Source organism: Kitasatospora sp. NPDC088742 (assembly GCF_055584905.1).
The window spans coordinates 35,002-82,097 of record NZ_JBVJLD010000021.1 but is presented as its reverse complement, the minus strand read 5'-3'; the positions used below and the strand labels follow the sequence as shown (position 1 = coordinate 82,097).

Below are 47,096 nucleotides of genomic sequence, written 5' to 3'. Positions count from 1 at the left end.
TCGTGCCGGGTGAAGCCGCGCACGTGCAGCTCGTAGACCACCAGGTCCTTGGTGGGCAGCCGGAGCGGGTGGTCGCCCTGCCAGTCGAAGTGGTCGGCGGTCAGCCGGGCCCGGTACTGGTTGGGGTTGTTCCAGTCCGGCTCCTCGCCCCAGGTGTCCCGGCCGGTGACGGCCTTGGCGTACGGGTCGAGCAGCACGGCGGCCGGGTCGAAGCGGTCGCCGGGGGCCGGCTGCGGCGGGCCGAACACCCGGTAGCCGTAGTCCACGTCGCCCTCGCCGATGCCCAGCACGGTGATCGCCCAGACCCCGCCGACCCGGTACTCGTCCGGGATCGGGATCTCGGCGACCGGCGTGGGGTCACCCGGCTTGAAGAGCACCAGCGAGACGTCGTCCGCCCGGCTCGAGTAGACCGAGAAGTTCACTCCGCCCGGCACGTAGGTCGCGCCGAAGGGGTAGGGGGTGCCGGGGCGTACGTCGTACCCCACGATCCGATCGGTGGCGAACTCCTCCGCCGCCACCGTGCCTCTGTCTTCCGTGTCCACGTCGGTCCCTCCCAGAGCCGTCTGTCGTGTCGCGTCCGCCGTGCGCGCCTGTCCTGCTAGTTGTGTCGTGTCCTCGCCGAAAAGTCCCGGCGAAGGCGTCAGGGGCTGTCGTTCCCGGGGCCCGCATGCCCCGGGAGCGACAGCCCCTGACGAGTACTCAGCCGACCGGGGTCAGCTCCACCTTCACCGTGAGCGAGTAGGCCGAGTCGGGCAGTTCGACGGTCAGGTTCTTGGCGTCGAACTTGTCCCACTCCTTGCCCTCGATCTCGACCCGGGTCAGCTCGACCCGGCCGGCCGGCAGCAGGTCCGGCGACACCCGCAGGGTGCGGTCGGCGTCGGGCCGCGGCTTGAACCAGAGGTTCAGCGGCTGACCGGTGTTGAGCAGGTTGGTGTACACCGCGGCGAGGTAGCAGAGCTCCGCCGAGTGGTACATGCTCATCGAGTGGCTGCCCTTGAGGCGCTCGGTGCCGAGCAGGTAGGGCAGGCCGTTGGCCAGGACGTTGAAGTAGACCGCGCCCTCGTCGTGGTCGAGGAAGTTGGTGTTGTAGAAGCCGGTGGCCTGGCGGGCCTCCTCGCGGTAGGCGTCACCGCCGACCGTGCCGCCGAGGATCAGGTAGGCCAGGATGGCCTGCTCCTGCTGCCACCAGGCCTTGCGGTCGTGCCAGGCGAAGCGGTGGAACTCCTGGCCGTCGGCCAGCTTGCGCTCGACCACGTCGTACCAGCCACCGCGCTGCTGGTCGCTGCCGACCTCCGGCATGATGTCGCCGATCTTCTCGGCCAGCTCCTTGTAGGAGTCCTTCTCCTTGTAGGAGTTCATCCGCATCAGGTTCCAGGCGATCTTCAGGTTGTGCCCGACGACCGCGCGGTCCTGCTGCCAGGTGTGGCCGAGGTCCTGGGACCAGTCGGTGTTGAACCGCTCGTTGACGAACGGGCTCGCCTGGTAGTCCGGGAAGTGCTCGACGATGGTGTCGAAGGTGCGCTCCAGCATCTCCGCGTGGCGCTCGTCGCCGGTCGCCAGCAGGAGGTTGATCAGGTAGGCCGGGGCGTGGTCGCCGACCGAGTTCCAGTTCTTCCGCGACTTGTTGAACTTCAGCGAGTCGTGGTGGGGGGAGAGCAGGACCGGGTCGATGTGCGAGAAGTAACCGCCGCCCTCGTAGTCGCGGTAGTACTGCTCGAACAGACGCATGGTGGAGTCGATGTCCGAGGCGATCCGGCGGTCACCGGTGACGCGGAACGTCTGGGTGGGGCCGGCCAGCGCGTAGATCTGCTCGTACATCGGGATCGCGTCGTAGTCGTCGTCGAACTCCGAGGTGAGCAGCTTCTTCTCGTAGTCGCCCTCGACCTTGATGCCGTGGTACCAGTACACGACGTTGGAGTCGCGGTCCACGAAGCGCATGTGGTCGCGCAGGTACTTGGTGCCGAGCTCGGCGACCTCGAGGTAGTCCTCGTTGCCGGTCAGCATGTAGGCCGAGGCCATGCCGTAGACCATCCGGGAGATCGTGTCGGTCTCCTGGACGTGGCTGGCCGCCTTGTCGCCGCCGAGGCGGATGTTGGTGCGGTAGTCCTTGTAGTCGATCTTGCCGTCGCCGAACTGCGCACGCCGGTAGAACCGGGCCAGCGAGTCGATCTGGTTGATCCACCAGTTGGACTTCTCGTAGTTGTAGTCCTCCGGGCCGCGGCCGACGAAGGTCAGCTTCTTGGCCTCGTAGTTGTACTCGCCGCCTTCGGGGTAGAAGACGCCGTAGACGAAGACCTGCTGGCCGGGCTTGAGCAGGTCGTCGACGTGGCCGCCGGCGTCCGCGTAGGGCTCGTCCAGGTTGCGCAGGAGCTCCGCCGACATCCCGTCACTGAGCTTGACGTCGAAATCGCGGCCGTCGATGGTCTTCAGGCTGAAGACCCGCTCCTCCGAACGGAATTCGACCACTCGTCCGGCGATGGCGTCCATGAACGTGAATCGCATGACCTCGGACTTCACGTGCAACCTCCATGTCGATGGCACCGGGATACCGGCGGGACAGCTTGACCGAATTCATCATCGCCATCGGAATTCTGTTCGGTCAATCACGTTGCGAGCCCGGGGAATTCACCCCGGACTCGAACGTGAATGTCCGTCAAGTCGCCTTGCCGACTCCATTGGCTGCGGCGAAGTCGAGCAGGTCGACGAGCGTGAAGCCGTCCCCGGTGACGGGCAGCGTGGGCTGCCAGCCCGGGTCCGCCGAGAGGTAGGAGTCGGCGTCCGCGCGGAGCAGTCCGATCAGCACCTCGCCGACGATCCGGCCGCCCACCTCGCCCAGGCGGTCACCCTCGTGGCGCACCTGCGCCTCCTTGAGGATGTAGAGCCAGAGCGGCGTACCGCCGGCCCACTCCGGCCCGACCTCCTCCGGCGCCAGCACCGCGGCGCCGAACTGCTCGGCCACCGACTCCCCGGAGGGCAGCGCGGTGGCCTGGCCGCGCAGCAGGTCGCGGACGGCCAGCGAGCGCAGCTCGGCCTGGTCCACCTCGCCGGTGATGTCCTCCGGCAGCGAGATCAGGCTGGTCGGCAGCCCGCCGTCGATCCGCTTGGCCCGCTGGGCGGGCGGCTGACCGGGGATGTCGAAGAGCATCGACCAGTCCACCAGGTGCTCCGGCGGGATCGGCCCGTGGCCGAACAGGTGCGGGAACAGCGGGTACTGGAGCCCGTCCCGGGTCATCCGGTAGCGGTGCCGGATCTGGCCGTGCCCGTAGCGGAACGCGGCGTCCGCGAACTCCAGCGGGATGAAGGCCTCGCCCGGCGCGGGCGCGAAGAACTTCGGCCCGCCGTCCAGGATCTGACGGGTCAGCTCGGCGCCGATCAGCCGGGGCAGGAAGTCGTGGACGACGATCCACTGGTAGTGCCAGGTGAGCGCGCGGCGGGCCTCGTCGAACAGCTCGGCCTCCGGCACCCCGTCCTCGCGGAGCCGGTCCACCAGCCCGTTGTGCGCGTTCAGGAAGACCAGGTGGAGCTGGGAGGCGAAGCGGTGCACGTCGTTGCGCGGGTCGCCGATCAGCGCGGTGCCCTGCCAGTTGCGCGGCACGTCGGTGCCGTCCTGGGAGGTGATCAGCTTCGCCGGGTCGGCCGCGTCGTAGAGGAACGGCGAGCCCACCGGGCCGTCCGCGTGCACGAGTTCGAGGTTGAGCTTGGGCGAGCGGACGTTGCGCAGCGCCGCCACGTCGGCCTGGGCCGAGATCGGCGAGCGGTCCGCGGTGATGTCGTGCGCGATGAACTGCCCGAAGAACGGCCAGCCGGCCGCACCGGCCGCGTCGTCCACCCCGGCCCGCAGCGGGAAACGGGCGGCGTCGCAGACGCCGCCCGGAGAGCCGGCCCGGAACAGCTCCTCCGGGCGGGAGTTGAGCGCCGGCAGCTCCGGCAGCATCTTGCTGTACCGGGCGCCGCTCGGCGGCGCGTCCACCGGACGGCCGGGCGCGAGGCAGTGGTCCCTGACCACCTGGTGCTTGCTCATGCCAGCTCGGCGGGGAGCAGGAACAGCGAGTCGGGGTAGCACCAGGCCCAGTCCTCGTCCGGCTGGAACGAACGGACCAGCGGGTGCTTGGTGGCGTGCCAGTGCGCGGTGGCGTGCCGGCGCGGCGACTGGTCGCAGCAGCCGACGTGGCCGCAGACCAGGCACTCGCGCAGGTGCAGCCAGCGGGTGCCCTCGCGCAGGCAGTCCTCACAGCCCTCCAGGGTCGAGGGCTTGACGTCGGCCGCCTCGCCCAGGTGCCCACAGGTGGCGGTGGTGGGGTAGCCGTTGGAGTCCCCCACCACGGTCCAGTCGGTCATCTCGGTTTCCTTCCACATCACTTGAGCCGGCCGCCCGGATTCGGGCGGCCGGTCCTACAGTCGTCGGGCCCCCTGACCTGCGGTCAGTCGGCCTTCAGCTCCGGCGGGTACAGGAAGTAGTTGGCCGCCGAGGCCGCCTGCGCGCCCTCGTGGACGGCGGCGGTCACCTGGTGGGAGTGCAGCGCGGTGACGTCACCGGCCGCGTAGACCCCGGCCACCGAGGTCTTCTGCTCGGTGTCCACGGCGATGTAGCCGCTCGGGGCGAAGTCGATGCCGAGCTGGTGGGCCAGCTTGGTCTCCGGGTTGGCGCCCTGGATGGAGAAGAGCGCGTCCAGCGGAAGGCGGCGGCCGCCCTTGGTGAAGACCGCGGTCATCTGGCCGTCCTCGCCCTCGACCTTGTCGATCCGGTCGTCGATCACCGGGATGCCGGCGGCGGCCAGCCGGGCGGCGAACTTCGGGCCGATCTCGTTGCTGTTGCTGTTCAGCAGCAGCTGGACCTGGTCGGTCAGACCGTGCAGCTGCATGGCCTCGCCGGCCGCCGCGTCGGTGTGGCCGACCACCAGGATGCGCTTGCCGCGGTTCTCGTAGCCGTCGCAGGTGATGCACCAGAACATCGACCGGCCGACGTACTCCTCCCAGCCCTCGAAGTGCGGGAAGTGGTCGAGCACACCGGTCGCCAGCACGATCACCTTGGAGTGCCAACTGCCGCCCTGCGCCTTGACGGTGAAGCCGATGTCACCGTTGCCGGAGACCTCGTTGATGGTGTGGTGGACGATCCGCACCTGCTCGTACGGCTCCAGCTGACGCCGCGCCAGCTCGCGCAGCTCCACGGTCGCGATGCCGTTCGGGAAGCCGAGGTAGTTGTGGTTGGTCTGGTGGTGGGTCGACCGGCCGTGGCCACTGTCGAAGACCAGCACCGACCGGTTGTAGCGCGCCAGGTACAGCGCGGCGGAGAGCCCGGCGGGCCCACCGCCGACGACGATGGCGTCGGCGGTGTGTGCGGGACCTGTCATGTGAAAACCTCCCGTATGGCACGGCTCCGCACGCCGTCCCAGTCGAAATGCGGCTAGTCCAGAGCGCAGGCTAGCCAGCGCTCCGCGCCCCTATCCGGGGGCGAACATCCGCCCGACGCACTGCGTCAGGTCAACGGACGAGTTCGGTGAGCTCGGGGCCCGGACTCTCCTCGAATTCCTCCCGGCCCAGGTGGGCGCCGTTGAGAATGTCGTAATCGAGGGCGGCACTCACCATCGTGGCGTGGTGGTGCCAGCCGTTGAACGTCCGGCCCTCGTAGTCGAAGAGGCCGTAACCGGAAGCGAGTTCCGCTGCTTGCGGAGTGGCGGTGGCCACTTGTTTGGCCAACCGGACCAATTCGCGCAGGGAGGCGCCCCGGATGTTGGTGAGCCAGTAACCCCGCGGGCTCGGCTTGCCGAGCGGCCATTCCACGATGAGCAGCCTATTGGCCAGCAGCGCCTTGCTGCCCGCCGGCCGGCCGCTGCCGACCAGCACCTGTACCGGAATGACCAGGAATTGCGAGCGCAGCGTGTGACCGCCGGCGTCCCGCCAGTAGAGCGTCTCCGGGGTGACGTTGCCGACCCCGGCGGCGATGTCGGCCACCGTCCTGGCCCGGGCACGGGCGCCCTGGCTGTTGACGATCCGTCCGCTGCCGCGGGCCCAGCTGGCGTCGGCCGGCTGCACCAGTTCGTTCGGGCTCACCTGGGCGAGGTAGGTCTGGGCCCGCATCTCCAGCGCGGCCAGGTACCACTCCAGCGGGCGGTGCCGGGCGTCCAGCAGGATCGGCGCCTCGGGAACGCCCCAGTCCAGGGCCATGTCGTCGAGCAGTTCGACGTGGTACTGCCAGTAGGGGCGGGGCAGCTCGCTGTCGGGCACCTTCGCCCGGGAGCGCCGCTCGTCGTCCTGCCCCCACTGCTCGGGGATGGTCAGGCTCCAGTTCACCGGCACGGTGACACCGCCGACCTGCATGCCGACCATGATCGCCAGCTGGCAGTTGCGGACCCGGCCGTGCGAGTGGACGTACTGCCGCTCCACCGCCGCCGAGTACCGGCCGTGCTTCGGAAAGGCCAGTTCTCCGACCACCCAGGCCTCCGGGCGGAAATCGCGGACCATGCGCTCCGCCAGCCATTTCCGGACCGGTCCGTGCTCCCAGGGACTCTGGTTGATGAACTGCTGGAGCGACTGCTCGCTCCGGCCGGGCGATGCGACCGCGAGGCGCGGGATCGTCTTCCGTCCGTCACAGTTCAGCAGGCCGCGCACATAGGTCTCGGCCGCGTTTCGCTGATCGGCCCGGCCGAGCGAGGAGAAGGCCTCGGAGCAGAATTCCGGGAGGCCCGCACAGTCCGGCCGAACGATTGATTCCTGTACCATTGGCACATCCCCCGTCTGGTCATTGTTCCGTCAGCAACACTTGGGGTCAGGACCTGCTGTGTAGGTCGGGCCACCGTCGGCCACTCGGCCGTCGATCGAGACACTCGGGGAGAGCGCTATGGCGAGCATGAGAAAGAAAAGAATTCCAGCGAACTTCATGCCCACACGAGCCATAACAGTGATCCCCCTGAAGTGACGTATTTACGTACGTTCTCTGTCAGATTCAATGTTGCCTGCCCGTTCCAGCGGGGAGCAACGAAATCCGGGGACATGATCACGCCCTGTCGCAAAGACGACACCGAGGGCGGCGGGCGGCTCGCCGGAGCACGGTCAAGCGTAATCTGATCATTCGTCAGATGAAGAGACTTCCGCAGAATTCCCATGGAATAGTAAAGTGACCATGCACCGTCAATCCCCCCCAGGGCTACCTCACCGGGTCCGTGGGCACAGGTGGACGAGTACGCGGACCGGGCCTCCGGCCCATGGGCGGCGGCCCTCCCGCCCGGCTACGGTCCCGGCCATGACCACACCCCGCAGAGGAATCAGCAAGGCGGTCATCCCCGCCGCCGGGCTGGGCACCCGCTTCCTGCCCGCCACCAAGGCCACTCCCAAGGAGATGCTGCCGGTCGTGGACCGGCCGGCCATCCAGTACGTGGTGGAGGAGGTGGTGGACGCCGGCATCCAGGACGTCCTGATGATCACCGGCCGGAACAAGCGCCCGCTCGAGGACCACTTCGACCGGAACTGGGAGCTGGAGGAGGCCCTCCGGAAGAAGGGCGACCTCGGCCGGCTCGCCGAGGTCCAGCGCGCCACCTCCCCCGCCGCCATCCACTACGTCCGCCAGGGCGACCCGCGCGGCCTCGGCCACGCCGTCCTCTGCGCCCAGCCGCACGTGGGCAACGAGCCCTTCGCCGTGCTGCTCGGCGACGACCTGATCGACCCCCGGGACCCGCTGCTCAGCAAGATGATCGACATCCAGGCCGAGCACGGCGGCAGCGTGGTGGCCCTGATGGAGGTGGACGAGAGCCAGATCGGCCTCTACGGGTGCGCCGCCGTCCGCTCCACCGGCCAGGCCGACGTGCTCCGGGTGGACCGCCTGGTGGAGAAGCCGGCCCCCGGCGAGGCCCCCAGCAACTACGCGGTGATCGGCCGCTACGTGCTCGACCCGGCCGTCTTCGACGTGCTGGCCAGGACCGAGCCCGGCCGGGGCGGCGAGGTCCAGCTCACCGACGCCCTCCAGCAGCTCGCCGCCGACCCCTCGATCGGCGGCCCGGTGCACGGCGTGGTCTTCCGCGGCCGCCGCTACGACACCGGCGACCGCCTGGAGTACCTCCGGGCCGTCGTCCAACTCGCCTGCGAGCGCGAGGACTTGGGCGACCCGTTCCGCCGTTGGCTGCAGGAGTACGTCACCGCTTCGATGCCCTTCTATGCGGACGAGGCCGTACCGGTTTAGCCCTAGAAGAGCGAATTCGACGCCCTGGCGCTTTTTGCTCCACCTCACCCCGGGATAAGAACCTGCCAATCTTTCTCGTCACCTAGGCATATCCCTCGGACACTCTCCGTCGCGCTATCCTGACCGACGGGAGGACGATAGAGACTGGGGGAACGGTGAATACGGAGTCGGCCAGGGAGAAGAGCGGCAAGGCCTCGCGGAGCGGCAGAACCGACAAGGAAATCGCCGCGAGCATTTACGGCGCCATGGAGCAGCGCGGCTCCTGGCAGATCCACCAGGCCGCCGAGGCCATCGGCCTCTGCGACGAGGACGCGCACCGCGGCGTCGACTACCTCGCCTCGCTCGGCCTGGTGGAATTCCCGTCCAGCGACTCCCCCGAGTTCGTGCTGCTCGGATCACAGGTCGCCGCCATGCGGCTGATCAACGACGCCGAGCGTGAACTCGCGGCCAACGTGGAACAGATGGCCGCTGCCCGGGCCGGTCTGGCCGAGATTCTCAGCAGCTTCATGCCGCTGAACTTCTGGTCACCCGGCCCGGTCGCGGTGGAGATGCTGACCGACCTGCGCAGCGTCGCGGTTTACCTAGACAAGGCCACCGAACTCGCCCGGGACCAGATCCTCACCATGCACCCGGCCCCGGACGTGGCCGCCCCGCAGGACGAGGAATCGGCCCGCCGCACCCGGCAGTTGGTCGACCGCGGGCTGGACCTGCGGACCATCTACCAGCAGAGCCTGGCCACCATCCCGAGGACCGCCAAGCACCTGGACGACATCCGGATGGCGGGCTACGAAGTCCGGCTCTCGCCCACCGTGCCGTTCCGGATGATCATCTTCGACCGGCGCCGGGTGATCATCCCGATCGACCCGAACAACGGCAAGGCCGGCGCCATGGCGATCGAGGGCGAGGCCCTGGTCCGTGCCCTGATCTCGGTCTTCGAGTACTGCTGGCAGCACTCCAGCTACGAGGAGTCCAGCACCCTGACCGCCGAGCTCAACCTCGGCCCGCAGGAGCAGGCGGTGCTCCGGATGCTGGCCACCGGCGCCACCGACGAGACCATCGCGCGCAACCTCACGGTCTCGCTGCGCACCGTCAACCGGGTGGTCTGCCGGATCATGAAGGCCATCGGGGCGGAGAGCCGCTTCCAGGCCGGAATGATCGCCGCCCGGCTCGGCCTCATCCACTGAGGCCGGCCGGGCGGCGTCCTGCGCGGGGACTGACCGGGCGTCAGCCCAGGCCGAGGGCCGGCATCAGGTAGTAGAAGGCGAAGACGGCGGCCACCGCGTAGAGCGCCACCGGCACCTCGCGGCCGCGGCCGGTCGCCGCCCGCAGCACGCAGAAGGCGATGAAGCCGAAGCCGATCCCGTTGGTGATGCTGTAGGTGAACGGCATCATGACCATGGTCAGGAAGGCCGGGATCGCGATGGTGAAGTCCGACCAGTCGATGTCCCGCACCGAGTTGGCCAGGATCAGGAAGCCGACCGTGACCAGCGCGGGGGTGGCCGCCTGGGCCGGGACCATGGTGGCCAGCGGGGTGAGGAAGAGCGCCACCAGGAAGAGCGCGCCGGTGACGATCGAGGCGAAGCCGGTCCTCGCGCCCTCGCCGACGCCGGCGGTGGACTCGACGAAGCAGGTGTTGGCGGAGGAGGAGGTCGCGCCGCCGGCCGCGGTGGCGATGCCGTCCACCATCAGGACCTTGTTGATGCCGGGCAGGTCGCCCTTCTCGTCCAGCAGGTGGGCCTCGTCGGCCACGCCGAGGATGGTGCCCATCGCGTCGAAGAAGCAGGACATCAGCACGGTGAAGACGAACAGACTGCCCGTCAGCACGCCGACCTTCGAGAAGCCGCCGAACAGGCTGACCTCGCCGACCAGCCCGAAGTCGGGCGCGGCCACCGGGTTGCCCGGCCAGCTCGGCACCGTCAGGCCCCAGTGCTGCGGGGAGATGGTGGCGGCCTCGTTGAGGAGCACGGCCACGCCGGTCATCACCACGATGGAGATCAGGATGGCGCCCGGCACCTTGCGGACCACCAGCACCAGGGTGAGCAGCAGGCCGAGGATGAAGACCAGCACCGGCCAGCCGTTGAGGTGACCGTTGCCGCCCAGCTGGAGCGGGACGGTGGTGTGCGCGGCGTCCGGGATCCGGCTGACGAAGCCGGCGTCCACCAGGCCGACCAGCGCGATGAAGAGGCCGATGCCGATCGCGATGGCCTTGCGCAGGCCGAGTGGCACCGCGTTCATCACCCGCTCGCGCAGGCCGGTGGCGACCAGGATCATGATCGCGAAGCCCGCCAGCACCACCATGCCCATGGCGTCCGGCCAGGTCATCCGGGGGGCGAGCTGGAGGGCCACGATGGTGTTCACGCCGAGGCCCGCCGCCAGGCCGATCGGCACGTTGCCGATCACGCCCATCAGCAGGGTGGTGAGACCGGCGGTGAGCGCGGTGGCGGTGACCAGCTGGGCGCTGTCCAGGTGGGTCCCGTTCATGTCCGCGGCGCTGGCCAGGATGATCGGGTTCAGCACCAGGATGTAGGCCATGGTGAAGAAGGTGGCGACGCCGCCACGGACCTCGCGGGCGAGCGTGGAGCCGCGCTCGGAGATCTTGAAGAAACGGTCCAGCGGGCCGCCGGGCTGCGGCGTCGTGGACGGCTCGGGCGACACGGAGGTCGGCTGGGCCTGCGGAGACATCGGGGGGCCTCGTCAGAAGTGGGGGAGGTGAGGAGGGCACAAGTATGTGTTTCTCGGTCGTGCACGCGCCATCTCCGCGCGTAGAAAACGACCATTACGAGCAGCCTGCGACGGCTTCCGACTGGAGGTTCCTCCAGGCGCGAACCCGGAGCGGGGTGCACCCCTTACCCTGGGCCGCATGCCGAAGACCGCCCTCCGCCCCTCTCCCCCGCCCCTGGAAGCCAACGACGTCGCGATCGTCGGCGGCGGCACGGCACTCTGGTTCCTCGCCTTCCTGGTGCTGATCCCCTTCCACTCCACGCTGGAGGAGAACGGCCACGGACGCTGGCCGTGGATCTGCCTGGCCGGCGCCGGCCTCGGGCTGATCGGCCTCTGGTACTGCCGGGCCCGCCGCGACGCGATCCGCCGGTCGCTCGCCGCGGAGGCCGCGGCCGGGGCCGCCGACCCCGCCACCCGGACGGACTGAATAGCACCTCAGTAGGGCGCACCGGACATAACGCCCACCTAGAGTCGGTCCCATGACTCATCCCGCGGAGAACACGGCGACCGACCCCGACGGGGACGCCCGGCCTGAAGGTGCGTCAGCGATCGGCGGCGGCCCGGCCCGCCGGGCCGGGCTGAGCTCCGCCGAGGTCGCCGAGCGGGTGTCCCGCGGGCAGGTCAACGATGTGCCGGTGCGCTCCAGCCGGTCCGTCAAGGAGATCGTCAGGGCCAACGTCCTCACCCGGTTCAACGCGATCATCGGGATCATGTTCGGCATCATCCTGGTGGTGGGGCCGCTCCAGGACGGGCTGTTCGGCCTGGTCATCGTGGCCAACACGGCGATCGGCATCATCCAGGAGCTGCGCGCCAAGAAGACCCTGGACGGGCTGGCGCTGATCGGCGAGGCCAAGCCCCAGGTCCGCCGGGACGGCACCGCCCAGCAGGTCCCGGTGGCCGGGATCGTGCTGGACGACACCGTGCTGCTCGGCATCGGCGACAAGGTGATCGTGGACGGCGTGGTCACCGAGGCCGACGGCCTGGAGATCGACGAGTCGCTGCTCACCGGCGAGCCCGACCCGGTGCTCAAGCACCCCGGCGCCCCGGTGATGTCCGGCAGCTTCGTGGTGGCCGGGGCCGGCGCCTTCACCGCCACCAAGGTCGGCCGGGAGGCCTACGCGGCCCAGCTGGCCGAGGAGGCCAGCCGGTTCACCCTGGTGAAGTCGGAGCTGCGCAGCGGCATCGACTCCATCCTCAAGTTCATCACCTGGCTGCTGGTGCCGACCGCGATCGGCCTGATCGTCAGTCAGCTCGCGGTGGAGCGCAACGACTGGCGCGAGGCGGTCCGCCGGATGGTGGCCGGGATCGTGCCGATGGTCCCCGAGGGGCTGGTGCTGCTCACCTCGGTGGCCTTCGCGATCGGGGTGATCCGGCTCGGCCGCAAGCAGTGCCTGGTCCAGGAGCTGCCCGCGATCGAGGGGCTGGCCCGGGTGGACACCGTCTGCCTGGACAAGACCGGCACCCTCACCGAGGGCGGCATGGACGTGGTCGAGCTGCGCGTGCTGGCCGGCGCCGCCCCACACCTGAGCCCCGAGGCCCCGCTGGCCAACCACCTGCTGGACGACCCGGCGGTGCTGAAGCAGGCGCTGGGCGCGATGGGCGGCGCGGACGCCCGGCCCAACCCCAGCATGCAGGCGGTGATCGACGCCTACGGCAACGGCGCGGGCGAGCGCTGGCGGGTGCTGGAGGTGATGCCGTTCTCCTCGGCCCGCAAGTGGAGCGGGGCCCGGATGCTGGAGCCGGCCGGCACCGAGGCCAGCTGGCTGCTCGGTGCCCCGGACGTACTTCTGCCCGCCGGTCACCCGGCGCTGGCCGAGGTGGACGAGCTGGGCTCGCGCGGCCTGCGGGTGCTGCTGCTCGGCCGCGGCGAGGCCGGGCTGGAGGACGACCCGGCCGCCGGCCTGGAGCCGCTCGGCCTGGTGGTGCTCCAGCAGCGGCTGCGCGGCGACGCCGCCGACACCCTGCGGTACTTCGAGAGCCAGAAGGTCGAGGCCAAGGTCATCTCCGGCGACAGCGCCGTCTCGGTCGGCGCCGTCGCCGCCCACCTCGGACTCCCGGGCGCGGAGCGGCCGTTGGACGCCCGGACGCTGCCGACCGACCCGGAGGAGCTGGCCGAGGTCGCCGAGAACACCACCGTCTACGGGCGGGTGACGCCCCAGCAGAAGCGCGAGCTGGTCGGCGCGATGCAGTCCCGGGGCCACACCGTGGCGATGACCGGCGACGGCGTCAACGACGTGCTGGCGCTCAAGGACGCCGACATCGGCGTGGCGATGGGCTCCGGCAGCGAGGCCACCCGGGCGGTGGCCCAGATCGTGCTGCTGAACGACTCCTTCGCCACCCTGCCCTCGGTGGTGGCCGAGGGCCGCCGGGTGATCGGCAACATCGAGCGGGTGGCCAACCTCTTCCTGGTGAAGACGGTCTACTCGGTGCTGCTCGCCCTGCTGGTGGTCTGCACCCACGTGCCGTACCCGTTCCTGCCGCGGCACTCCACCGTGCTCTCCTCGCTGACCATCGGCATCCCGGCCTTCTTCCTGGCCCTGGCCCCCAACAACGAGCGGGCCAGGACCGGCTTCGTCCGCCGGGTGCTGCGCCTCGCCGTCCCGGGCGGGGCGATCGCCGGGACGGCCACCTTCACCGCCTACATGCTGGCCCGGGCCAACCACGCCACCGACCTCAAGGCCGACACCAGCGTGGCCACCCTGACCCTCTTCCTGGTCGCCATCTGGGTGCTGGCGATCGTGGCCCGCCCCTACACCTGGTGGCGCCTCGCCCTGATCGGCACCATGGGCGGGGCCTTCGCGCTGGTCCTGATGGTGCCCTGGCTCTCCGACTTCTTCCAGCTCTCGCTGGCCGGCACCCGCGACCCGTGGACCGGCGTCGCCATCGCGGTGGCGGCCGGACTGCTGCTGGAGGTGGTCTGGCGGCTGATCGTCCGCCGCAACGGCGAGGTGTCCTAGACCAGCAATACTCCGAGCTTCTCCTGCTCCCCCAACCGGCCCGCCAGGTCGGTGAGTTCGGCCACGGCGGCGGCCCGGACCTCCGGGTCGGCCTCAGCCGCGTGCCGCCGGTAGGCGGAGCACAGTGCCCGGAAGGCGGCCCGGTCGTCGTTCTTGAACTCGACCAGGATCCGGGCGTTGTCCAAGGCCTTGGCCAGGCCGGTGAGTCCAGCGGAACCGCCGTACTCCAGCTCCATCGGCTCGTCCCGCTCGATGAAGATCAGCGAGTTCCCGGACGGGTCCACCAGGGTGAAGCGGCTGGCGCCCTCCCGGTAGCGGGTGATCCGGGGCAGCCCGGCCGACGGCACCCGGCCGTAGTGCGCCTTCAGCCCGGCCTTGAAGGCGGCGTGGTACGGGGCCACCCGTTCCACGAAGACCAAGCACGCGCCACCGTCCTCGGCGGCCGGGTCGTGGCTCTTCGGGGGCTTGACGTAGTGCAGTTGGGCGCCGCCCCGGGCGAAGGCCAGGTAGAGATAGGGGCGGGTCTGGCGGTAGGTCAGCTCGAAGCCGAGGGCCTCGAGGAACTCCACCGTCTCGTCGACGGCGGCACAGGGGAGGAGGGGGACGGTCGTCTCGTTCGCGCTCGTCATGCCCGCGAAGCTAGCCCAACCGTCCCCCTCGGCGCACATGAAGGTTCGTCCACGCACGCCACCCCGCCCCCGCTACTCGTAGTCGCGCGCCGCCAGCAGCTCGTACGCCCGGTCCGGCTCGGTCAGCGCGGCCAGCACCTCGAAGCGGCGGTGCCACTGGCCGACCGACCAGGCCAGGCCGGCCGCCAGGCCCTCGGGGGTGGCGGCGTGCAGCAGGCCGGGCACCGGCGGGACCTCGAACTCGTCGTCCTCGTCGCCCGCTTCGGCCTCCTCCGGGTCGTACGGCAGCTCCGGCGCCCGGCCGGCCGTGTCCCAGCGCCAGCCGACCGCGGCCTCGCCGCCGTCCGGGCCGACCACCAGGAGCTCCTCGTGCTCCTCGTAGACGGCCGGGCAGCCGGGCAGCAACTCCCGCACCACGGGCGGGGTCCGGTGCAGGGTGCCCTCGGAGAGCACCCGGCCGCCGGCCACCTCGCTGGCCAGCGAGACGTGCAGGCGCTCGGCCAACTCCGGTGCCAGCGACGGGTCCACCGGCAGCAGCGGGTGGTCGTGCAGCAGCTCCACCAGGTCCGGGGCGTCCGCCACCACCGCCTCGGCGGCGTCCACCAGCACGGTCTCGTCCGGGCGGCGGCCGGTCTCCGGGTCCATCGGCGGGACGGCCCGCACGGTGTCCAGCGGCTCGATCCGCTCGACCGGCACGGCGGCCAACGCCGTGTGGATGCCGTGCAGTTGACGGTGGCTCACGGAGGAGGCCGGATCGGTCAGCCGGTCCAGCAGCTCGTCCGGGCCGTGCGGCTCGGCCAGCAGCGCGGCCAGCGTGGTGCGCACCCCGAGCGCGTGCAGGAAGGTCTCGTCCAGCGTGGTGCGGGCCTCGTCGTAGAGGCCGCGCAGCAGCGGGTCGGCCCCGGCCGCGCGCAGCCCGGCCGGCTCCCGCCCGTCCAGCACCGGGTGGTCGCGCAGCCACCAGGCGGTGTACGGCGGCAGGTCCACGTACCGGCCGTCCGGCAGCAGGGTGCGCACCGGGGTGACCACCGCGTCCCGGTACGGCGGGCGGGCCAGCAGGGCCAGCGCCTGCGGCCAGGCCGCGTCGTCCACCAGGTCCAGGTCGCGCACCGCGAGCAGCTCGGCGGCCACCGGCGGGACGCCCAACTCCCCGGTGCCGTCGGCATCCAGGGACTCCAGGGCGTCCTCGCACCACTCGGCCAGGCCGTCCGGGGCCTCGTCCAGCAGACCGGTCGGGCGGCCGCCGGCCGCGCGGTCGGCGGGGGCGGTCGGGTCCAGCCGCTCCAGGTCGTCCGGGTCGAGCACCACGTCCTCGGCCCGGACCAGCACGAAGCCGCTCAACGCGCCCACCGCGGCCAGGACTTCGGGGCCCCAGCGCTCCAGCAGGTCCTCGTCCACGTACCCGGCGTCCTCCTCCCGGGCCAGCTCGGCCAGCGGGGAGTCCGGCAGGATCAGCTCACCCGCGCGGGAGAGCTCGCCCTCGTCGTCCGGCAGCGCCAGCCGGGCCAGCCACGGGTGCTCGCCCGGGGTGGCCCCGGCCGCCTTCACCAGGGCCAGCACCGCGTCGGCCAGGTCCACCGCGGCCTCGAAGTCGTCCTCGCCCAGCTCCAGCGAACGGGCCACCGCGGCCCGCACCTCGGGGGTGTCCAGCACCCCGGCCGGGGTGGCCGTGCCCGCGCCCAGCTTGGCCAGCAGCGGGTGCGCCGCCTCCGGGTGGGCCAGCCGCAGGTCCAGCAGGCCGAGCGCCTCGGCCAGGGCCTCGGGATAGCCCTCGTAGCCCTCCCAGTCGGCCGCGTCCGAGGGCAGCAGCACCCGGCGCGGGCCGGTCACCGTCCGGCCGTCCGCCAGCGGCACCGGCAGCGCGCCCAGCGCCTCCGGATCGGCCCCGCCGAGCGCCGCGTAGAGGTTGCGCCACCAGGCCGGCTCGCGGTCCAGCCCGCCGAGCTGGTCCACCACCTCGGCCAGCGGCACCCGGCGCACCTCCAGCACCCGCAGCTCGGTCCGGCGCTCCAGCCCGGCCGGCAGCAGGCCGGGGAAGATCGGCGCCAGCGCCTCCACCACACTGCGGTCGGCGCCCTCCAGCACCGTCGCGTCACGCGGGCGCAGCGCCGGGGTGCCCTCCTCCACCGGGGCCGGGTGCGGCAGGAACGGGGTGCCCGGCAGGCGCTTCAGGATCGCCGAGCGCAGCCCGTTGTCCAGCGCGCCCTGGCCCAGCGGGCCCGGCACCAGGCCCAGCGAGCCGAGGTCGCCGCCGCGGGCCCGCAGCAGGTCCGCGTAGGCGTCGGCGGCCCGCTCGGTCAGGAAGTCGGTGAGCGGCCCGGGCGCCACGTGCCGCCGGGTCGGGTCCAGCGGGTACCCGGCGATCAGCAGCGCGGGCACCCCCAGCGGCTCGTCGCTCGGGGTCGGCGCGTGCACCACCGGAGCGGTGGTGAGCGGCTGCGGGGCACCCGCCCCGTCCACCGGCACCGCCCAGGTCACCGACCAGAACGGGCGGGCCCGCTCCTCGGTCGGACGGTCCGTCAGCAGCTCCGGGGCGGTGGCACCCGACAGCGTGACGGTCTGCCAGGTGGTGCTCCGCTCGCCGTCGGTGAGCGTGACCGTCCCGATGCCGTCCGGCTCCTGCCCGGTGCTCTCCCGGGTCAGCCGGCGCACGCCCTCGGACGTCTCCACCGTGACCTCGGCCAGCCCCGGCAGCGTGAGCAGCAGCGCGTCGTCGACCCCCGCCAGCAGACGGCCGGTCAGGTCCTCGGCGGCGGCGTCCCGCAGCGGCAGCACCACCACCGTGTCGTACCCGGACGGCGCAGCCCCCTCGGCCGGGAACGGCAGCCGCAGCAGCGGGACGTGGCCCTCCCGGCGGCGCAGCTCCTCGACCAGCTCCGGCCGGGCCTCGGTGAGCGCCTGCGCCTCGGCCAGCGACCAGCGCACGCCGCCGTGCGAACTCAGCACCGCCGGCTCGTCGGTGACGGCCAGTACGGCCGAGAACCCGACGCCGAACCGGCCCACGGTGGGGGCCTCGTCCGAACGCTTCGAGGAGGCCCGGAGGGTGGAGAGCGACTCCACCGCGGCGGCGTCCAGCGGCGCACCGGTGTTCGCGGCCGCCAGGACGCCGTCCCGCAGGGTGAGGCGCAGCCGGCCGGGGCCGCCGCCGGCGCGGGCCGCCGCGTCGGCGGCGTTCTGCGCCAGCTCCACGATCAGCCGGTCCCGGTACCCGCCGAGCGCCAACTCCTCCTCGGCGTTGGCATCCTCCCGGAACCGGGCCGGCGCGTCCGTCCAAGCGTCCAGTACCCGGCGCCGGAGCGTGGCCGTGTCGAAGGGATCGGCCGCCTGCCCGTCACTGCCGCCACCGATGATCCGAGGCTCCACTGCACTGCCGCCTTCCCCTGGACTGCTGTAGGGAGGCATTCTCCCCTGCCGGGGAGTACCGGACGTACGGGGCTGCGCCACCAGGGGCGCGAGGAACTGCGCGCAGGGGAACGGCAGCACGTGCAACTGGCTGACGGAGCCTCAGTTGCAGGTGGACCGCCTTCCGATTCGCGCAGTTCCTCGCGCCTCTACGGGGCCCGGCCGCTCAGGAGTGGCCGAGCTCCTCGGTGGGGGCGTCGGGCTCGACGGAGCCGCTGGTGCGGTCGGGGTGGAGCTGGAGGGTGTCGAGCTGGAGTTCGTCGAGGATGAGCTCGGCCGGGGCGGGCGGGGCGGGGATGACGGCGGCTTCGGAGTGGCCGCCGCAGCCGTAGGCGAGGGAGACGACCTGGCCGTCGGCCGGGCCGAACTCGTTGCCGCAGATGCCGAAGGCCTGCCCGAGCGAGCCGCCGATCGGGACCAGGAAGCCACAGCTGGTGCAGTTCGCGGGGGCCGCCTGGGCCATCGGGGTCTGCGGGCCGTGGGCGGTCTCCCAGCGGTCGGCGGCCTGGTGCAGGCCGAGCCGGGAGAGCACCCGGGAGCGGCCGAGGCCGAGCTCCACGGCGATCGCGCCGATGGTGGCGCGGACCGGGGTGACCGTGCCCTCGGCGGGGCTGACCACCAGGTCCTCGGTGGTGTCGAGGGCGGCCACCGAGTTGGGGGCCGGCTCGTCCTCGCCGGTCCAGCCGGGCTCCAGGCGGAGGTCGTCCGCGTCGGTGGGCAGCAGGTCACCGGGGCCCATGTCGCCGGGCCGCAGCCGCTCGCTCCACGGCACCCACTGCGGTGCGAGCACCGCGTCGGGGCCGGGCAGCAGCACGGTCTCGTCCAGGGTCACGTTCTTGGCGCGGGGGGCACGGGCCACCGTCACGGCCCAGTGCCAGCCGCGGTAGGCCGCGTCCAGACACTCGAAGGTGTGGGTGACGACCCGCTCGCCGTCGGCGCGGACACCCAGGTGGGCTCCGACCCTCTCCGGGCCGACCGTGTCGGCGGCGGACTGACGGGCGAGTTCGACGGCCTCGGCACAGAGCCGGTCGGGGGTACGGCTTCGCATCGCAGCACTCACGGCGTCGATTCTCTCCCAAGTTCTGTGGCCTGCGGCCCATTTGCCCACGGTCTGTCGGCACCGCCCCGAACGGGTCGGCCTGCCGGGAGACCCGGCCGCACGGGCACCATCGCCCTTATTCTGCGCGACCCGCTCCCTTCCGGGGACCGGCCGCGCCGCCCACCGGGCAGTGCACGCGCGTAGTGCAGGCTACCCGCCGGTCGGCCACCCGGGACAGTCCGGCTCCACGGCCGACCCGACGGAGCCCAGTTGATCTCCGTGCCGCCCCGCGTCACCGGGCGCTTTCTCGGGCAGGATGGGCTGTGTGGCGGACGAGACCCCACCGATACCCGTCCCGCCGGCCGGTGACACCGGGTCGCCGTCGGAGGGCGGCCCGACGACGCCCCGGCGAGGCCTGCTGGCGCGCGGCGCCTCCGCGGCCGGAGCCCGCACGGGCCGGGTGGTGCACGGCACCGGGCGGCGGATCCGCCGGGCCACCTCCGCCGAGGGCGCGGGCGAGTCGGGTCTGGCCAAGCTGATCGAGCTGCACGCGCTGAACTCCTTCGGCGACATGCTGATCGCCGTCGCGCTGGCCTCCACCGTCTTCTTCTCGGTGCCGACCGGGGAGGCCAGGGGCCGGGTCGCCCTCTACCTGCTGGTCACCATGGCCCCGTTCGCGCTGCTCGCCCCGGTGATCGGGCCGCTGCTGGACCGGATGCCGCACGGCCGGCGCTCCGCGATGGCGATGTCGATGCTGGCCCGGGCGGTGCTCGCGTGGACCATGGCCGCGCCGGTGGTCAGCGGCAGCCTCACCCTCTATCCCGCCGCCCTCGGGGTGCTGGTCGCCTCCAAGGCGTACGGGGTGGTGCGCAGCGTGGTGGTGCCGCGGCTGCAGCCGCCGGGGCTGTCCCTGGTGAAGGCCAACTCCCGGGTCACCCTGGCCGGTCTGATGGCCGGGATGCTGGGCGCCGGGGTGGGCGGGCTGCTCCACCTGATCGGGCCGGCCTGGCCGCTGCGCGGGGCCTTCCTGGTCTTCGTGGTGGGCACCCTGATGGCCTTTCACCTGCCGCACCAGGTGGACTCGGCCAAGGGCGAGCAGCGGGCCGTGCTGCACTCCCCCGAGCACGCCCCGGGCAAGGCCCGGCTGCGCACGGTCGGTCCCTCGGTGATCCTGGCGCTGCGCGCGGTCTCCTCGCTGCGGGCGCTGGTCGGCTTCCTGGTGATGTTCCTGGCCTTCCTGCTGCGCAGCGACCCGGTGGCCGGGCTGCGGCCGACGGTGGCGATCGGCGTGGTGGCGGCCTGCGCCGGGGTGGGCAACGCGCTCGGTTCGGCGCTGGGCTCCTGGCTGCGCACCCGGCGCTCGGAGGCGATCGTCACGGTGGCGCTGCTGCTGGCCACCGCGGCGGCCTTCGCGGCGGCCCTCTGGTACGGGCTGCTGACGGTGGCCCTGGTCGCCGCCACCGCCGGGGCGGCCGCCTCGCTGGGCAAGCTGGCCCTGGACGCGCTGATCCAGCGGGACGTGCCGGAGGCGGTGCGGACCTCGGCGTTCGCCCGTTCGGAGACGGTGCTGCAACTCAGCTGGGTGGCGGGCGGCGCGCTGGGCATCACCCTTCCGCTGGACGGCTCGCTCGGGCTGGGGGTGGCGGCCGCCCTGCTGACCGTCTCGCTGCTCTGGACGATCTGGTCGCTGGCCCGGCTGGGCGGCTCCTCGCCACGCCCGTCGGCCCGTCCCCGGTCGGTCGGCTGACGGTGCGGCAGGTGGCGGTCGGATCCTGATGTTGTGCTCGCCGTTCGGGCGACCCGGACGTTCGCCGGGAGGGTACGGCCGGTAGTCTTCGGCCCATGAGCCTCAGCACCCGTGTCATCGCCGCCCTCGGCGCCGTGGTCGTGATCGGCGCCGGCACGGTCGGCGGTTCCATCGCGTACGCCATCGGCAAGGACAAGCCCTCCGCGCCCAAGGCCACCCTGGTCGTCGGCCGCTCCTCCATCGAGGCGAGCCCGCTCTGCTACAACGACGGCAAGCCGCTGGACGAGGCCGCCCAGACCAAGTGCCAGGCCAACGCGCTGAAGGCCAAGGCCAAGGGCGAGCTGCCGGTCTCGGACGTCACCGTCTCCGACAAGATCGGCGTCGGCGTCGACACGAAGGTCGCCGAGAAGGGCTGGTTCGCCTTCACCGACGGCGGCCAGCAGCAGCGTGCCACCCTGTCGGCGACCCGCACCGGCTCCACCTACTCCGGCTCGCTCCCCGCCGTGGGCCTGCTCGCCTCCGGCGAGAAGACCCTGGTCACCGTGGTCGAGGCCAACGAGAAGACCGGCGACATCCTGGGCGTCTGGTACTTCCAGCTCAAGAACAAGGACGCCGCGGGCGTCCCGGCCGGTGGTGGCGAGATGCCGGGCGGCGAGCAGCCGGGTGCCGGCACCGAGCAGTGACGAACCCTCATCCGAACGGCGGCCAGCGGCCGGGAACCCCCCGGCTGCTGGTCGCCGTCGCCGTTGCGGCGGAGGCCGAGGCGGTGCTGCGCGGGCTGCGTGACGGCGCCCGTCCGGTCCCCCTGGAGGGGCCGGGCGCGGGCGAGCTGCGCCGCAGCGAGCACGCGAGCGGCACCGAGGTGGACGTGCTGGTGGCCGGGGTCGGCCCGGTCGCGGCCGCCGTCTCGGTGGCGGCCGTGCTGGCCGCGCACCCGTACGACCTGGTGGTCTCGGCCGGGATCGCCGGCGGCTTCGCGCCCCGGGCTCCGATCGGCTCGATCGTGCTGGCCGACGAGATCGTGGCCGGCGACCTGGGCGCCGAGACCCCGGAGGGCTTCCGCAGCGTCGCCGAGCTGGGCTTCGGCGCCGTCCGGCACGTGCCCCCGGCGGGCGCCGTCCGGCTGGCCGCCGACGCGCTGGACGCCGCCACCGGCACGGTGCTGACCGTCTCCACCGTGACCGGCACCGCCGAGCGGGCCGCCGCGCTGACCGCCCGTCACCCGCACGCGGTGGCCGAGGCGATGGAGGGCCACGGGGTGGCCGAGGCCGCCGCCCGCTACGGGGTGCCGGTGCTGGAGCTGCGCACCGTCTCCAACGCGGTCGGCCCCCGGGACCGCGAGGCCTGGCGGATCGGCGAGGCGCTCGGCGCCCTGGAGCGCGCCTTCCTGCACCTGCCGTACCGCGCCCTGATCGAGGAGGCCTCCCGGTGACCCTGCGCGTCGCGTACTCGCCCTGCCCGAACGACACCTTCGTCTTCCACGCCTGGGCCCACGGCCTGGTGCCCGGCGCCGAGGCGCCCGAGGTGACCTTCGCGGACATCGACGTCACCAACGGGATGGCCGAGCGCGGGGAGCTGGACCTGCTCAAGATCAGCTACGGCCAGCTGCCCTGGGTCCTGGAGGAGTACGCCCTGCTGCCCTGCGGCGGCGCGCTGGGCCGGGGCTGCGGCCCACTGGTGCTCACCGCGGGCGAACTGACGCCGGAGCAGCTGACGGGCCGTACGGTGGCGGTGCCGAGCGAGCGCTCGACCGCCTACCTGCTGTTCCGGCTGTGGGCCGCGCAGGCGGTGCCCGGCGGCTTCGGCGAGATCGTGGTGCTGCCCTTCCACGAGATCATGCCCGCCGTCCGGGACGGCAAGGTGGACGCCGGCCTGGTCATCCACGAGGCGCGGTTCACCTACCAGAACTACGGTCTGCACCGGCTGGCCGACATGGGCGAGGCCTGGGAGCTGGCCACCGGCCTGCCGATCCCGCTGGGCGCCATCGTGGCCCGCCGCTCGCTGGGCGCGGAGCGGCTCGCGGAGCTGGCGGAGACCATCCGCACCTCGGTCCGGATGGCCTGGGACGACCCGGAGGCCTCCCGGGAGTACGTGCTGGCCCACGCCCAGGAGATGGACCCGGCGGTGGCGGACCAGCACATCGGCCTCTACGTCAACGAGTTCACCGCCGACCTGGGCGAGGCCGGCTACGCCGCGGTGCGCGGCCTGCTCACCCGGGCCGCCGCCGAGGGACTGGTGCCCGCCATCGGCCCGGGTGCGCTGGACTTCTGACTACCGTCTGGTGCCGGGCACGGCACTAGACATCGAACTGGTCCGCCACCGCGCGGAGCAGCACGGCCAGCTGCTGGCCGCTCGGCTTGGCCGGGTAGCGGCCGTGCTGGAGGCCGGGCAGCACCGCGTCCAGGGTGGTGATCAGGTCCTGCACGATCGGGGCCATGTCGTCCGCGCTCTTGCGCTGGGCGGCGGCCACCGAGGGCAGCGCCTCCAGCAGCTGGACGGCCATGGCCTGGTCACCCCGGTGGCCGGCCACCACGCCGAACTCCACCCGCTGCCCTGGCCGGAGCGCCGTCACCCCGGCGGGGAGCGCCTTGGTGTGGACGAACACGTCCCCGCCGTCGTCGCGCGACAGGAAGCCGAAGCCCTTCGTCTCGTTGAACCACTTCACCTGGCCGGTGGGCATCTCGAAAAGTCCTCATGTGGGTACGGGGAGGCCCCGGCGAACGCCGGGGTCCCGGGGTGGATGGCGGGCCGACCGTGCCGAACGCCTCAGGCGTGCCCGGTCAGCATGCTAATGATCCGTCAGCTTCTCAGCGTCGCGCAGCCGGTTTCCGGTACGCGGATCTGACGGGGTGGACGCCGCCCGGCCTGGCACGGCCAGGGCGCGACTGAGCGCTCTCCACTGGCGGACACCCCCGGTCGGACGGGCGGGGCGCCGGACCGGCCCCGTGCGAGTGCTCCATACCCGGCCCACCAGCGGCCCGAAACACTCCGTCTCCGGGGAACTGCGGTGGGTGACGGACCGTCAGACCCCGGACGCCCCGCCCCTGCCCCCGGCCGGGGCTCCGGCGACTGCCACACTGGGAGGGCCCGCCGGCCGCCGGCCGCACCCGTCGAGGAGCCTCCCGTGAACAGCAGCAGCACCACCGAGCGCGGAGACGTGCTGGTCAGGACCGGCGCCGTGGTCTTCCTGATCGGCGCCGCGGCCACCCTGGCGACCTTCGTGCCGCTCTTCCTCCACCTCGACCCGCTGCCGACGGCCGCCTACTGGATCTCGATGCTGATGCCGGCCGGCCTGGCCCTCGCCCTGGCCGGCATGTTCCGCCAGGCCCGCTCGAAGCGCCCGGCCAAGCCCTAGTGCCGTGCCCGGCACTAGTGAGGCACTAGACGTTCTGGCCCGTGAGGTGGGCGGCCAGCCAGTCCGGGAAGGCCGTCAGGTCCTCCAGCACCACGTCCGCCCCGGCCGCGCGCAGCTCGGCCGCCGTGTACGGGCCGGTGGCGACGGCCACCGCCACCGCGTCGGCCGCCCGGGCGCCCCGGATGTCGCCGTAGTGGTCGCCGACGTAGACGCTCGCGCCGTGCTCGCGCAGCGCGTCGCCCTTGGTCTCGGCCCAGGTGTCGCCGACCAGCACGTCCACGGCCAGGCCGACGTGGTCCAGCTGGATCCGGGCGTTGCGCTCGTACTTGCCGGTGACCACCGCCACCCGGCCGCCGGCCGCCCGGACCGCCGCCAGGGACTCCTCCGCGCCCGGGAGGAGCAGGGTGCCGGGCAGCGCGTGCTCCACGTAGAGGCCGCGGTAGAGCGTGGCCGTCTCGGCGACCGCCTCGGCGGGGAACCAGTTGGCGATCTCCTGCTCCAGCGGCGGGCCGAGCCGGGTGACCACCAGGTCGCTGTCGATCGCCACCCCGGTCAGGGCCGACAGGGCCTCGTAGGTGGCCTTGATGCCGGGCCGCGTGTCCAGCAGCGTCATGTCGAGGTCGAACCCCACGGTGAGTGCCATGCCCCCACCCTAGGCACCCCCGGAAACGGCACCGCGAACTGCCCTCCACAGTTACGGGTTGACGGCCTTTCACCACCACCAATACCGGCATTTCGGACATAATCGGCTGCGACCCCGCCGCCGCCCCCGACCGAGGTGCCCCGATGCCACGTCAGCTCACCCGCCGCGCCGCCCTCGCCGGCCTCGGCGCGGTCCTGCTGGCCGGCTGCACCGACGACCGGCCCGACCCCGGCGCCTCCGGCCCCGCCATCGAGGTCTCCACCTCCCCCACCCCGCCCGTGACCCTGGACACCCCGAACGGGCCGGTCCAGGTGCCCGGCGGGCCGACCAGGCTGGTGGTGCTGGACACCGCCGAACTCGACTCCGCCTTCACCCTCGGCATCCCCCCGCTCGCCGCCTCCCGCGCCCCGGCCGGCCCGGGCCTGCCCGACTACTTCCCCGCCGCCTGGCTGGCGCCGGTCCGCTCCGCCGGGACGGTCGGCAGCCCCGACTACGCGGCGATCCGGGCCGAGCGGCCCGAGCTGGTGCTCGGCAACCAGACCCGGGACGCCGCCCACTACGAGCAGCTGCGGACCATCGCCCCCACCGTGCTCACCGCCACCACCGGATACCCGTGGAAGGACAACTTCCGGGTGCACGCCCGCGCCCTCGGCCGCGAACAGCAGGCCGACGCCGTCACCGCCGAGTACGTCCGGCACGTCGGCCGCACCGCCGAGGCGATCGCCACCGCGGGGCACGGCGGCAGCCGGATCAGCCTGGTCCGCTTCGTCGAGGGCTCGCCGACCGTCCGGCTGTACGGACGGCAGAACTTCCCCGGCACCCTGCTCACCGACCTGCGGCTCGGCCGGCCGCCGGCCCAGGACGTGGACGCCTTCGACGTCGAGGTGACGCCCGATCAGATCGGCCGGGCCGACGGCGACCTGCTCCTCTACGCCACCTACGGCGACCCCGCCAAGGCCGGCACCACGGCGGTCCTGGCCTCTCCCGCCTGGCAGTCCCTCAACGCCGTCCGCGCCCACCGCGCCTTCCCGGTCGACGACCGCCTCTGGTACCAGGGCATCGGCTACACCGGCGCCAACCTGATCGTCGCCGAACTACAACGCTTCCTCACCGGCTGACGCCGCCGGGAGCGCCCCGCAGGGGCGCGGCCAGGTGCCTCACCCCTCTGCCTCCGGCCTGCGGCGGCGCATGGTGACCACCAGCAGGAAGAGGGCGGTCAGGACGCCGGCCAGGCGCAGCACGCCCGGGGCGCCCTGCCAGACGGCGCGGCCGAGTTCCTCGGCCGGGGCCGGGGTGCCCCAGCGGCCCTGGGTGCGGCCCCACTGCCAGACCGAGGTGGCCGTCATGGTGCCCAGCGGGATGACCAGGGCGGCGAACTTGCGGGTGAGCGGGCCGAGACGGGGGGCGATGTAGGCCAGGCCCCAGCCCGCGAGCAGGGCCAGCAGCTGGCCGGTGACCGCGCCCGCGACCAGCACCGCGGCGCTCAGCAGCACCAGCGGCGAGGGCCGACGGCCCGTCAGGAAGGAGCGCCGGGGCGCCGGCAGTGCCTCGACGTCGGCCGGGTCGGCCCCCGGAGGGAGGTCCGACTCCGCCGCCCGCTGCTCCGGGAGCACCGGGGCGGGCGCGGTGGGCGGCTCCTCCGGGAAGTCGAAGACCACGCTGTCCCAGCCGGGGAAGTCCGCCGAGGTCATCGGCGGCCGTCCGTGCTCGGCCCGGGCGATCAGCCACGCGCCCTGCCCCGGAGGATCGGCGGGGCGCGGCGGCGCCGCCGGAGGCGTCACCGGCGGAGGCGGCGGCACCGGCACGGCCGGCACCTCGGGCGCGTACACCGAATCGGACACCCCGTCAGAACCCGCCGCCCCGGCCGGCTCCCCCGAGCGCTGTCTGCCGAGCACCCGCCAGGGCCCGTCCACCCGCCACCACTCACCATCCGCCACAGGGCAGACCGTACCCCCGGCACCACCGATCAGTCAGCGAGTCAGCCTCGCGGGTGGGCACTGTCCCCAGCCTGTGGACAGAGGAGCGACGGCAACCCCTCGCACCGGCCGTGCGACCGCCGTTTCTGTCCTCTTAACCCGGGGCCGACTAGTCTGGGTCGGATGACCGGTCAGCAGAGCAAGGCGCCCCGCACCCTCGCCGAGGAGCTGCGCGCCCGCAGCGACGAAGCCCTCGCCGCGCTGCTGCACGCCCGCCCCGACCTGCTCAACCCGGTGCCCACCGACCTCACCCAGCTCTCCGCCCGGCTCTCCTCCCGGGCCTCCGCGCTGCGCGCGCTGGAGCGGCTGGACCGCTTCACCCTGCAGACCGCCGAGGCGCTGGCCGCCGCGCCCGACGGCTGCCCGGAGGCGACGGTCCGTCAGCTGCTGGCCGGCCCGGCCCGGGTGAAGCCCCATCCGGGCGCCTCCCCGGCCGACCGCGCCGCGGTCACCGCCGCGCTGCCCGCCGCCCTGGAGACGCTCCGCTCCCAGGCCCTGCTCTGGGGCCCGGACTCTGCGCTGCGCCTGGTGATCGCGGTCCGCGAGGCGCTCGCCCCCTCGGCCGCCAACCCGGGCCGCACCGGCCTCGGCCCCACCCTGGCCGACGCCACCACCGGGATGTCCCCGGCCCGGCTGCAGCAACTGCTGCACGGCGCCGGGCTGCCGGCCACCCCCGACCCGGTCACCGCCGTGGGCGCGCTCACCGAGCTGCTCCAGGACCGCAGGCGCTGCGCCGCCCTGCTGGACCAGGCGCCGCCCGGCGCGCTCGCCCTGCTGGAGAAGCTGGTCTGGGGCCCGCCCACCGGCACCGTGCCGGACGCCGCCCGGCAGGTCACCGCCGAGGAGGCCCGCAGCCCGGTGGAGTGGCTGCTGGCCCGCGGCCTGCTGCTGCCGAGCAGTGCCGGATCGGTGGTGCTGCCGCGGGAGTTGGCGCTGCACCTGCGCGGCGGCCGCAGCCACCGCGAGGTGGAGCCCGTCCCGCCGGAGCCGGCCGCCACCGCCGAGCGCGATCCACAGGCTGTGGACAGCAGTGCGGCCGGGCAGGCGTACACCGCCGTGCGCACCGTCGAGGAGCTGCTGGAGGCCTGGGGCCTGCAGTCCCCGCCCACCCTGCGCGCGGGCGGCCTCGGCGTCCGGGACCTCAAGCGGGCCGGGCTGCTGCTCGACTGCCCCGAGCCCACCGCCGCCTTCTGGCTGGAACTCGCCTACACCTGCGGCCTGCTGGCCCCCGACGGGGAGGCCGACGAGCGCTGGGCGCCGACCCCCGCCTACGACCTCTGGCTCCAGCAGCCGGTCGCCGAGCGCTGGGCCCTGCTGGCCCGCGGCTGGCTGGCCGCCACCCGGGTCGCCGGACTGACCGGCACCCCCGACGGCAAGGGCAAGGCCCGGGCCGCGCTCGGCTCCGAACTGGACCGCACCCTCGCCCCCTCGGTGCGCCGGGCCGCCCTCACCGCGCTGGCCTCGCTGCCGCCCGGCTCGGCGGCCGACGCCGCCGCCCTGCTGCCGGTGATGCGCTGGCAGCGCCCGCTGCGCGGCGGCCAGGCCGGCCCCGACGGCCGGGACTTCCGCGACCACCTGACCGAATGGGCGCTCCAGGAGGCCGAGTTGCTCGGCGTCACCGGCCGGGGCGCGCTCGGCTCCCCGGCCCGCGCGCTGCTCGCCGGAGCCGACCCGGAGCCGGTCCTGGAGCCGCTGCTCCCCCAGCCGCTGGACCACGTGATCCTCCAGCCCGACCTGACCGCGATCGCCCCCGGCCCGCTGCTCACCCCGCTGGCCCAGGCACTGGCGCTCTGCGCCGAGATCGAGTCCAAGGGCGGCGCCACCGTCTACCGCTTCACCACCGACTCGGTCCGCCGCGCCCTGGACGCCGGGCGGACCGCCAACGACCTGCACACCTTCCTGGCCCAGCACTCCCGCACCCCCGTGCCGCAGCCGCTCAGCTACCTGATCGACGACGTGGCCCGGCGGCACGGCGTGCTCCGGGTCGGCGCCGCCTCCTCGTACCTGCGCTGCGACGACCCCGGCCTGCTCGCCGAGGTGCTGGCCGACCGGCGGGCCGGCGAGCTGCGCCTGCGGCTGCTGGCCCCCACCGTGCTGGCTGCCCAGGCCGGGCCGGAGACCCTGCTCTCGGTGCTCCGCGCGATGGGCTACGCCCCGACCGCCGAATCCGCCGAGGGCGACGTGCTGCTGACCCACCCTGACAGCCACCGCACCCCGCCGCGCACCGCCCCCGTCCCCGTACCGGACGGCCCGCCCCGACCGGACGAGGTGCTGCTCACCGCCGCCGTCCGGGCCGTCCGCGCGGGTGACCTGGCCGCCACCGCCGTCCGCCGCGAGACCGTCGCCGGGCCCGCCGCCGGACAGTCGCAGACCGGCCCGGCCCGTACCGACCTGCGGCAGCTCCCGCGCACCGCGGCCGCCGACACGCTGGCAGCGCTGCAGACCGCGGTGCTGCTGGGCGAGCGGATGTGGATCGGGTACATCAACGCCGAAGGCCTGGCCTCCCAGCGGGTGGTCGACCCGGTCAAGGTGGAGGGCGGCTACGTCACCGTGTACGACCACCTCAGCGACGAGGTGCGCACCTTCGCGCTGCACCGGATCACCGGCGTGGCCGAACTCGCCGACCAGTGACCCACCGAACGCTAGGGGCCCGGACATGGACCAGCTCGCACCCGGCATCAACTACGCCGTGATGGACCGTCACGGCGGCGTCAGCCCGGCCCCGTTCGACTCCCGCAACCTCGGCGGCCGCACCGCCGACGACCCGGAGAACGTCCGCCGCAACCGCGAGCTGACCGCCCGCGAGCTCGGCCTCGACCCGGCCCGGGTGGTGATGATGCGTCAGGTCCACGGCACCGAGGTCGCCTACGTCACCCAGCCCTACGACCCGCGCACCGCACCACCGTTGGACGGCATCGTCACCGACCGGCCGGGCCTCGGCCTGGTCGCGCTGGCCGCCGACTGCGCGCCGGTGCTGATCGGCGACCCGGTCCGGCGCCTGGTCGGCGCCGCGCACTCCGGCCGCGCCGGAACGGTGGCGGGCATGGCGCCCGCACTGGTCGCCGCGATGACCGCCCGGGGCAGCCGCCCTGCCGACCTGGTCGCCCTGGTCGGCCCGCTCGCCTGCGGCCGCTGCTACGAGGTGCCGCAGGCGATGCAGGACGAGGCCTGCGAGACCCTCCCCGAACTGCGCTCCACCACCCGGCAGGGCACCCCCGCCCTGGACGTCCGAGCCGGCATCACCGCCCAGCTCACCAGGGCCGGGGTCGGCGAGATCCGCCACGACGACCGCTGCACCATCGAGGACGAGGACTTCTTCTCCCACCGCCGCGAACAGGAGACCGGCCGCTTCGCCGCCTACGTCTGGCTGGACTGACCTACTTCTTCGCCTGCTTCGCCGCCTCTTCCTGCTGCTGCTTCTTGGCCTGCTCCATCAGCGTCTCCGGGTCCGGCGGCGTCGGGTCCACCCCGGTCAGCAGCTCCGTGCCGGTGAACGCCACCAGCCCGAACACCCCGCCGGCCTTGGAGATGTCCGGCATCCCGGCGGGCGCCGCCGCCGAGGCGGGAGCGGCGGCAGCGGCCAGCGCGGCTCCGGAGAGCGCGACGGCGGCGAACAGACGATTCGTCTTCTTCATGCCCTGCCCAACGAGCTTCCCCGGGTCCGGTCACCCACTTCCTCTGGCGGCCTCACACGTTTGCCTCCGCATGCGGGACACTGGAAGGTCTGCGCCCGACAACCGGAGGACTCACCGCGTGAACGACGGACCGCTCATCGTCCAGAGTGACAAGACGCTGCTGCTGGAGATCGACCACCCGAAGGCCGCCGACTGCCGGCGGGCGATCGCGCCGTTCGCCGAGCTGGAGCGGGCGCCGGAGCACGTGCACACCTACCGGGTGACGCCGCTCGGGCTGTGGAACGCGCGGGCCGCCGGGCACGACGCCGAGCAGGTGGTGGACGCGCTGGTGAACTACTCGCGCTACCCGGTGCCGCACGCGCTGCTGGTGGACGTGGCGGACACCATGGCCCGGTACGGGCGGCTGCAGCTGTCGAAGCACCCGGTGCACGGGCTGGTGCTGACCACCACCGACCGGCCGGTGCTGGAGGAGGTGCTGAAGTCGAAGAAGATCGCCCCGCTGGTGGGGGCGCGGCTCGACCCGGACACCGTCGTCGTGCACCCCTCGGAACGCGGGCAGATCAAGCAGGTGCTGCTGAAGCTGGGCTGGCCGGCCGAGGACCACGCCGGGTACGTGGACGGCGAGGCGCACCCGATCGAGCTGGACCAGGACGGCTGGGAGCTGCGGCCGTACCAGCAGCAGGCGGTGGAGGGCTTCTGGCACGGCGGCAGCGGCGTCGTGGTGCTGCCCTGCGGCGCCGGCAAGACGCTGGTGGGCGCGGCGGCGATGGCGGAGGCCAAGTCGACCACGCTGATCCTGGTGACCAACACCGTCTCGGCCCGGCAGTGGAAGCACGAGCTGGTGAAGCGGACCTCGCTGACCGAGGACGAGATCGGCGAGTACAGCGGGACGAAGAAGGAGATCCGCCCGGTCACCATCGCCACGTACCAGGTGATGACGACCAAGCGGAAGGGCGTGTACGCGCACCTGGAGCTGTTCGACGCGCGGAACTGGGGCCTGGTGGTCTACGACGAGGTGCACCTGCTGCCCGCGCCGGTCTTCAAGTTCACCGCCGACCTCCAGGCCCGCCGCCGGCTCGGGCTGACCGCGACCCTGGTGCGGGAGGACGGCCGGGAGGGCGACGTGTTCAGCCTGATCGGGCCGAAGCGCTTCGACGCCCCGTGGAAGGAGATCGAGGCGCAGGGCTACATCGCCCCGGCCGACTGCTGCGAGGTGCGGGTGACGCTGACCGACTCGGAGCGGCTGGCGTACGCCACGGCCGAGCCGGAGGAGCGGTACCGGTTCTGCGCCACCACCGCGACCAAGCGGCGGGTGGTGGAGGCGCTGGTCAAGAAGCACGAGAAGGACCAGACGCTGGTCATCGGTCAGTACATCGACCAGCTGGACGAGTTGGGCGAGGTGCTCGACGCACCGGTGATCAAGGGCGAGACCAGCAACGCGCAGCGGGAGAAGCTGTTCGACGCGTTCCGGAACAAGGAGATCAGCGTGCTGGTGGTCTCCAAGGTGGCCAACTTCTCCATCGACCTGCCGGAGGCGACCGTCGCCATCCAGGTCTCCGGGACCTTCGGCTCCCGGCAGGAGGAGGCCCAGCGGCTGGGCCGGGTGCTGCGGCCGAAGGCGGACGGGCACTCCGCGCACTTCTACTCGGTGGTGGCGCGGGACACCGTGGACCAGGACTTCGCGGCGCACCGCCAGCGCTTCCTGGCCGAGCAGGGCTACGCGTACCGGATCGTGGACGCGGACGACGTGCTCTGAGCGTGCCCTGAGGGACCGTCAGTACTTGACGCCGTCGCGCCCGAAGAAGACCACGCGCGCGGCGGTGTCGAGGGCGATCCCGACGTTGCGCACCGCGGTGGCGATCGGGCCGCGGCGGCGGGCGTGGGCGACGGGGCGGTGGGTGTGGTGGTGGTTCTCCATGGCTCCACCGTAGGTTTCCGGCCACCGCCGGAGCGTCAGCCCGCAGGGCGCTCCGGCCTCGTCCTTCCGGCGTACCCGTCCCTGACTTCCGGCGGGGCCGGAACCGCGGGCAAATGATTGGCGTCGCGCGCGGGGGCAGGTCTAGGATCTCCGGTCTTGCCCCCTCCCGAACCGTGGTGCCGTCGTCGCGGCAGCCGTGGGAGCCCGTCCCGGTCGGAAACCGGGCGGCCCACCGTGAGCCAACGACGATCCGCCACCACGAAGGTGGCCGGGAAGGTTTGCCGTGCACACCGCCGATCACCGAGGGGCCGATCACCAAGCGGCCGATCCGCTCCGGCTCGAACGCGACCACCTGGCCGACTCCCGCGCGGCCCTGCGCGCGATGCGCGAGGACGCCGAGTCGCTGGACCTGCGGGACGTGACGGGGACCTGGGTGTCCGCCGCCGTCCTCCAGAACCAGGTGGAGCAGCGCATCGCCGCGCTCGCCGACATGGCCCACACCCCGCTGTTCTTCGGCCGGTTGGACTACCTGCACGCGATCAGCGAGGACCTGGCCGAGGGCGGCAAGGGCGAGCGGTTCTACATCGGGCGCCGGCACGTGCACGACGCCGCGGGCGACCCGATGGTGATCGACTGGCGCGCGCCGGTCTCCCAGCCGTTCTACCGGGCCACCCGCACCGAACCGCTGGACGTCGAGAAGCGCCGCCGGTTCGGTTACACCGGCGGGGAGTTGACCGCCTACGAGGACGAGAACCTCAGCGACCCGGCCGAGACGGACACCGCCTCCGCGCTGCTCGCCGCCGAGATCGAGAAGCCCCGCGTCGGCCCGATGCGCGACATCGTGGCCACCATCCAGCCCGAGCAGGACGAGATCGTCCGGGCCGAGATCGGCGGCACCATCTGCGTCCAGGGGGCGCCCGGCACCGGGAAGACCGCGGTCGGCCTGCACCGGGTCGCCTACCTGCTCTACGCGCACCGGGAGCGGCTGGCCAAGTCCGGCACCCTGGTGGTCGGGCCGAACCGCTCCTTCCTCCACTACATCGAGCAAGTGCTGCCCGCGCTGGGCGAGTTGGACGTCGCCCAGGCCACCGTGCAGGAGCTGGTCAAGCACGTCGAGGTGCGCGGCGAGGACTCCGCCGAGGCGGCCTCGGTGAAGGGCGACGCCCGGATGGCCGAGGTGCTGCGGCGGGCCGTCCGCTCCGGCATCACGCTGCCCACCGAACCGCTGATGGTCCAGCGCGGCTCCCGGCGCTGGCGGGTGCCGACGTACGAACTGGTGGAGATCGTCGAGGAGTTGGCCGGGCGGGAGATCCGCTACGGGGCGGCCGCCGAGGCGATGCCGCAGCGGATCGCGCACACGGTGCTGCTCAAGATGGAGCAGGGCGGCGAGGCGCCGGACGACCGGGTGCAGGACGCGGTGGCCCGCAATCCGCAGGTGAAGGCGGCGGTCAAGACCTACTGGCCGCCGGTGGACCCGGCCAAGCTGGTGCACCGGCTGCTCACCGACGCCGGGTTCCTGGCCGCCTGCGCGGACGGGGTCCTCACCGAGCAGGAGCAGGCGGTCGTGCTCTGGCCGAAGCCCGGGCGCTCGGTGAGGACGGCACCCTGGACCACCGCCGACGCGGTGCTGGTGGACGAGACCACCGACCTGGTGCGGCGCACCCCCTCGCTCGGCCACGTGGTGCTGGACGAGGCGCAGGACCTCTCCCCGATGCAGTACCGGGCGGTCGGGCGCCGCTGCTCGACCGGCTCGGCCACCGTGCTGGGCGACCTCGCCCAGGGCACCACCCCCTGGGCGACCGGGAGTTGGGCCGAGGCGCTGCACCACCTGGGCAAGGAGGGCGCGCACGTGGAGGAGCTCACCAAGGGCTTCCGGGTGCCCGAGGAGGTCATCGCCTACGCCTCCCGGCTGCTGCCCGCCATCGCCCCCGGCCTGGCCCCCGCCACCTCGGTCCGTGACGCCCCTGGCTCGCTGACGATCCGCCAGGTCACCGCGGAGGAGCTGGACGCCGCCGTGGTCGAGGCCTGCCGGGCCGCGCTGGAGCGCGAGGGCTCCACCGGCCTGATCGCCGCCGACGCCCGGATCGGCGCCCTCGGCGAGCTGCTCACCGAGGCCGGCCTGCCCTTCCTCGACCCCGGCACCGAGACCAGCGCCGAGGCCCGGCTCACCCTCGTCCCGGCCTCGCTGGCCAAGGGTCTGGAGTACGACTACGTGGTCCTGGAGGAGCCCGCCGCCGTGGTGGCGGGCGAGCCCGACCTGCGGACCGGGCTGCGCCGCCTGTACGTCTCGCTGACCCGTGCCGTCTCCGGCCTCGCGGTGGTGCACGCCGAACCGCTGCCGGGAGAGCTGGGCTGAGGTACGCGAGAGGGCCCGGAGCGCGGTGCTCCGGGCCCTCGCGCGCGTGCGGGTCAGCCGTCGATCAGGGCGCGCCACTCGGCGACCTTCGCCCGGTCGACCGGGGTGTCCCAGCCGTTCTCCCGGACCGGGCCGCCGACGTGGAAGGCGTCGAAGCCGGCCGCGCGCAGGCCCGGGACGTGCTCGGCGCGCAGACCGCCGCCGATCAGGATCCGCTGGCGGTAGCCCGGGTCGCCGGCCTTGGCGAGCTCGCCGGCCAGCACCTCCTGACCGGCCGTCACTCCGGCGGCGGCGCCGGAGGTGAGGAAGGTGTCCAGCCCGGGCAGACCGGCGACGGCCGCGCGCAGGGCGTCCCGGTCGGCGCAGTGGTCGATCGCCCGGTGGAAGGTCCAGCGGCAGCCGGCCACCGCGTCCGCCACCGCGCGGGTGGCGGCCAGGTCGACCGCGCCGTCGGCGTCCAGGAAGCCGAGCACGAACTCCTCGGCGCCCTCGGCGCGCAGCGCGGCGGCCCGCTCCAGCAGCTCGTCCACGCTGCCGGGGGTGAACCCGTCGCGGATCCGGAGCATCACCCGCAGCGGGATCGAGACGGCGGCGCGGATGGCGGCGAAGTCGGCCAGGGCCGGCGTCAGACCGTCCGCGGCCATGTCGGCGACCAGTTCGAGCCGGTCGGCCCCGCCCGCCTCGGCCGCCTGGGCGTCCTGCACCGTCAGGGCGATCACTTCGAACATTGGTCTAGACATATCGCTAACCCTGCCACATCCGGAGGCCCACGGGCGAGCCCTCTGCACGGGAAACGGAAGGGCCCGCCGGGCGGCGGACCTGGACTCCCAGTGTCACGCCGCCCGGCGGGCCCGCACCCCGCGTCCGCCCGGACGCCGGGTCAGATCACCGGAGCCTGCTCCCGCCGTCCGGCCGCGAGCAGCCGCGCCGCCAACAGCAGGGTGGCGGCGACCGCCATCGCGGCGGGGGCCAGCCGCCACATGCCGCCCGCCTGCTCCCAGAGCGAGAACAGGCTGAACGCGGCGGTCAGCGGCAGCACCGCCAGGCCGAGCGCGGCGGGCAGCAGCCGGCCCTTGGCGGCGAACAGCATCAGCAGCAGCGGCACCACGAGCAGCGCCGCCGGCCACCAACCGTCCATCAGGTTCCAGCTGCTGTAGCCCCCCTGGGCCCGGGTGACGGCGAACCCGGCGGCGGCACCGGCCAGCACCAGCAGCCGGTCCGCCCGGCCGCGCGGCTCCAGCAGCTCGGCCGGCGCGGCGGCCAGCAGGGCGCCGCCCAGCAGGTACGGCGCCACCGCGGTGCCGAAGTAGAGGAACAGCCAGCCGTTCCACTCGTACGGGTGCTGCACCGTGACGGCGATCTCCACCAGCCGCGCCACCGCGAGCACCGCGAGCCCGGCACCCAGCGCCCGGGCCGCCCGCCAGGCACCGGTGGCGGCGGCCAGCGCCAGCAGCACCGGCACGACGACCAGGCCCAGCAGGGCGAAGTTCCCGGCCAGTTCGCCCCAGGGAGCACCCAGACCGGCCTGCGCCGCGCGCTCGACCTGGTACGTCCGCGCGTCCTCCAGCCCCGGCACGACGCTGAGACCCACCAGCGCACCGGCCAGCAGCGGCGCCCCGACGGCCAGCAGCCGGCCACCGAGCGCGGTGGCCGTCAGCCCGGTGCGCATCCGCAGCCCGTACGCGGCCAGGTCGAACGCCTCCCGGGCGGTCGCCATCCGGCCCGCCCCGGCGGTGACGTCCGCGAACACCTCGGCGATCTCGTCCCCCCGGTCCCGGCGGTAGCGGGCGGGGTAGAGCGCGAGGGCGGTGCGCAGGGCGACGCTCATGCGGTCGCCCCCTTCGGCGCGGCGATCCCTCCGAGACGGCGCTGCGCCTCGGCCGCGACGCTCCGCAGCCGCTCGGCCTCGGCCGCCAGTACGCCCCGGCCACCGTCGGTGAGCGCGTACGTCCGCCGGGCCCGGCCGTCGACCACCTCCTCGGCGGAGACCTCGATCAGGCCCTGCTGGAGCAGGCGGTCGAGGGCGCCGTAGAGGGTGCCGGTGCGCATCTTCACCCGGCCCCCGGAGATGGCGTCGATCTCCTGCACCAGCGCATAGCCGTGCCGGGGGGCGTCGGCGAGGGCGGTCAGCAGCAACAGCGTCGGCTCCTGCATGGCACGTTCGGTCATACACCTACATATATCGCCGAACTGCCTATCTGCGCCACCCCGCAGGCAGGCAGCGCCCCGCAGCTAGTGCCGTAGGGGCGCGAGGAACTGCGCGAGTCGGAAGGCGGCTCACCTGCAACTGAGGCTCCGTCAGCCAGTTGCACGTGCTGCCGTTCCCCCGCGCGCAGTTCCTCGCGCCCCTGGGTCGCTGCCCTGCCGCAATGCCAGTCGGTCAAGCGTCCCGGCGGAGAGCTCCGAGGAGACCCGCCAGCAGCGGCAGCGCCAAGGCCAGTACCGCGATGCTCGTCCACGGCACGTCGGCGGGGTTCAGCACCGTCGGGGCGCCCATGACGCCGGCGATCCGGGAGCGGAGCAGCGCGTAGGCCGGCACGAAGCCGCTGACCGTGCCGAGCAGCGCGCCGAGCAGGACGATCAGTCCGGCCTGGAGCCCGGCGATGGTGCGCCGGGTCCCGGGGCGGGCCCCGATCGCCGAGAGCACCGCACGCTCGCGGCGTGCGTCGGCGGCGGCCAGCGCGGTGGAGACCAGGGCCGCGCCGAGCACCACCAGGGCCGCGAAGCCGGCGATCGCCACCTGCATCACGCTGTCCTTGGCCCGGTAGCCGCGCTCGACCGTGAAGTCGGAGTGCGGGGCCAGCCGGGCAACGGTGGCCGCGGCCCGCTGTTCGTCGCGCTCGGCGACCGGGGCCGAGGGCAGCCAGATCGCACCTGCGGGCACCACGGCGAGGCCCAGCTGACGGACCGTCTTCTCCCCGATCACCAGCGGCGCGTACCGCTGCGCGGCCGGCCGTTCGACCAGCACGGCCTCCACCGGGACGGACTTCGGCTGCCCGCCGTTGCCCTGCATCTGCAGCACGGCCTTGCCGTCGTGCAGGAACGCCGGGTCGGTGACCACGGCCTTGCCCGCGGCCAACGCGGCCTCGGCGGCCGGGTCGTGCAGCGCCAGCAGGTTGCGCAGCACGGCGGCGTCGCCGACCACCGCGTCCCCGGTGTCCGCCTGGCCGTAGCGCTGGCCGCCCTCGGCCTTCACCACGGAGTGGCAGCCCTGGCAGAACTCCCAGTCCGCCTGGTAGAGGTCGGCGCGCTCGCCGAGCTCGGGCAGGTCCTGGGGAAGCGCGGCGCGCAGCTGCGGCATGGCGCCCGGGTCGCCGTAGAGGGTGACCCGGACCGCGTTGGCCGGCTGCGCCATCCGGTAGCCGGCCCGGTCCTGGGCCTCGGCCCCGGCGGTGTGCACGCCGACCGCCACGGCGCCGGCCACCGCGGCGAGCACCGCCGCGACGGCGGGCGCGGTCCGGGAGCGGTGCCGGGAGGCGTCGCGCAGGGCGAGCCGGGGGCCGACCGGGAACCGGCCGGCCATCCTGCCGAGCCCGGCCAGCAGCAGCGGGGTGAAGAGCAGCAGGCCCAGCTCGGCCAGCACGCCGCCGCCGAGCACCGACAGGGTCCGGACCGACAGCCCGGCCAGCACCGGCATGCCGCCCGGGTCACCGAGCACCGCCCCGCCGACGGCCAGCGCGGCACCGGCCGCGCTGACGGCCAGACCGGCCAGCGGCACCCAGCGGGCCGCGGGCCGCACCTGGTCACGGTCGGTCAGCCCGGCCAGCACCTCGCGGCGGCCGGCCTGGAGGGCGGGCAGCAGGGCGGCGGCCAGTGCGGTGGCGACGCCGACCAGCAGGATCACCAGCAGGTCCAGCGGACGGAACGTCAGGGTGCCGAAGCGGCTGCCGCCCCAGGCCTCGATCTGCGGGCGCAACGCGGAGACCAGGAGGATGCCGAGCACCCCGCCGGTGGCGGCGCCGACCGCGCCGAGCACCAGCCCGCCGCCGAGCACCACGGTCCTGACGTGGCCGGGGCGGCCGCCGGCCGCGCCCAGCAGGGCGAGTTGGCGGCGGGCCCGGCGGGCGCCGACCGCGAAGGCCGGCCCGGCCAGCAGGGCGACCTCCAGCAGTGCCATCGCGGCGGTGACGGCGACGGTCATCACCCGGCGCTCGCGCTCGTCCTGCGCGCCGACCGCCTCCTGCCGGGCCAGCGCCTCGGCGGGCGGGTGAGCCGCGACCTGACGGCTCGCCATGGTGTAGCCGTGGCGGTTGAGTTCGGCGACCTTCTCCCAGCCGAGGGTGGTGCCGGCGGGCAGCGTGACCAGCCAGGCGGCCTTCCGGGCGGCGTCCTTCTCGGCGGCCTCGGTCTTCGGGGCGGCACCGGAGGCGGCCAGCGCCGCGTCCAGTGACTTGTACAACTCGCCCGGGCGGGCGATGAGTTCGTTCTTGTTCAGGTCGCCGGGGTGCTCCACCGTGCCGGTCAGCCTGAACGGGGTGGCCTCCAGGCCGCGCACCGTCACGGTGTCGCCGACCCGCTTGCCGGTGGCCGCCAGGAAGCCCGGGGTGGCGGCGGCCTCGTGGGCGGCGGCGGGTGCCCGGCCGGAGACCAGGTCCAGCCGGCCCTGCCAGAGCCGCCCGGTGAGGTCGGCCTCGAAGGTCTCGACCGAGGCCATCCCGTCCTTGCTGGAGACCACCGCGACCGGGCCGGTCCTGGCCGGCGTGAGCACACTGCCCTTGGGCAGCAACTCACCCAGCAGCTCTACCGGTTCGGCCGCCACGGCGCGCTTCTGCTCCGGGGTGAGCGGGGCGTCCTGACGCTGCGGCAGCACCCGGACGCCGTCCGCCGGGAACACCGCCTGCTCGACGGCGTGCCCCGGGTCGTACGCGCCGACCAGCGCGTCGGCCCGGCCCATCAGCCGGTCCGAGCGCTCGACGGCGGTCAGCTGGGTGGAGCGGTGCACCACGTCGACGCCGGTGGCACCGAGCACCGGCAGTGCGATCATCGCCGCCACCAGCGCGCTGCGGCCCTTGGCCTTCAGGGCGTCCCGGCGGGCCATCCGCAGCAGCGGACGCCAGGCGCTCATCGGGCCGCCCCCGCCTGCGCCACGGCCCGGCGGTTGACGGTCTCGTCGACGATCCGGCCGTCGCGCAGCGAGACGATCCGGTCCGCCCAGGCGGCGTGCGAGGGGTCGTGGGTCACCATCACCGCCGCCGCGCCCGCGTCGCAGCGGGCCCGCAGCAGCGCCAGCACGGCGTCGCCGGTCGCGGTGTCCAGCGCGCCGGTCGGCTCGTCGGCCAGCACCAGGCGGCGCTCGCCGGCCAGCGCGCGGCCGATCGCCACCCGCTGCTGCTGGCCGCCCGACATCTCCTCCGGGAAGCGGTCGGCGAGGTCGGCCAGGCCGAACTCCTCCAGCGCGACCAGCGCCTCGGCGCGGGCGGTACGGGCCGGGATGCCGTCCAACTCCCTCGGCAGCGCGATGTTCTCGGCCGCGGTCAGGGACGGGATCAGGTTGTACGACTGGAACACGTAGCCCACCGAGCGGCGGCGCACGTCGGCCAGCCCGGCCCGGCTCAGCCCCTCCAGCGGCCTGCCCTCCACCAGCACCCGGCCGGCGGACGGCCGGTCCAGGCCGCCGGCCAGTGCGAGCAGCGTGGACTTCCCGGAGCCGGACGGCCCCATCACGGCCAGGAACTCACCGGCCCGCACCTCCAGGTCGACCGGGTGCAGGGCGTGCACCTCGGCCGCGCCCTTGCCGTGCACGCGGCCGACGCCCTCCAACCGCAGCACGGCCTGCGTGTGTGATCCGGACATGGCTCCCCCTCGGGACGACGGAACGTCTTGCATACCGAGTATGTATAGCCGTCGCGCGCCGACTACTCAAGTCTGCGACATAAGTCGGTCAACGGCATATAGTCTGGATCACAGGAAGCGGGAAGGAGCAGAATGACCGTCATGACCGCCTCGCTGTCCGACCGCTGGCACGACCTGCTCACCCGCTGCGGCGCCACCGCCGACCCCGGCCCGTACGCCGAGGACCTGCTCGGCCGCTGGGCCGAGCCGCAGCGGCGCTACCACACCACCGCCCACCTGGCGGCGGTGCTGGACGTGATCGACGACCTGGCCGCCCAGGCCGAGGACGCCGACGCCGTCCGGCTGGCCGCCTGGTTCCACGACGCGGTGTACCGGCCGGACCGCTCCGAGAACGAGGAGCGGTCCGCCGCACTGGCCGTCCGGGCGCTCCACGAGGCGGGCCTGGCACCGGAGTTGGCCGAGGAGGTGGCCCGGCTGGTCCGCCTGACGGTCGGTCACCACCCCGCCGCGGGCGACCGCAACGGCGAGGTGCTCTGTGACGCCGACCTGGCCGTGCTCGGCGGCACGCCCGAGCAGTACGCGGCCTACGCGGCCGCCGTCCGGGAGGAGTACGCCTTCGTCCCGGAGGACGCCTTCCGGGCCGGCCGGGCGGCGATCCTGCGCCAACTCCTCGACCTGCCCGCGCTCTACCGCACCGAGGCTGCGCGGGAGCGCTACGACGAAGCCGCCCGGCGCAACCTCGCGGGAGAACTCATGCTGCTGGGCGGCTGACCTTCCGCCGGCGCAGGCCCGCCGCACTGAGCCGGGCGACCAGCTCCTTGCTGCCGACCGGCTCCGCGCCGAGCGCCACCGCCTTCTCGTACCAGTGCGCGGGGATGTCGTAGTGGTCCCGCTCGAAGCCCTTCGCGGGCACGCCCAGGCGTTCCGCGAAGGCGTGCAGCTCCGCGTACGAGACGTCGCTCACCAGGTGCGACCAGTACTTCCCGTGCCCCGGCCAGGTCGGCAGGTCGATCAGGATCACGTCAGCGACCCCAGCGGGGCCACCGCCACGCCCTCCTTGCCGCACACCCAGTGCGGCTCCGGCCCCAACTCCGGCTCCACGCCCAGCGCGTGCGGATCCCCCTCGGCGGCACAGGACCGGCACACCGGCCACCGCCCGTACCCCTCCAGCAGCCCGTCCTGCACGTCCTGGGCCACCAGCCCCGCCAGGTACTCCACCCCGTCCGGCCACTGCTCCACCCACCACCGCCGCTTGGTGAGCACCTCCTCCACCAGCGACACCACCTGCGGATCGGCCACGTCACGCGCCGTCAGATCGGCCAGGATCAACGCCCGCGCGGCATGCAGCGCACCTTCGATGCCATCAGAACTCATCCCCCCATTGTCGCTCAGCCCGGCAGCGGGAAGCCCTCGGTGGCAAGCTCCACGTCAAACGGCGCGGGCAACGCGACCGGCTTCCCGAACGGGGTGCGGACGCTCACCTGGTAGGCGCCGTTGAGCGGCTTGGAGAAGAGGGTGGCCGTCGGCTCGTGCTCGTCGAATCGGTCGATCAGCAGGTAGAGCGGCACGGGTGCGTGGGCGTGGGCCCAGAGCTTCTTCGTCCGGTCGTGCCGGGCGTTCCCGGAGGAGGTGATCTCCACCGCCATCAGGATGCCGGCGGCGTCCACCGGATCGGCGTCCGGAGCCCGCGATGCCGTCAACGCCGCCTTGTCCACCACGACCAGGTCGGGTGCACAGACCTTCTGCAGCCGGGCGATCTGCGTGCCGAGGGTCTGGTACACCCCCACGTCGGCGGTGAGGCATCGCAGGAGCGCGGCGTGCACCTCTCCCGCGATGAAGTTGTGCCCCTTGCCAGGTGGTGGCGCCAAGAGGATCCGTCCCCCTTCTACTTCGGCCCGCCAGCCCTCAGGGACGTCCAGCTCGCGCCAGGTCCGCAGCAGGTACTCCCACTGCGTGCCCTGCTCGGCCACCGTCGCAGTCATCGGCGAACTCCCCTCTCGCTGTTCGCCGTCGAAGTAGTCCTCGTCACCACCGTCGAGACCGCTCATGGGGTCGGCGTCGCACGAATGAGTGACCTGGGCGAGAACGCCGCGAGGCGGCCTCCCCCGGTGGGGAGACCGCCTCGTGGTCGTGGAACTGACCGATCCTCAGGAAGCCGAGGATCAGAAGTCCATGTCACCGCCCGGCATGCCGCCGCCGGCGGCCGCGGAGGCCTTCTCCGGCTTGTCGGCGATGACGGCCTCGGTGGTGAGGAAGAGCGCCGCGATGGAGGCGGCGTTCTGGAGGGCGGAGCGGGTGACCTTGGCCGGGTCGATGATGCCGGCGGCGATCAGGTCGACGTACTCGTTGGTCGCGGCGTTGAGGCCCCAACCGGACTCGAGGTTGCGGACCTTCTCCACGACGACGCCACCCTCGAGGCCGGCGTTGGTGGCGATCTGCTTGATCGGGGCCTCGAGCGCGACGCGCACGATGTTGGCACCGGTGGCCTCGTCGCCGGTCAGCTCCAGCTTGTCGAACGCGACCGCGGCCTGCAGCAGCGCGACGCCACCACCGGCGACGATGCCCTCCTCGACGGCGGCCTTCGCGTTGCGGACGGCGTCCTCGATGCGGTGCTTGCGCTCCTTGAGCTCGACCTCGGTCGCGGCACCGGCCTTGATGACGGCGACGCCACCGGCGAGCTTGGCCAGGCGCTCCTGGAGCTTCTCGCGGTCGTAGTCCGAGTCGGAGTTCTCGATCTCGGCGCGGATCTGGTTGACCCGGCCGGCGACCTGGTCGCTGTCGCCGCCACCGTCGACGATGGTGGTCTCGTCCTTGGTGATGACCACCTTGCGGGCGGTGCCCAGCAGGTCGAGACCGGCGTTCTCCAGCTTGAGGCCGACCTCCTCGGAGATGACCGTGCCACCGGTGAGGATGGCGATGTCGCCGAGCATGGCCTTGCGGCGGTCACCGAAGCCCGGGGCCTTGACGGCGACGGACTTGAAGGTGCCACGGATCTTGTTCACGACCAGGGTCGACAGGGCCTCGCCCTCGACGTCCTCGGCGATGATGACGAGCGGCTTGCCGCTCTGCATGACCTTCTCCAGCAGCGGGAGCAGGTCCTTGACCGAGCCGATCTTGGAGTTGGCGATCAGGATGTACGGGTCCTCGAAGGAGGACTCCATCCGCTCCAGGTCGGTGGCGAAGTAGGCCGAGATGTAGCCCTTGTCGAAGCGCATGCCCTCGGTGAGCTCGAGCTCCAGACCGAAGGTGTTGCTCTCCTCGACGGTGATGACGCCTTCCTTGCCGACCTTGTCCATCGCCTCGGCGATGAGCTCGCCGATCTGGGTGTCGGCGGCGGAGATGGAGGCGGTGGAGGCGATCTGCTCCTTGGTCTCCACGTCCTTGGCCTGCGCCAGCAGCTGGTCGGAGACGGCCTGGACGGCCTTCTCGATGCCGCGCTTCAGGGCCATCGGGTTGGCGCCGGCGGCGACGTTGCGCAGACCCTCGCGGACGAGCGCCTGGGCGAGCACGGTGGCGGTGGTGGTGCCGTCACCCGCGACGTCGTCGGTCTTCTTGGCGACCTCCTTGACGAGCTCCGCGCCGATCTTCTCGTACGGGTCCTCGAGCTCGATCTCCTTGGCGATGGAGACACCGTCGTTGGTGATCGTGGGGGCGCCCCACTTCTTCTCAAGGACGACGTTGCGGCCCTTGGGGCCCAGCGTCACCTTGACGGCGTCGGCAAGCTGGTTCATGCCGCGCTCGAGTCCGCGGCGAGCTTCCTCGTCAAAAGCGATGATCTTGGCCATCGGAAGTGGTCCTCCAGGACACGTCGACTGCGCCGGACCGGAGGGCGCCCGCGACGGACGGCCCTGGTGTGCGGGGGTCTTGTCCCCTACCGCTCCCGGGGGCCTCACCGACCCGGTCCGTTGTCACTCTCATGCTGTGAGTGCTAACGCCAATGATTAGCACTCTCGGGTATCGAGTGCAAGCCCAATCGTGATACGCGCGCCCGCGCCGGGGTCGCCCCCGGACACGACGGCAGGCCCGTACGACGTGGTGTCGTACGGGCCTGCCGGTGAAGCGTTGGAGACTGCCAGCCCGTGACCGAGCCGAGGCCCCGCAGGTGCGGAAGGTCAGACCGCCGGCGTACGGACCATGTCCGCCTGCGGGCCCTTCTGCCCCTGGGAGATCTCGAACTCGACCCGCTGGCCCTCCTCGAGGGTGCGGTAGCCGTCCATCTGGATCGCGCTGTAGTGGACGAACACGTCCGCACCACCGTCGACCGCGATGAAGCCGTAGCCCTTCTCCGCGTTGAACCACTTGACGGTGCCCTGAGCCATTCCGAACTCCCCTTGTGCTGTGCTGGCCCTTCGCGGGTCCACAGGATGCGGACCCAGGTCTGTACCGGCACACGCCCGAGGGAACCCCCCCTGGACGTAGCCGCGGTCAACGCTCGAACGCGCCGACCGCCGCTGAATGTATCCGGACAGACGCCCTCTGCAACAGGGTCAACTTCGCCGAATTCGCCATGTGACGAACGGGATGTGACGGGAGGAATGCCTCAACGAGCGGCAATTCGCTCCGGGCATAGCGGACCTATCGGGATGGAACTCCGTCAGATTTCTGACGCTGGCCTGACAGTTACCGTCTCAGCGCGAACGTCCCACGTCTCAACGGACGGACGGCCCCTGCGTGCACGACTCAGCAGTACCGCCGGGCGGGATTCGAAACATCCGATCCGAATCCGCACTCTACCCCCTGACACCTGACGGAATTTCACCGCGACATGCGGCGGGCCGCCACCGAATACCGGAATCATTCGTTCCGGTCGCGGTGGCGGCCCGTCGGCGCACTGCCGTTTCAGCAGCCCCCGGCCACGGCCGGAATGATCGAGATGTTGGCGCCGTCCTTGATCTCGGTCTCCAGGCCCTCGTCGAAGCGCACGTCGTCGTCGTTCACGTAGACGTTCACGAAACGGCGCAGCTTGCCGGCGTCGTCCAGCACCCGGGCGGCGATGCCGGGGTGGTTGGCGTCCAGGTCGGCCACCACGGCGGCCAGGGTGGCGCCCTCGGCGGTCACCTCGGCGGCACCGCCGGTGTAGGTGCGCAGGATGGTCGGGATGCGGACGGTGGCGCTCATGGGGGTACTCCTAAACAGGTGCTGAGGGGTGATCAGACGGAGTCGAGACCGGCCGCGCGGAAGGACTCCAGCGTCGGGCGGATGGTGGCGGTCAGACCGGCGTCGGCGACGGCGTCCAGGGTCTTCAGGCCGTCACCGGTGTTGATCGCCACGGTCTCCTTGGCCGGGTCGAGCTGCCCGGTCTCCACCAGCTTCTTCAGCACGCCGATGGTCACGCCGCCCGCGGTCTCGGCGAAGATGCCCTCGGTGCGGGCCAGCAGCTTGATGGCCTCGACCACCTCGGCGTCGGTGACGTCCTCCACCGCTCCGCCGGTGCGGCGGGCGATGTCCAGCACGTACGGGCCGTCGGCCGGGTTGCCGATCGCCAGCGACTTGGCGATGGTGTCGGGCTTGACCGGCTTGATCACGTCACGGCCGGCCTTGAAGGCGGCGGAGACCGGGGAGCAGCCCTCGGCCTGGGCGCCGAAGATCTTGTAGGGCTTGTCCTCGACCAGGCCGAGCTTGATCAGCTCCTGCAGACCCTTGTCGATCTTGGTGAGCTGAGAGCCCGAGGCGATCGGGATGACGATCTGCTCCGGCAGGCGCCAGCCGAGCTGCTCGCAGATCTCATACGCCAGGGTCTTCGAGCCCTCGCCGTAGTACGGGCGGAGGTTGACGTTGACGAAGCCCCAGCCCTCGCCGGCCGGGTCACCGATCAGCTCGGAGCAGAAGCGGTTCACGTCGTCGTAGTTGCCCTCGATGCCGACCAGCTCGCCGCCGTAGACACCGGCCATCACGACCTTGCCCTGCTCCAGGTCGTGCGGGATGAACACGCAGGACTTGAAGCCGGCCCGGGCGGCCGCCGCGCCCACCGCGCCGGCCAGGTTGCCGGTGGAGGAGCAGGAGAGGGTGGTGAAGTTGAAGGCGCGCGCGGCCTCGATGGCGCAGGCCACCACGCGGTCCTTGAAGGAGTGGGTCGGGTTGCCCGAGTCGTCCTTGACGTGCAGCTGGGCGGTGAAGCCGAGCTCGCGGCCGAGGTTGTCGGCCTTCACCAGCGGGGTCCAGCCCGGGTTGAGGTTGGGCTTGGAGGCCACGTCGGCGGGGACGGGCAGCAGGGGGGCGTAGCGCCAGATGGAGGCCGGGCCGGACTCGATCTTCTTGCGCAGCTCCTCGGCCTCGTGCGAGCCGAAGTCGTAGGCGATCTCCAGCGGGCCGAAGCACTCGAGGCAGGCGAAGCTGGGGCCGAGCGGGAACTTGGTACCGCACTCGCGACAGGACAGCTGGTCGGCGGGCCCGAGGTCGACGGTGGGTGCGGCGGAAACAGCGGTAGCCATGGTGGCGGAGGCCTCTCTCCTCATCTTCCCCGTGACGCGGGCGCGCCACAGGACGGAATTGGCACCTGTCCCGCCGTGGCCGCAGATGGGCCTGACCGTGCGAGAAGGTTGCCGGGACGTCAACGGGCCGTTCCCTCAGTCCCTCTGGATGAGCTCTGTGAAGTTGTGGTCCTGCGCTCCGGCCGACCCCGACGTGCGAAGGTCTGACCGCAGTACGAAGACTGTATCCGAAGGCGCCGGAGCGGGAACCGGCCGTCCGAGGTACGAGATGCGAAACGCGAGGAGACGAGACAGTGCCCGACCAGCCTCAGACCGACCGGC

Annotated in this window: 41 protein-coding genes, 1 pseudogene and 1 riboswitch; of the genes and pseudogenes, 15 read left to right on the top strand and 27 right to left on the bottom strand. The window is 72.9% G+C overall.

Annotated features, from left to right (window positions below):
- The 6 genes and pseudogenes from ACZ6ZR_RS18450 to ACZ6ZR_RS18425 form a co-directional block, all read right to left on the bottom strand.
- Positions 1-542: pseudogene (locus ACZ6ZR_RS18450) on the bottom strand (glycogen debranching enzyme); the annotation flags it as partial.
- A gap of 157 nt (positions 543-699) precedes the next feature.
- On the bottom strand, positions 700-2,502 hold the full coding sequence (locus tag ACZ6ZR_RS18445; RefSeq protein WP_465643527.1) for an AGE family epimerase/isomerase: 1,803 nt from the start codon (positions 2,500-2,502) through the stop codon (positions 700-702).
- A 151-nt stretch (positions 2,503-2,653) separates the two neighbouring features.
- Positions 2,654-4,021 (bottom strand): peroxidase family protein, encoded by a 1,368-nt coding sequence (locus ACZ6ZR_RS18440; protein ID WP_465643525.1) that lies wholly within the window; start codon positions 4,019-4,021, stop codon positions 2,654-2,656.
- Positions 4,018-4,338 carry a UBP-type zinc finger domain-containing protein gene (locus ACZ6ZR_RS18435; RefSeq protein ID WP_345283770.1) on the bottom strand — a complete coding sequence of 107 codons (321 nt, stop codon included), beginning with the start codon at positions 4,336-4,338 and terminating at the stop codon, positions 4,018-4,020. Before ACZ6ZR_RS18435 ends, ACZ6ZR_RS18440 begins: the two co-directional genes overlap by 4 nt.
- A gap of 83 nt (positions 4,339-4,421) precedes the next feature.
- On the bottom strand, positions 4,422-5,351 hold the full coding sequence (locus ACZ6ZR_RS18430) for an NAD(P)/FAD-dependent oxidoreductase (protein ID WP_465643523.1): 930 nt from the start codon (positions 5,349-5,351) through the stop codon (positions 4,422-4,424).
- A gap of 130 nt (positions 5,352-5,481) precedes the next feature.
- Positions 5,482-6,720 (bottom strand): IS701 family transposase, encoded by a 1,239-nt coding sequence (locus tag ACZ6ZR_RS18425; protein WP_465643521.1) that lies wholly within the window; start codon positions 6,718-6,720, stop codon positions 5,482-5,484.
- Positions 6,721-7,240: 520 nt separating this feature from the next.
- Between ACZ6ZR_RS18425 and galU the strand changes: the two genes are divergently transcribed.
- Positions 7,241-8,173, top strand: a complete 933-nt coding sequence (gene galU / locus ACZ6ZR_RS18420; RefSeq protein ID WP_465643519.1) for a UTP--glucose-1-phosphate uridylyltransferase GalU — start codon at positions 7,241-7,243, stop codon at positions 8,171-8,173.
- Between the two features lie 245 nt (positions 8,174-8,418).
- Entirely contained in the window at positions 8,419-9,357 is a 939-nt protein-coding gene (locus tag ACZ6ZR_RS18415; RefSeq protein WP_465643517.1) for a helix-turn-helix transcriptional regulator, read from the top strand.
- 40 nt (positions 9,358-9,397) lie between these two features.
- On the opposite strand, the gene ACZ6ZR_RS18410 is transcribed toward ACZ6ZR_RS18415, so the two are convergent.
- A complete protein-coding gene (locus ACZ6ZR_RS18410) occupies positions 9,398-10,855 on the bottom strand; it encodes an NCS2 family permease (RefSeq protein WP_465643515.1) in 1,458 nt (485 codons plus the stop codon).
- A 178-nt stretch (positions 10,856-11,033) separates the two neighbouring features.
- Here ACZ6ZR_RS18410 and ACZ6ZR_RS18405 point away from each other — a divergent pair, with 178 nt between their 5' ends.
- Together ACZ6ZR_RS18405 and ACZ6ZR_RS18400 are read left to right on the top strand one after the other, a co-directional pair.
- Positions 11,034-11,321: a DUF2530 domain-containing protein gene (locus ACZ6ZR_RS18405; protein ID WP_465643513.1), complete on the top strand. Its 288-nt coding sequence runs from the start codon at positions 11,034-11,036 to the stop codon at positions 11,319-11,321.
- Between the two features lie 52 nt (positions 11,322-11,373).
- The gene (locus ACZ6ZR_RS18400) at positions 11,374-13,851 is read left to right on the top strand and encodes an HAD-IC family P-type ATPase (RefSeq protein WP_465643511.1); all 2,478 of its coding nucleotides are present in this window, start codon (positions 11,374-11,376) and stop codon (positions 13,849-13,851) included.
- Here ACZ6ZR_RS18400 and ACZ6ZR_RS18395 read toward each other — a convergent pair.
- The 3 genes from ACZ6ZR_RS18395 to ACZ6ZR_RS18385 form a co-directional block, all read right to left on the bottom strand.
- Entirely contained in the window at positions 13,848-14,480 is a 633-nt protein-coding gene (locus tag ACZ6ZR_RS18395) for a VOC family protein (RefSeq protein WP_465643509.1), read from the bottom strand. The genes ACZ6ZR_RS18400 and ACZ6ZR_RS18395 overlap by 4 nt on opposite strands.
- A gap of 72 nt (positions 14,481-14,552) precedes the next feature.
- Entirely contained in the window at positions 14,553-17,843 is a 3,291-nt protein-coding gene (locus ACZ6ZR_RS18390; protein WP_465643507.1) for a sacsin N-terminal ATP-binding-like domain-containing protein, read from the bottom strand.
- 205 nt (positions 17,844-18,048) lie between these two features.
- The gene (locus tag ACZ6ZR_RS18385; protein ID WP_465643505.1) at positions 18,049-18,930 is read right to left on the bottom strand and encodes a DUF3027 domain-containing protein; all 882 of its coding nucleotides are present in this window, start codon (positions 18,928-18,930) and stop codon (positions 18,049-18,051) included.
- 307 nt (positions 18,931-19,237) lie between these two features.
- On the opposite strand from ACZ6ZR_RS18385, the gene ACZ6ZR_RS18380 reads away from it, so the two are divergent.
- The 4 genes from ACZ6ZR_RS18380 to ACZ6ZR_RS18365 all read left to right on the top strand — a co-directional run bounded on the left by ACZ6ZR_RS18380 (position 19,238) and on the right by ACZ6ZR_RS18365 (position 22,939).
- Positions 19,238-20,668, top strand: coding sequence for an MFS transporter (locus ACZ6ZR_RS18380; RefSeq protein ID WP_465643503.1), 1,431 nt, complete (start codon positions 19,238-19,240; stop codon positions 20,666-20,668).
- 95 nt (positions 20,669-20,763) lie between these two features.
- Positions 20,764-21,351, top strand: coding sequence for a hypothetical protein (locus ACZ6ZR_RS18375; protein WP_465643501.1), 588 nt, complete (start codon positions 20,764-20,766; stop codon positions 21,349-21,351).
- Positions 21,348-22,100 carry a futalosine hydrolase gene (locus ACZ6ZR_RS18370; protein ID WP_465643499.1) on the top strand — a complete coding sequence of 251 codons (753 nt, stop codon included), beginning with the start codon at positions 21,348-21,350 and terminating at the stop codon, positions 22,098-22,100. Before ACZ6ZR_RS18375 ends, ACZ6ZR_RS18370 begins: the two co-directional genes overlap by 4 nt.
- Positions 22,101-22,102: 2 nt before the next feature.
- Positions 22,103-22,939 carry a 1,4-dihydroxy-6-naphthoate synthase gene (locus ACZ6ZR_RS18365; RefSeq protein WP_465643601.1) on the top strand — a complete coding sequence of 279 codons (837 nt, stop codon included), beginning with the start codon at positions 22,103-22,105 and terminating at the stop codon, positions 22,937-22,939.
- A gap of 25 nt (positions 22,940-22,964) precedes the next feature.
- On the opposite strand, the gene ACZ6ZR_RS18360 is transcribed toward ACZ6ZR_RS18365, so the two are convergent.
- A complete protein-coding gene (locus ACZ6ZR_RS18360; RefSeq protein ID WP_465643497.1) occupies positions 22,965-23,348 on the bottom strand; it encodes a cold-shock protein in 384 nt (127 codons plus the stop codon).
- Between the two features lie 444 nt (positions 23,349-23,792).
- Here ACZ6ZR_RS18360 and ACZ6ZR_RS18355 point away from each other — a divergent pair, with 444 nt between their 5' ends.
- Positions 23,793-24,023: a hypothetical protein gene (locus ACZ6ZR_RS18355; protein WP_465643495.1), complete on the top strand. Its 231-nt coding sequence runs from the start codon at positions 23,793-23,795 to the stop codon at positions 24,021-24,023.
- Between the two features lie 25 nt (positions 24,024-24,048).
- Here the strand turns inward: ACZ6ZR_RS18355 and ACZ6ZR_RS18350 are convergent, their stop codons facing one another.
- The gene (locus tag ACZ6ZR_RS18350) at positions 24,049-24,666 is read right to left on the bottom strand and encodes an HAD family hydrolase (RefSeq protein ID WP_465643493.1); all 618 of its coding nucleotides are present in this window, start codon (positions 24,664-24,666) and stop codon (positions 24,049-24,051) included.
- A gap of 143 nt (positions 24,667-24,809) precedes the next feature.
- Here ACZ6ZR_RS18350 and ACZ6ZR_RS18345 point away from each other — a divergent pair, with 143 nt between their 5' ends.
- A complete protein-coding gene (locus ACZ6ZR_RS18345) occupies positions 24,810-25,784 on the top strand; it encodes an ABC transporter substrate-binding protein (protein WP_465643491.1) in 975 nt (324 codons plus the stop codon).
- A gap of 39 nt (positions 25,785-25,823) precedes the next feature.
- Here the strand turns inward: ACZ6ZR_RS18345 and ACZ6ZR_RS18340 are convergent, their stop codons facing one another.
- Positions 25,824-26,603 carry a hypothetical protein gene (locus ACZ6ZR_RS18340; RefSeq protein WP_465643489.1) on the bottom strand — a complete coding sequence of 260 codons (780 nt, stop codon included), beginning with the start codon at positions 26,601-26,603 and terminating at the stop codon, positions 25,824-25,826.
- Positions 26,604-26,765: 162 nt separating this feature from the next.
- Here ACZ6ZR_RS18340 and ACZ6ZR_RS18335 point away from each other — a divergent pair, with 162 nt between their 5' ends.
- Positions 26,766-29,273, top strand: coding sequence for a helicase-associated domain-containing protein (locus ACZ6ZR_RS18335; protein WP_465643487.1), 2,508 nt, complete (start codon positions 26,766-26,768; stop codon positions 29,271-29,273).
- A 25-nt stretch (positions 29,274-29,298) separates the two neighbouring features.
- Positions 29,299-30,018, top strand: a complete 720-nt coding sequence (gene pgeF / locus ACZ6ZR_RS18330) for a peptidoglycan editing factor PgeF (protein WP_465643485.1) — start codon at positions 29,299-29,301, stop codon at positions 30,016-30,018.
- A 1-nt stretch (position 30,019) separates the two neighbouring features.
- On the opposite strand, the gene ACZ6ZR_RS18325 is transcribed toward pgeF, so the two are convergent.
- On the bottom strand, positions 30,020-30,277 hold the full coding sequence (locus ACZ6ZR_RS18325) for a hypothetical protein (protein WP_465643483.1): 258 nt from the start codon (positions 30,275-30,277) through the stop codon (positions 30,020-30,022).
- Between the two features lie 118 nt (positions 30,278-30,395).
- Here ACZ6ZR_RS18325 and ACZ6ZR_RS18320 point away from each other — a divergent pair, with 118 nt between their 5' ends.
- A complete protein-coding gene (locus ACZ6ZR_RS18320; protein ID WP_465643481.1) occupies positions 30,396-32,033 on the top strand; it encodes a DNA repair helicase XPB in 1,638 nt (545 codons plus the stop codon).
- An 18-nt stretch (positions 32,034-32,051) separates the two neighbouring features.
- On the opposite strand, the gene ACZ6ZR_RS18315 is transcribed toward ACZ6ZR_RS18320, so the two are convergent.
- Positions 32,052-32,195 carry a hypothetical protein gene (locus ACZ6ZR_RS18315; RefSeq protein WP_465643479.1) on the bottom strand — a complete coding sequence of 48 codons (144 nt, stop codon included), beginning with the start codon at positions 32,193-32,195 and terminating at the stop codon, positions 32,052-32,054.
- Positions 32,196-32,478: 283 nt separating this feature from the next.
- Between ACZ6ZR_RS18315 and ACZ6ZR_RS18310 the strand changes: the two genes are divergently transcribed.
- The gene (locus ACZ6ZR_RS18310) at positions 32,479-34,551 is read left to right on the top strand and encodes a HelD family protein (protein ID WP_465643477.1); all 2,073 of its coding nucleotides are present in this window, start codon (positions 32,479-32,481) and stop codon (positions 34,549-34,551) included.
- A 53-nt stretch (positions 34,552-34,604) separates the two neighbouring features.
- On the opposite strand, the gene ACZ6ZR_RS18305 is transcribed toward ACZ6ZR_RS18310, so the two are convergent.
- The 5 genes from ACZ6ZR_RS18305 to ACZ6ZR_RS18285 all read right to left on the bottom strand — a co-directional run bounded on the left by ACZ6ZR_RS18305 (position 34,605) and on the right by ACZ6ZR_RS18285 (position 40,344).
- A complete protein-coding gene (locus ACZ6ZR_RS18305; protein ID WP_465643475.1) occupies positions 34,605-35,279 on the bottom strand; it encodes a copper homeostasis protein CutC in 675 nt (224 codons plus the stop codon).
- A gap of 152 nt (positions 35,280-35,431) precedes the next feature.
- Positions 35,432-36,379, bottom strand: coding sequence for a hypothetical protein (locus ACZ6ZR_RS18300; RefSeq protein ID WP_465643473.1), 948 nt, complete (start codon positions 36,377-36,379; stop codon positions 35,432-35,434).
- Positions 36,376-36,720: a PadR family transcriptional regulator gene (locus tag ACZ6ZR_RS18295; RefSeq protein ID WP_465643471.1), complete on the bottom strand. Its 345-nt coding sequence runs from the start codon at positions 36,718-36,720 to the stop codon at positions 36,376-36,378. Before ACZ6ZR_RS18295 ends, ACZ6ZR_RS18300 begins: the two co-directional genes overlap by 4 nt.
- Positions 36,721-36,931: 211 nt before the next feature.
- Complete coding sequence (locus ACZ6ZR_RS18290; RefSeq protein ID WP_465643469.1) at positions 36,932-39,616, bottom strand: FtsX-like permease family protein; 2,685 nt, start codon at positions 39,614-39,616, stop codon at positions 36,932-36,934.
- The gene (locus ACZ6ZR_RS18285; protein WP_465643467.1) at positions 39,613-40,344 is read right to left on the bottom strand and encodes an ABC transporter ATP-binding protein; all 732 of its coding nucleotides are present in this window, start codon (positions 40,342-40,344) and stop codon (positions 39,613-39,615) included. The genes ACZ6ZR_RS18290 and ACZ6ZR_RS18285 overlap by 4 nt, the downstream gene beginning before the upstream one ends.
- Positions 40,345-40,485: 141 nt before the next feature.
- On the opposite strand from ACZ6ZR_RS18285, the gene ACZ6ZR_RS18280 reads away from it, so the two are divergent.
- Positions 40,486-41,115 (top strand): HD domain-containing protein, encoded by a 630-nt coding sequence (locus ACZ6ZR_RS18280; protein WP_465643599.1) that lies wholly within the window; start codon positions 40,486-40,488, stop codon positions 41,113-41,115.
- On the opposite strand, the gene ACZ6ZR_RS18275 is transcribed toward ACZ6ZR_RS18280, so the two are convergent.
- From ACZ6ZR_RS18275 to thrC, 7 genes are all read right to left on the bottom strand, one after another.
- Entirely contained in the window at positions 41,096-41,365 is a 270-nt protein-coding gene (locus ACZ6ZR_RS18275; protein WP_465643465.1) for a DUF4031 domain-containing protein, read from the bottom strand. The genes ACZ6ZR_RS18280 and ACZ6ZR_RS18275 overlap by 20 nt on opposite strands.
- Positions 41,362-41,718, bottom strand: coding sequence for a hypothetical protein (locus ACZ6ZR_RS18270; RefSeq protein ID WP_465643463.1), 357 nt, complete (start codon positions 41,716-41,718; stop codon positions 41,362-41,364). Before ACZ6ZR_RS18270 ends, ACZ6ZR_RS18275 begins: the two co-directional genes overlap by 4 nt.
- A 14-nt stretch (positions 41,719-41,732) precedes the next feature.
- Positions 41,733-42,392, bottom strand: coding sequence for a Uma2 family endonuclease (locus ACZ6ZR_RS18265; RefSeq protein ID WP_465643461.1), 660 nt, complete (start codon positions 42,390-42,392; stop codon positions 41,733-41,735).
- Between the two features lie 114 nt (positions 42,393-42,506).
- Complete coding sequence (groL, locus tag ACZ6ZR_RS18260) at positions 42,507-44,129, bottom strand: chaperonin GroEL (protein WP_465643459.1); 1,623 nt, start codon at positions 44,127-44,129, stop codon at positions 42,507-42,509.
- Positions 44,130-44,456: 327 nt separating this feature from the next.
- Positions 44,457-44,663 carry a cold-shock protein gene (locus ACZ6ZR_RS18255; protein ID WP_184915598.1) on the bottom strand — a complete coding sequence of 69 codons (207 nt, stop codon included), beginning with the start codon at positions 44,661-44,663 and terminating at the stop codon, positions 44,457-44,459.
- A gap of 520 nt (positions 44,664-45,183) precedes the next feature.
- Positions 45,184-45,462, bottom strand: coding sequence for a ubiquitin-like small modifier protein 1 (locus tag ACZ6ZR_RS18250; protein WP_465643457.1), 279 nt, complete (start codon positions 45,460-45,462; stop codon positions 45,184-45,186).
- Between the two features lie 32 nt (positions 45,463-45,494).
- Positions 45,495-46,775 (bottom strand): threonine synthase, encoded by a 1,281-nt coding sequence (gene thrC / locus ACZ6ZR_RS18245; RefSeq protein ID WP_465643455.1) that lies wholly within the window; start codon positions 46,773-46,775, stop codon positions 45,495-45,497.
- Positions 46,776-46,792: 17 nt separating this feature from the next.
- A riboswitch (SAM riboswitch) is annotated at positions 46,793-46,930 on the bottom strand.
- Positions 46,931-47,096 lie beyond the last annotated feature (166 nt).

What these genes read in the sequence shown, in the direction of transcription:
- ACZ6ZR_RS18360 (WP_465643497.1), bottom strand. Translation starts at nt 23,348, where the DNA reads ATGCCCACCGGCCAGGTGAAGTGGTTCAACGAGACGAAGGGCTTCGGC.
- thrC (WP_465643455.1), bottom strand. Translation starts at nt 46,775, where the DNA reads ATGGCTACCGCTGTTTCCGCCGCACCCACCGTCGACCTCGGGCCCGCC.
- ACZ6ZR_RS18425 (WP_465643521.1), bottom strand. Translation starts at nt 6,720, where the DNA reads ATGGTACAGGAATCAATCGTTCGGCCGGACTGTGCGGGCCTCCCGGAA.
- ACZ6ZR_RS18335 (WP_465643487.1), top strand. Translation starts at nt 26,766, where the DNA reads ATGACCGGTCAGCAGAGCAAGGCGCCCCGCACCCTCGCCGAGGAGCTG.
- ACZ6ZR_RS18325 (WP_465643483.1), bottom strand. Translation starts at nt 30,277, where the DNA reads ATGAAGAAGACGAATCGTCTGTTCGCCGCCGTCGCGCTCTCCGGAGCC.
- pgeF (WP_465643485.1), top strand. Translation starts at nt 29,299, where the DNA reads ATGGACCAGCTCGCACCCGGCATCAACTACGCCGTGATGGACCGTCAC.
- ACZ6ZR_RS18375 (WP_465643501.1), top strand. Translation starts at nt 20,764, where the DNA reads ATGAGCCTCAGCACCCGTGTCATCGCCGCCCTCGGCGCCGTGGTCGTG.
- ACZ6ZR_RS18345 (WP_465643491.1), top strand. Translation starts at nt 24,810, where the DNA reads ATGCCACGTCAGCTCACCCGCCGCGCCGCCCTCGCCGGCCTCGGCGCG.
- ACZ6ZR_RS18400 (WP_465643511.1), top strand. Translation starts at nt 11,374, where the DNA reads ATGACTCATCCCGCGGAGAACACGGCGACCGACCCCGACGGGGACGCC.
- ACZ6ZR_RS18280 (WP_465643599.1), top strand. Translation starts at nt 40,486, where the DNA reads ATGACCGCCTCGCTGTCCGACCGCTGGCACGACCTGCTCACCCGCTGC.
- ACZ6ZR_RS18410 (WP_465643515.1), bottom strand. Translation starts at nt 10,855, where the DNA reads ATGTCTCCGCAGGCCCAGCCGACCTCCGTGTCGCCCGAGCCGTCCACG.
- ACZ6ZR_RS18250 (WP_465643457.1), bottom strand. Translation starts at nt 45,462, where the DNA reads ATGAGCGCCACCGTCCGCATCCCGACCATCCTGCGCACCTACACCGGC.
- ACZ6ZR_RS18300 (WP_465643473.1), bottom strand. Translation starts at nt 36,379, where the DNA reads ATGAGCGTCGCCCTGCGCACCGCCCTCGCGCTCTACCCCGCCCGCTAC.
- ACZ6ZR_RS18380 (WP_465643503.1), top strand. Translation starts at nt 19,238, where the DNA reads ATGGGCTGTGTGGCGGACGAGACCCCACCGATACCCGTCCCGCCGGCC.
- galU (WP_465643519.1), top strand. Translation starts at nt 7,241, where the DNA reads ATGACCACACCCCGCAGAGGAATCAGCAAGGCGGTCATCCCCGCCGCC.
- ACZ6ZR_RS18415 (WP_465643517.1), top strand. Translation starts at nt 8,419, where the DNA reads ATGGAGCAGCGCGGCTCCTGGCAGATCCACCAGGCCGCCGAGGCCATC.
- groL (WP_465643459.1), bottom strand. Translation starts at nt 44,129, where the DNA reads ATGGCCAAGATCATCGCTTTTGACGAGGAAGCTCGCCGCGGACTCGAG.
- ACZ6ZR_RS18350 (WP_465643493.1), bottom strand. Translation starts at nt 24,666, where the DNA reads ATGGCACTCACCGTGGGGTTCGACCTCGACATGACGCTGCTGGACACG.
- ACZ6ZR_RS18385 (WP_465643505.1), bottom strand. Translation starts at nt 18,930, where the DNA reads ATGCGAAGCCGTACCCCCGACCGGCTCTGTGCCGAGGCCGTCGAACTC.
- ACZ6ZR_RS18445 (WP_465643527.1), bottom strand. Translation starts at nt 2,502, where the DNA reads ATGCGATTCACGTTCATGGACGCCATCGCCGGACGAGTGGTCGAATTC.
- ACZ6ZR_RS18395 (WP_465643509.1), bottom strand. Translation starts at nt 14,480, where the DNA reads ATGACGAGCGCGAACGAGACGACCGTCCCCCTCCTCCCCTGTGCCGCC.
- ACZ6ZR_RS18435 (WP_345283770.1), bottom strand. Translation starts at nt 4,338, where the DNA reads ATGACCGACTGGACCGTGGTGGGGGACTCCAACGGCTACCCCACCACC.
- ACZ6ZR_RS18430 (WP_465643523.1), bottom strand. Translation starts at nt 5,351, where the DNA reads ATGACAGGTCCCGCACACACCGCCGACGCCATCGTCGTCGGCGGTGGG.
- ACZ6ZR_RS18305 (WP_465643475.1), bottom strand. Translation starts at nt 35,279, where the DNA reads ATGTTCGAAGTGATCGCCCTGACGGTGCAGGACGCCCAGGCGGCCGAG.
- ACZ6ZR_RS18440 (WP_465643525.1), bottom strand. Translation starts at nt 4,021, where the DNA reads ATGAGCAAGCACCAGGTGGTCAGGGACCACTGCCTCGCGCCCGGCCGT.
- ACZ6ZR_RS18265 (WP_465643461.1), bottom strand. Translation starts at nt 42,392, where the DNA reads ATGAGCGGTCTCGACGGTGGTGACGAGGACTACTTCGACGGCGAACAG.
- ACZ6ZR_RS18295 (WP_465643471.1), bottom strand. Translation starts at nt 36,720, where the DNA reads ATGACCGAACGTGCCATGCAGGAGCCGACGCTGTTGCTGCTGACCGCC.
- ACZ6ZR_RS18255 (WP_184915598.1), bottom strand. Translation starts at nt 44,663, where the DNA reads ATGGCTCAGGGCACCGTCAAGTGGTTCAACGCGGAGAAGGGCTACGGC.
- ACZ6ZR_RS18285 (WP_465643467.1), bottom strand. Translation starts at nt 40,344, where the DNA reads ATGTCCGGATCACACACGCAGGCCGTGCTGCGGTTGGAGGGCGTCGGC.
- ACZ6ZR_RS18315 (WP_465643479.1), bottom strand. Translation starts at nt 32,195, where the DNA reads ATGGAGAACCACCACCACACCCACCGCCCCGTCGCCCACGCCCGCCGC.
- ACZ6ZR_RS18270 (WP_465643463.1), bottom strand. Translation starts at nt 41,718, where the DNA reads ATGAGTTCTGATGGCATCGAAGGTGCGCTGCATGCCGCGCGGGCGTTG.
- ACZ6ZR_RS18405 (WP_465643513.1), top strand. Translation starts at nt 11,034, where the DNA reads ATGCCGAAGACCGCCCTCCGCCCCTCTCCCCCGCCCCTGGAAGCCAAC.
- ACZ6ZR_RS18290 (WP_465643469.1), bottom strand. Translation starts at nt 39,616, where the DNA reads ATGAGCGCCTGGCGTCCGCTGCTGCGGATGGCCCGCCGGGACGCCCTG.